Source organism: Alteromonas infernus, assembly GCF_902705815.1.
Genome location: NZ_CACSIG010000017.1, coordinates 173,015 through 230,685 on the forward strand (window position 1 = coordinate 173,015; position 57,671 = coordinate 230,685).

A 57,671-nucleotide genomic window follows, 5' to 3' on the forward strand; every position below is an offset into this window, starting at 1 on the left:
AAAGCACAATTCCTAAAAGAAATTGTACTTGGCGAAGAAAAAGTAGAAGAAATCACCCCTGAGTTTGCACTTGAGCTTCTTTCTCACATGAAAGGTGGTCCATCGGTAGAAGCTTTATTAGACCTTGCGCTTTCTGACGATGAAGCGGTTGCAAACCCTGCGGCTGAAGTACTGAAAACGCAGGTTTATTTATACGAAGCTGATACTGAGCGTTTAGAGACAGCATACAAAGCGGGTAACGCGATTGCTAAAGACGTGCTAGAAAGCTACGCGAAAGCTGAATTCTTCACCAAGCTGCCTGACGTACCAGAGAAAATCGAAGTCGTTACCTACATTGCTGCTGAAGGTGATATCTCTACAGACCTTCTATCTCCTGGTAACCAAGCGCACTCTCGTGCAGACCGTGAACTTCACGGCCAGTGCATGATCACGCCAGAAGCGCAGCAAGAAATTGTTGAACTAGGTAAAAAACACCCTAACGCAAAAGTTATGCTTATTGCTGAAAAAGGTACCATGGGTGTAGGTTCTTCTCGTATGTCTGGTGTGAACAACGTTGCACTATGGGCCGGTGAGCCAACAAGCCCTTACATTCCTTTTGTAAACAAAGCGCCAATTGTTGCTGGTACTAACGGTATCGCACCAATCTTCCTTACTACTGTAGACGTAACCGGTGGTATTGGTCTTGACCTTAAAAACTGGGTTAAGAAAACAGACGAAAATGGCGAAATCGTTCGCGATGCAAACGGCGACCCAGTGCTTGAAGAAGCTTACTCTGTAGCAACAGGTACGGTACTGACCATCGATACCAAAGCGAAGAAGCTTTTCAATGGTTCAGAAGAACTTGCTGACGTATCTGCGTCATTTACTCCTCAGAAAATGGAGTTCATGAAAGCGGGTGGTTCTTACGCCGTAGTTTTCGGTAAGCAGCTACAATCTTTTGCTGCACATACACTAGGTGTTGAAGCACCAGCAGTTTACGCGCAATCAAAAGAGGTTTCACACGAAGGCCAAGGCCTTACTGCTGTAGAAAAAATCTTTAACCGCAACGCGGTAGGCGTAAACTCAGACGCACCACTTCACGCGGGTTCTGACGTACGCGTTAAAGTAAATATTGTAGGTTCTCAGGACACTACCGGCCCAATGACGTGCCAAGAGTTAGAGTCAATGGCGGCATCGACTATTTCACCTACTGTTGACGGTGCTTATCAGTCAGGTTGTCACACGGCGTCGGTATGGGATAAGAAAGCACAGGCTAACATTCCTAAGCTAATGTCATTCATGAACAACTTTGGTGTAATCACAGCCCGTGACCCTAAAGGCGTTTACCACGCAATGACTGACGTTATCCACAAAGTGCTTAACGACATCACGGTAGACGACCGCGCTATCATCATTGGTGGTGACTCACACACGCGTATGTCGAAAGGCGTGGCGTTCGGTGCTGACTCAGGTACGGTAGCACTAGCACTTGCGACAGGTGAAGCGGCAATGCCAATTCCAGAGTCTGTGAAAGTGACCTTTAAAGGTAGCATGAAAGAACACATGGACTTCCGTGACGTGGTTCACGCTACTCAAGCGCAAATGCTTAAGCAATTCGCTGGCGAGAACGTGTTCCAAGGTCGCGTAATTGAAGTACAAATCGGTACTCTACTTGCTGACCAAGCGTTTACGTTTACTGACTGGTCTGCAGAAATGAAAGCGAAAGCGTCAATCTGTATCTCTGACAATGAGACTATGGTTGCGTCACTTGAGCTTGCTAAGAGCCGTATCCAAATCATGATCGACAAGGGTATGGATAACGAAGCGAACATGCTTCAAGGTCTAATCGACCTTGCTGACAAGCGTATTGCTGAAATCAAGTCTGGCGAAGTACCAGCGCTTGCACCAGATGACAACGCTAAGTACTACGCAGAAGTGGTTATCGACCTAGATCAAATCGACGAACCAATGATTGCTGACCCAGACGTAAACAACGAAGACGTGTCTAAGCGTTATACCCACGACGTTATCCGTCCAGTTTCTTACTACGATGGTAAGCCAGTAGACCTAGGTTTCGTTGGTTCTTGTATGGTGCACAAAGGCGACATGCAAATTATCGCGCAAATGCTGCGTAATCTAGAGAAGCTTAACGGCTCTGTAGAGTTTAAAGCGCCACTTGTTGTTGCGCCACCTACATACAACATTGTTGACGAACTAAAAGCCGAAGGCGACTGGGAAGTACTTGCGAAATACGCAGGCTTTGAATTCGACGATGCTAAGCCAAAAGAAGCAGCGCGTACTAAGTACGACAATATTCTTTACCTAGAACGCCCTGGATGTAACCTATGTATGGGTAACCAAGAAAAAGCTGAGCCGGGCGATACCGTAATCGCAACGTCTACTCGCTTGTTCCAAGGTCGAGTTGTTGCTGACTCTGATGAGAAAAAAGGTGAGTCACTGCTAGGCTCTACGCCGCTAGTAGTACTTTCAACTGTACTTGGTCGCTTCCCAACCACGGAAGAGTACAAGCAAGCGGTTGAAGGCATTGACCTAACTAAGTTTGCTCCACCATCTGAAGACTTAGCTGTTAAGCCTAAGTTCGAAGCAGACGTAGCAGTTAAGCGCGTATAAGCACTTACCGCTAAACAAAACATTAAAAAGCCCCCAACCAAGGTTGGGGCTTTTTTATCTCTGACCCCATTTATTATTTACTGAGTCTCGGTTGTTACGAGTTCATCGAGTATACCAAGTAGTAGTTTTGTGCCGGTGCCAGAGGCAATTGCGTCAAATACATTTTCAACATTTTTACCGTGCTGCCCACCCGCTAGGTCGCTAATTGAGCGGATAATTAACCAATCCACGTCATTAACAAAGCTCACCTGTGCAACGGTTGCTGATTCCATTTCTGCTACATCGGCAGTGTAAACATCGCGAAGCCATTCGCGGTATTTTGCGTTATCGACAAATACCGAACCTGTCACCCCGTTACCGCCAATATCCACCAGTATTTCTTTACCCGATGGCATAGTAATAGGCGGGATTTTTTTCAAAGCACGCTGTGCCATCGCCAATAGCGCTTTGTCTGCCGTAAAATAGGGCATTCTTTTGCGGGTGTCCCAACCTTCTTTAACTACAGCAACCTCGGTAGGGTGAATAAACCCAATGTTTTTATAGTTAGGCGAGTGCTTATCAGTCTCCCGTCGCGCTTTGTAATATTCGAGCTGCTTAGCGTAATAGTCCGGTAGCTCGTAGACGTTAGCGTCACCTTTCTTCGGGTTGATATAGACAGATTCATCGTGGAAGTACCAACGTTCAGGTACTGCGATATCGCCCGGCGTGTATTTCGGGTTTATGGCCCCTGCAATCCCCATCATTACCAGTTTATCAATAGGAAAGTAATCCAGCGCCATCTGTACGGTCATCGCTGCGTTGGTAATGCTGACACCCGTACTAAATACAACAATGGGCTCACCTTTATAAGTACCTAACTGATACTTAACCCCTTTAATATAAACCGTTTGCGTAATCTGAGCATCGTCCATGGTTGCAAACGCGGCGTCAATCGCTTCAATTTCTGGCTCGTAAGCAGCAACCACGGCTGTCCATTTGTTTTTAACATTGGAAAAATCTTTAGGGCCGTACTGGCTGGTATCGTCATTTGCTAAAGACGACAGCGATATACACACGAAAAAAACAAAACTACTTAAGCGCATAGTGACCTTATTTAATTTATTATTTGCACCAATAAGGTGCGGTTGATGAGCGAGTACTGCACGTAATTGCGATAAATAGCTATTAGCACAGCCTCAGATAGACACTAGGGCAAAGTTCGAGCCAACAAGGTCGCTAAATGTTAGCAACTTTATTAGGGCGATGATAGCGATTGATAAAGGTGAGAAATCATGGCAACGCTCTTCGTTTATTGCTTAAAATTTGCATACCAAGTAATGTTAAGTAAACGCCCACCTGAATAGCTAAATGATTCAGAAAAAGCAGCCTACTTAAGCATTTAGCATAGCTTTTGATAAGGTACTCTCGACACCGCAGCACGAGGGTCACCAAGTTTATCTAAATAGACAAAAGCGCTTGCAATCTTTACTAAAGGAATAAGCTACCTTGAAATACAAAAGCAAATTTAAACATTTAAACTGGGCTAGCACTGCAGTTGTCATGGTTGGAATTACCGTGGGAGCAAGCGGGTGTACTACCGTCACGACAGGCCAAACCGAAGACTGTATTGAGCAAGCTAATAACGCAGATGTTCACGGGGTGAATACGGCCGATGAACAACTCAATGCCTGCTTAGAAACTTACCAACTGCGACGCAATAAAGAACGAACGGTAGGTGAAGCCTTTGCTGAAGACGTGCTTATCTCTGTTATTAATATTATTACTGACTAGAGCCGTTTCAATTAAACGAAAAAACCATCTTACGTACAGTTAAAAAAACCAAGAAGGCAGAGTAATTTACTCTGCCTTCTCTGTTTTAACGTCTCTATTTTGAAGCGTTGAAGCGGGTAACTTTTAACGAACTAAGGTGAATTTAGTGCAATTTTTTCTAGCAGTATTTTGTCTTCTTTTAATCACTGCTGTTACCCACGTTAATGCAGAGGATAAGCTTGATATTGTCGATGGTTTACAGCTTGCCAAGCAATATAGCCACAGCCGACAAGATATAAATATCGCCGAGTATTGGGTGAGCGAAAAATTAGACGGCATTCGGGCACGATGGGACGGCACTGAACTGAGAACCCGCAATAACAACAAAATAGCCGCTCCGGCATGGTTTACTGCCAATTGGCCCAAAGCAACCATTGATGGTGAGCTCTGGATTGCGAGAGGGCAGTTTGAACGTACGGCTTCCATAGTGCTTTCAAAGTTAACGAGCGTTGCGCCTCATTCTGTAGCCGGATCTTTACCTCGTACTGAATCTACAGTCGACGCCATGACCGCTACACATTCCCTACCAAGCAAACGCTGGGCTAAGGTTAGGTTTATGGCGTTCGACATGCCTGTAGCGGGCCAGTCCTTTGACAGTCGACTCAATATGCTGAACTACCTTAACGAAGCTACGCCCAATCCTACGTTTGCCGTTGTTCCCCAATTTACCCTTTCTTCTGTTAATGCGCTTGAAGAAAAGCTTGAACAAGTAACATTAAGCGGCGGGGAAGGGTTAATGCTTCACCACAAAAAGGCGTTTTACCATTCAGGGCGCAGTGACAAACTACTTAAGGTAAAGCAGTTTGAAGATGCTGAAGCGAAAGTACTGGCGCACCTTGCCGGGAAAGGAAAATTTAAAGGCATGATGGGCTCGCTGCTTGTAGAAACGCCCGCCGGCGTTCAGTTCAAATTAGGAACGGGCTTTTTCTGAAAAAGAGCGTCGAGCGCCGCCCGCTGTTGGCAGCTGGGTGACCTTTAAGTTTTACGGTTTAACGAAAAACGGGAAACCGAGGTTTGCGAGCTTTCTTCGTGTAAGGCCGCCCTCTGATTTACCCAAGTAATAGCTTGCCTAAATGTTTCAATAGACCTAACGAATCGTGTTAAAAAGGCTGTTTTCTACGGTTTACGTTTTTCACTGCTCTTAAAAGGGTTATCTAAAGGCTACCCCTTGTCTTTACCTCATAAAGCCTTATACCTTATTCATATGTCAATTGTTAACGTTGATTTCGAGGCTTTTATTTAATCGATTTTAGCGTTTAAAAGTAACGCTATGAATAGTGATTATAAGTGAATAAAAAGGGCTTAAAATTTAAAAATCTAGCCCTTGAAGTTATACTGATGATGATTTATTAAACACTCCTTGCGTCAAGTGCGTACAAGACCGTTTACTCCCATTGCGCAAGCTAACTTAGAGGAAGAGACTGTGTTACAAGACTATCGCAAACACGTTGAAGAACGTGCACAACAAGGCATTCCCCCAAAAGCGCTTAATGCCGAACAGGTTGCTAGCCTCGTCGATTTATTAAAAAATCCGCCAGAGGGTGAAGGCGAATTCTTACTAGAACTACTTTCAGAACGTGTGCCGCCTGGCGTCGATGAAGCGGCCTACGTTAAAGCCGGTTTTTTAAGTGCCATCGCAAAAGGCGAAGACAGCTGCGAGCTCATCTCTAAGGAAAAGGCAGTAACCCTATTGGGAAACATGCACGGCGGTTACAACATTGCCACGCTGGTAGAACTGCTTGATGACGAGAGTCTAGCGCCGTTGGCTGCCAAAGAGCTTAAACACACGCTGTTAATGTTCGATGCTTATCACGATGTGGAAGAGAAACACAAAGCGGGTAACGAGTACGCTACTGACATTATCAAGTCTTGGGCCGAAGGTGAGTGGTTTACTTCGCGCAAACTCATGGATGACAAAATTACCTACTCAGTATTTAAAGTAACCGGCGAAACCAATACTGATGATTTATCTCCAGCGCCCGACGCATGGTCTCGCCCTGATATTCCTCTGCACGCCCTTGCGGCTTACAAAATGCCTCGCGAAGGATTGGAGCCCGAAGAACCAGGCGTTAAAGGCCCAATGACACAAATAGAAGAAGTCAAAAGTAAAGGATATCCGGTTGCTTTTGTGGGTGATGTTGTCGGTACCGGATCGTCACGTAAGTCGGCGACGAACTCAGTGTTATGGTTCTTTGGTGAAGATTTACCGGGCGTGCCGAATAAACGTGGCGGTGGTGTATGTATCGGCTCAAAAGTTGCGCCTATTTTCTTTAACACCATGGAAGATGCTGGCGCACTGGTTTTCGAAGCCGATGTGGAAAAAATGAATATGGGGGATGTGATAGATATCTACCCATTTGAAGGCAAAATTACCAACCACGAAACCGGTGAGCTTCTCGCAGAATATAGCTACAAGTCGAAAGTGATTTTAGATGAAGTTCGTGCGGGGGGACGCATTAACCTGATTATTGGGCGCGGTCTTACTGAGAAAGCGCGAGAGACGTTAGGTTTAGGTCCAACAGATCTTTTCCGCACGCCTGAACAACCAAAAGACAGCGGAGCGGGTTTCTCGTTAGCGCAGAAAATGGTGGGCAAGGCTTGTGGTGTTGAAGGCATTCGCCCGGGCACTTACTGCGAGCCTAAAATGACAACTGTGGGCTCGCAAGATACCACAGGGCCTATGACCCGCGATGAGCTCAAAGACTTAGCTTGTCTTGGTTTTACTGCCGATTTAACCATGCAGTCATTCTGTCACACAGCGGCTTATCCTAAGCCGGTGGATATCGAAACCCAGCACACATTGCCTGATTTTATTATGAATCGCGGTGGGGTATCGCTTCGTCCCGGCGATGGCATTATTCACAGCTGGTTAAACCGCATGTTGTTGCCTGACACAGTAGGAACAGGCGGCGACTCCCATACCCGTTTTCCATTAGGTATTTCATTCCCAGCGGGCTCAGGGCTGGTGGCGTTTGCTGCGGCCACGGGCGTGATGCCTCTTGATATGCCTGAATCTATTCTTGTGCGCTTTAAAGGGGAAATGCAGCCAGGCATTACCTTAAGAGACCTTGTACACGCTATTCCTTTGTACGGTATTAAACAAGGGCTATTAACGGTAGAGAAAAAAGGCAAAATAAACGCCTTTTCTGGCCGTATTCTAGAAATTGAAGGGTTAGAAAACCTGACGGTAGAGCAGGCGTTTGAGTTATCCGATGCATCGGCAGAGCGTTCAGCGGCAGGTTGTACCATCAACCTTTCTGAAGAATCGATTGCCGAGTACCTGCGTTCAAATATCACTATGCTTCGCTGGATGATTAACGAAGGTTACGGCGATCCGCGCACATTAGAGCGCCGCGCTCAGAAAATGGAAGAGTGGCTCGCAAATCCAGAACTAATGCGCGCCGATGCCGACGCGGAATATGCTGAGGTTATCGAAATCGACCTTAATGATATTAAAGAGCCCATTGTGTGCTGCCCGAATGATCCAGACGACGCGAAAACCTTGTCTGAGGTGGCGGGTGATAAGGTGGATGAGGTCTTTATTGGTTCATGCATGACAAACATTGGTCACTTCCGCGCTGCCGGTAAATTGCTTGAGCAGTTTAATAAAACCTTGCCAACTCGTTTGTGGATGTCGCCACCAACGAAGATGGATAAAGCCCAGTTGATGGAAGAGGGGTATTACAATATTTATGGTCGTGTTGGTGTGCGCACCGAAATGCCTGGATGTTCTTTGTGTATGGGGAACCAAGCCCGTGTAGACGCTGGCGCTACCGTACTTTCAACCTCTACCCGTAACTTCCCGAATCGCTTGGGTGATGGCGCAAACGTGTACCTGACATCCGCTGAACTTGCTGCAGTAGGAGCAATTGTGGGGCGCATTCCAAGTGCCGAAGAGTACATGGAGTACGCCAGCAAGATTAACGCTATGTCGGGTGAAGTATTCCGCTACTTAAACTTCGACAAAATGCCAAGCTTTAAGAAGGCAGAAGAAGAGGCAAAAGCGCGCATTATTCCGACATTGAATGTTGCTTAAAATAGTGTATAAACTACAAAGCCGGTTCCCCTTGAGGTGACCGGCTTTTTTTATGGCGAAAAGGAATGTCTAATGGGAAAATCTTTCTTTATTGTTGCTGCACTTGTATTAACCTTAGGGTGTGCAAAAGCGCAGGTTGACCCTGCATCGTCGCTCGATTCGGTGAACTTCGATTCCATATCACTTGAAATTGGCGATAAGCACTATGAAGTTGAGTATGCCAAAACCTTTGAGCAACGCGCTCAGGGCTTGATGTTTCGCAAAGCCCTTTGTGAAGATTGCGGTATGTTTTTTAAGTTTTCCAGCCCCAAATTTGCGGGGATGTGGATGAAAAATACTTTTGTTCCGCTAGACGTAGCATTTATCGACAGAAATGGCGTAATAACGGATATAAAACCTCTCACTCCCCATAGCTTGGAGTCGGTCGGATCATCGAAAGAGGTACTTTACGCATTGGAAATGAACCAAGGGTGGTTTGCCGAGAATAACATTAAAGTAGGCGACCAAGTAACGATTGATTGACCGCGCAAAACGCGCGGTTTCGCTAGCTGTAGGCTAGTTTTATTCTGGAGTTTAATATAGTGACAAATGCCTTATCGATAGCCAAGTTCGGTGGAACTAGCGTAGCGAATTACGAAGTAATGCAAAACTGCGCCCGAATTGTTGCCGGTAATGACAAAACGCGCATTGTGGTAGTGAGTGCCTCAGCAGGGGTAACCAACCACCTGGTGAGTCTAGCGCACACGCCGATGACGCAACAGCAAATTGAAGAAACCTGCCAAGCCATTGTCGACATCGAGCACGCTATTCTTAACAAGCTTGACGACAAAGCGGCCGTTGAACCTAAGCTCAACGATTTACTTGAAGAGATGCGAAGCTTAGCGTTTCACGAAGAAATTCTTCATAGGGACGACTTAAAAGATCAGCTGCTTTCTATGGGCGAGCGTATGTCCTCGCTTATGTTCTCATCAGTGCTTGCTGAGCAGGGCGTGAAGACCATGAACTTCGACGTTCGCAAGGTACTTCGTACGGATAGCGAGTTCGGTGAAGGCGCGCCGCAAATCGAAGAAATTGAAAAACTAGCGAAGCAACTGCTCACGCCTGAAATCAAAGAGGCCATTGTGGTAACCCAAGGCTTTGTTGGCGCAGATGAAGAAGGTCGTACTACAACACTTGGTCGTGGTGGGTCTGATTTTACGGCAGCGCTACTTGCTGAAGCCCTTGATGCCGAGGCGTGCGAGATTTGGACCGACGTAACCGGGGTATACACAACCGACCCGCGGATTACACCAGCAGCACACCCTCTGCCTGAACTGAGCTTTGAAGAAGCGGCAGAAATGGCAACCTTTGGTGCAAAGGTACTTCACCCTGCCACCATGGAGCCAGCGCTTCGCAAAGACATTAAAGTGTTCGTAGGGTCAAGCAAAGAGCCTGAAAAGGGCGGTACGTGGATTGTACGCAATTGTGAGCACGAGCCACCATATCGCGCTATCACCCGCCGTAAAGAGCAGGTAATGGTAACGGTTAAAACACCTAAGATGATGTACGCTCAGGGCTTTCTACAGCAGGTATTTGCGATTATCGCTAAACACAAACTGAGCGTTGACTTGGTAACCACGTCAGAAATCTCGGTATCGTTTACCCTAGATAACCCAGCAAACTCGGTAGCCCAGCGCCTGAATAAAGAGACCATTGCTGAACTTGAAACTATCTGTGATGTAAAGGTAGAGAAAGGGTACGATTTAGTAACCGTTGTGGGTAACAACATGCAAACGGCTATTGGCGTTTCAAGCAAGATTCTATCTGCGGTATCAGATTTTAACCTGCGTATGATTTGCTTTGGTGCAAACCCGCATAACTTGTCGTTCTTAGTAAACGAGACAGACAGTGATGACGTGGTTCGCAAGCTTCACAGCGCATTGTTTGAGTAAGCAAGTGTAAGATAAAAAAACGGCCGATATGATATCGGCCGTTTTTGTTTGTATTACGCGTAAATTATTACACTTTAAACTGTCTGATAGACTGTTGAAGTTCGTCTGCCAGACGCGCTACTTCATGGCTAGATTCAGACGTTTGCTGTGCACCTGCTGTGGTTTCTTCTGCAATACCCACAATGGTTTCAAGCTTTTCACTGATTTCTTGCGAGACCGTGTTCTGTTCGCGGGCAGACTGCTCAATTTGCGAGCTTACATCATGCGCTTTGTGAACCGCGTCTGTAATAATATCTAACGCCTGCGTTGCTTTCTCTGTTTGCTCAACACATGCCGCTGTTTGGTCTTTGCCTTGGTCCATAACCGCTACCGCTTTTTCGGCGCCCGCTTGAAGCACCTCAATCATGGCATTGATTTCTTGTGTCGACTCTTGGGTTCGGCTAGCAAGGGTTCTTACTTCATCAGCAACTACCGCAAAGCCTCGGCCTTGTTCACCGGCACGGGCAGCTTCGATAGCTGCGTTCAAGGCTAGCAAGTTAGTTTGATCGGCAACACCGCGGATAACGTCCAGAATACCGCCAATACTAGCGCTGTCTTGATGCAGCTTGTTAATAACGTCGGCCGCTTCTTGCACGTCGCGAGACAGAATTTCGATGGTGTTCTTATTCTCTAACGAAATTTGACGCACGTTTTCGGCTTCAGCATCAGCATGGCGAATTTGGCTAAGCGTATCTTCAGCATTCTGCACGACCAGCTGAGACGTAGAGTGCATTTCTGTTGTTGCTGTCGCTACTTGGCCAATCTGAGACTTCTGATCCTGAATTGAATGAGTAGTTTGCGCGGTGACTGCCGACGTTTGCTCTGACGCCGCAGCTAACTGCTCAGCGCGAACATTGATGCCGGTAATCAGCTCTTTAAGGCTGCCTATTAAAGCATTACAGTTTCGAGCTAACAGACCGAATTCGTCTTGTGCTGAATCATCAAGACGATGAGTTAGGTCACCCGATGAGGCAACAGTGAGTAACTCATTTACGCGATAAAGTGGGCGTGTAATAGCGCGTACTGTCACGTAACCTATGAACGCAGCAACCGCGATAGAAATGATCACAACAACGATAACAAACGTGTTGCCCGTTGCAATGGCACTGTTTACTTGGCTTTCTACGTGTGACGCTTTTTTGTCCGCCAACGTTAGCAAGTTTTCAAGTGCAACCACACCTTGCGTAATGTTTTGATCAGATGCGTTCAGCGCTTTCTCTGCATCATTTCTACGCTCTAAGCGGTCCACGTGGAGTTGGACTACGCCATCGTTTGCTTTTATTGCATTTATTGCGTCGTTTACAAGGTCATTAATATCATCCAGCGTACCTGAGTCGTTACGACCGCCAGCAGCTTGCATCATGTCGCTTAACTGCGTAACCACTTTCTCAACAACAAGGTCTACTTCGTTACCTAGCGTCTGTGAACGCACTAGCGTCTGGGTTTTAATGTACTCGTAAGATACGGTGAGTAAAGACAGCAGTGACGTTTCAAGTTGACCGCCAATCTCAGCTGCACGTCTAAGGTTTGAATCTTGTTGAACGCTATCTAAATCTGAAAAGTCCAGAAGGTAGGTTGAAGCATCATCGGCGTTATCTTCCGCATCACCCAGTCTATCTTCAATACTGTTACGTAAATCAAGATACATTTGGTGGTTTTTATACATAGCTTCAACGTTGTTAATATACGTTTCGTATGACTCACGCACACTGTTGAGTGTGCTTTTTAACTCTGGCTCGTTGTTAACAGCCTGCGCTAACTTTTTATACTCGCTTTCAAACGTATCTTTAGCAGAGTTAAAAGACGCTCGTTTGTCCTTTAATTCACTGACGTTTTCTTCGATATAGCTTTCAAAAGTTAGCCGCCCCATGTTGAGGAAGCTGGCTTTTAATGCGTTGCTGCCCGCTACCGTAGGTAGAGCAACGTCATTAACTTCTTCTGTAGCAGAGCCTATTGAGTTGAGGTTATAAAGTGAAACAACACTAATGACGATTAGAAGTGCGCTAATCGCGACAAATCCCCCGATTACGCGTGTGGCTACCGTTATTTTCATCGGAACTCCTGGATGAGTGTTTTTATTTTTATCCCTAACGATATTACCCGTCTCAGTTAACAAAATATAGCGCTTAAGCGCAAGACTTTGCCCTCAACGAGAGAAGGTAATGAAACATCATCGTTACTAACTTACGTAAGTGTATCGGCTACAATAATTTAATGTTTATTTTATTTAGCAACTTGGTATAGAAATAGTAGCGTAATTATAGGTAGTAATACCAGTTTGCGCTTCAAATAAGGTGGGCAAGGAAGGCAGACTTGCTCGCAAAGCCTGCCTTTTTGTCTTTAAGCTTTTACGTTTTCCAGTGTATCACTGCTAAGGTTAAGCATGGTCATACTTTGCCCCCACACGTAGCCCGTATCTAAGCCAATAAACTGAGCGCTATTAGTTTGGCCTGAAAGGGCCGCCCAGTGGCCAAATACAACGCGCTGATTGGCAAGTAGCTGTTCATTCTTTCGTTCGAACCACGGCATAATTGTGCTACTTGTACTGTGCGACACTGCGCTAGGGTGAGATTTATTGTCGAAATCGAGCGTTCCATCACTGTAAATAAAGCGCATTCGCGTGCAGGCATTAACAATAAAGCGCAGCCGCGCTTCGCCGGTCCATTTTTCAGACCAGTTATCGGGGCTATTTCCATACATGCTGCTTAGAAAATTAGCATAATTATCTGACTTCAAAATGGTGCTGACTTCGTCGCTTAACGACACGGCCTTATCAATTGACCATTTAGGATAAAGCCCAGCATGGACCATAATAGAGCGCTTATCTATTTTCATGGCTAAGGGGAATTGTCTAAGCCAGTCAATCATTTCCGGCAAATCAGGCGCGCTTAATAAGTCGTCTAACTTGTCTGATTTCTTAGGCTTGCGAATGCCGTTGACTACGGCGAGTAGGTGGAGATCATGATTACCTAAAACGCTATTAAAGTTATCTCCAAGCGATTTTAGAAAACGAAGGGTGCTTAAAGAGTCTTCACCACGAGCGACAAGGTCGCCCACGGCAAGCAACGTATCGTTTTCTTCATCAAATTGTACTTTATCTAAAGCGCGTCGAAGACCGTCATAGCAGCCTTGAATATCGCCAATGACGTAGGTGTTACCTTGTGACATAGAAACCTTAATGAAGAATGCTTGGAATGGCTAATCGAAATACATTGATAGGAACTCGAAAGCGTTCTTTGCTCTCTAGCTCCATCTCATAATAGCCTTCCATATTCCCCACAGGTGTGTCAATAACCGCACCACTGGTATATTCAAACTGTTCACCGGCTTTTAAGAAAGGTTGTTTACCTACTACCCCAGCACCTTCTATTTCAGAGGTTTTACCGTTGGCATCGGTGATCTTCCAATAGCGGTTGATCAGCTGAACGGTATGATTGCTCTTGTTTTCAATAGTGATGTGATAGGCAAAAGCAAACTGCTTTGAATCTGAAGGAAGGTGGTCTGGAAGGTGGCGGGTTTTCACCCGCACCTTTATATCAAGTACATCCATAGATGGCTATTGCTCTTGTTGACTCTCTTTTGCAGACACTGCGTTGGCAATGGTGGCAAAATCATTGAGAGATAGCACTTCAGCGCGACAGGTAGGGTCAATACCTAGCTCACGAATTTCTTCCTCGCTTAAGCTGTCCTTAAGTGAGTTACGAATGGTTTTACGGCGCTGATTAAAAGCCTGTGCACAAACCCGCTCTAGCGTACTAACAGACACAACGTCAACCGGTGGCGACTGATGCGGGACAAGCTTCACTACCGCTGAATCTACCTTCGGCGGCGGCTTAAACGCACCGGGTGGAACATTCAATACGGGGATCACATGGCAGTAGTACTGCGCCATTACCGAAAGTCTACCGTAGTTCTTTGAACCGGGACCTGCTGCTAAGCGGTTAACCACTTCTTTTTGCAGCATAAAATGCATATCTTCAATGCAATGAGCATGATCAAAAAGGTGGAACATTAACGGCGTTGAAATGTTGTAAGGCAAGTTACCAAAAACACGCAGCTTTTTATCTTTGAGCGGCATCTCTTTAGACAGCGCACCAAAGTCCATGGTCATTGCATCTTGCTCTATAACAGTCAGCTTTTCACCATTAAACGGATGATGGCGCAAACGTTTGGCAAGATCTCGATCTAGTTCTATAACCGTTAATGCGTCGACTTCTTCGCAAACGGGGTCTGTTAACGCGCCTAAACCCGGCCCTATTTCCACCAAGTTCTGTTCGTTTTTAGGGGCGATGGCCGCAACAATTTTACCTATCACGTAGTCGTCGTGAAGGAAATTCTGACCGAATCGCTTCCTGGCCGTATGGCCTAAATGTGTTTTACTCATTGTTGATGATGTGCAAGCTCAATGGCTTTTTCCAATGCTTTTCTGAAACTACCGGCGTCGGCTTCTCCGGTACCGGCTAAATCTAATGCAGTACCGTGATCAACTGAAGTACGAACAAAAGGTAACCCTAATGTGATATTCACTGACGCCCCAAAACCTTTGTATTTTAGCACGGGAAGGCCCTGATCGTGATACATAGCAAGCACCACGTCGGCATTTTCAAGGTATTTAGGTTGAAAAATAGTATCTGCAGGTAGAGGACCCGTAATATTTAGCCCCTCTTCCCTCAATTCATTTAGCGCAGGAATAATGGTATGGATTTCTTCAGTACCAATATGACCGTCTTCACCGGCGTGAGGGTTCAAACCACACACATAAATATGAGGCTCTTTAATACCAAACTTCAGTTTCAGGTCGGTATTGATAATATGGATAACTTTGTAAAGTCGCTCGCGGGTTATGGCTTTTGCTACATATTCAAGAGGGATATGGGTTGTAGCAAGCGCTACATTAAGCCCTTCAGTGGAAAGTAGCATCACCACGTCAATGGTATTAGATTGATACGCAAAGAACTCGGTATGACCGCTAAACGAGACGCCAGCTTTGTTAATAATGCCTTTGTGAACCGGGCCGGTAACAACGGCGTCGAAGTCGCCATTAATATTTGCCTGACAAGCCTGGCGCAGCGTTTCTACTACATACAAGCCATTTTCACTATCAAGCTCACCCGCAGTCACTTTCACTGATTTATCTATTTGCTTTATAAACAACGAACCCGCAGCTTGTACCTGCGGGTTATTTTCATCGTAATCGATGAGTGTAAGAGGAAGGCCTAACGTGGCGGCTCGGTCTTTGAGCATGTCACCGTCGGCGAACACGACAAGCTGAGCTTGCCATGCTTCTTGAGCCAGTTTGATGATTAAATCTGGCCCGATACCTGCCGGCTCTCCCGGTGTAATTGCAATTTTAATTGGTTTACTCATGAATAACTTATTGTTATGAATCGATAACTTCTACGTAAGCGGCATCGCGCATTTCACGTAACCAGTTCTCGGTTTCTTCTGAAAATTTTCTATTGAAGATTAGCTGGTACGCTTTGTCTTCTTTTCGCTTATCTGTGGCGTCATCCATGCGGCGGTCGATAAGCTGTATTAAGTGCCAGCCGTGAACTGTGCGCACAGGGTCGCTATACTCGCCAGGCTCAAGCTGCGATAACGCTTCTTTAAACTCAGGTACATAATTGCCTGGGTCAGACCAACCTAATTCGCCACCGCGAAGGGCTGAGCCTGGATCTTCTGAATGCTCTTTAGCTAGGTCGGCAAATTCCGCTTCACCGTTTTTCAATTCTTCTTTGAAGCGCGTTAACATGGCTTTTGCTTTGTCTTCGCTAAGAATAATTGATGGCTTAACAAGGATATGGCGTGAATTTACTTCCTCAACAGTGACTTTTTCAATACCGCGCGTATCGAGCACTTTCAAAATATGAAAGCCAGCACCGCTTCGAATAGGGCCCACAAGCGCATCTTTATCTTTGTTTTGGATAGCTTCGGCAAATAGTGTTGGCATGGCATTGATATTAAGCCATCCCATATCACCGCCTTCTAGCGCCTCGTTACCTGATGATGACGCAATGGCAATTTTTGCGAAATCAGAGCCTGATTCTAATAACGCGATTACTTTGTCAGCACGCTCACGCGCTGCTTGAATGTCTTCGTCTGTCGGTTCAGGTGGGAAACCGATAAGGATATGGCCCAAGCGATATTCTGCTTGCTGCGCGCCCTGCTGCTCGATAAGGTCAACAAGGGTTTCAATTTCCTGAGGCGTAATATAAACGCGGCGGCGCACGTTAGCGCGGCGCACTTCACCCATAATGATTTCTTCACGAATATCTTCGCGGTAATCATCGTAAGCAATCCCTTCTGCGGCTAATTGGGCACGAAGCTGCTCAACGGTGGCGTTTTGGTTAGAAGCGATGTTGCCAATGGTTTGTTCTAACTGAGGGTCGCTAATACGAATACCCATGCGTTCAGCCATTTGTAGCTGCAGGCTTTTGGTAATTAAACGCTCGATTGCTTGTGTACGAAGCGCACGATCAGAGGGCAGCTGTTGATCATTCGCTGCAGCGTTGCGTTTAACTTCTTGTACAAGGGCATCAATTTCGCTTTCAAGCACTACGCCTTGGTCGACAATTACAGCAACGCGGTCAAGCACAACTTCTTGCGCAATACTGTTAAACGAGAGTAGGGCACCTAACATCAATGCACGGATAATGAACTTCATACACACTCTTTTATTATTGGTTAATTGCACTTAAGCGCTCATAAACGCTTAACTGCGGGTTAATTTAAACTATAAGGCTGACGATAGCCAAACATACCGTCTTGAAGCATGCTTCTTTGGGTTCCCGACGAACCTATTCCTTTAAAGATAAATTGCAGCGAAATACCGGAATCGAAGTCGTCCGTCGTTTGTTGGCCGCTATCGTTGTAGCGGTTGTTCAAACTGCGCTGCGCTACTAGTCGCACGGCCCAACAGCATGATTCGTATTGAATGCCTGCGTAAGTCTCTACACTTCTGTTGCGCTCTAGATCGCGATGAGTACGACCTACCCACTGCCAATTTTCAGAAATAGGCCAGCTAGCAGAAATACCAATTTGGTCTATGGTTTCGCCACTGAGATCGCGAACATAGCGATGACTTAATTGAATAAAGCGCGAATCGTCTTTGCGGTATTCAATACCCACACTGCTTAAGTCAACTTTGTCTGTGTCAGTGGTCACTTGCACATCAGAATGGAAAAACCAGTTATTGTTAAAGCGCCAGTCTACTTCAGCCGCTAGGGCGGAGCGATCTTGATTTTTGGTCGCTGCAACGACTTCGTTATCTTCAAGGTAGAATATCTGACCCACGCTAAGAACAAATTGTTCCCGATTGTTTTTATCTAACATGCGCGTGGTTGCACCAAGGGTAATTTGGTTGTTGTCGCTAATTCTATCAAGGCCAGTAAACTCCTGACCTCGAAACAGCCCCTCAACGTCGGTTAAAAGGGGCGTAGAATCGTAAAAACCGATCGCCGTTTGGTCTTCATATGACGTATATAGATACTGAACTTTCGGCTCTAACGTCATGGACATGTCGTCACTAAACCAAGAGGTATCTCGTTCAAAGTACAGGGCACCATAAAGGCGAGCCTGACCAAGGGTTCGTTCTACGTCTTCTTTTAGGTCCGTTCCTTCCACATTATCTTGTTGGTAGACCGTTTGAAATAAGGTGGTTTCGGCAACAAATTGGCCCCATGCTGCTCTTAGCGGCATGGCAAGTGTTGGCGCTACGTGAAAACGGGTGGCGGTGGGGGCCGTGTCTAGCGTATTGTCGAAATGGGCGACTTCAGAGTCGAGGTTGAATTCAAAGTATTCGCCCAAGGGCTTTGTGTAATTAACTTTGATTTCAGGAACGGCGCGATAGCTATCAGCGGTGTCGCCAAGTACTTCAAAATCTTTTATGTGCATATTTACCGATAGATTGGTCGAGTAATAACTCAGGCCCACACTGCGGTAAAGGTGTGTATCAGCGCGACTGTAATAGTCTGAGCCTAAATCGACAAGGTAGTTGTCATCGCTCAAACCGTTAAAATCTACATTTAAGAGCCAGTTATCGGCTATCAGGCCCTGATGCTCAAAACGATAAAAGTAGCGGTCTGGGTTACCTGTAATGTCAGAGTCGCTAGGCAAGTATTCTACGTATGCTTTACCCTGACTACGGGCTGTTAAATAACGAAACTCAGTATTTAGCTGAAGGCCGCGAAGACTCATCAGGCGAGGCGAGATAGTCATGTCGTAGTTAGGCGCAATATTCCAATAAAAAGGCTGGGTATAGTCGACGCCCGTTCTACTTGAACTCGTAAGCTCGGGAAACAGTAGGCCAGTTTGACGTTCATTACTGACAGGAAAGGCAAAATAGGGCAGATAGAAAACGGGCACATCGGCAATGTAGAAACGGGTGTGCTTGGCTTGTCCCCACACCGTTCCTTTTTCTAGGCTTATTTCACTCGCGCGAATAAGCCAGTCTTCATCCCCTTCGGGGCATGTTGTGAAGCTTACTTCTTTTAGTACTATGCCGGTATCGGTATCTAACACAATATCTTTTGCTGAACCTTGACCAACAAAGCCCGTTAACTGGTAACGGGTGTTTTGCATTTCTAAACGCTCTTCTTCAGAGCGCAGCGTTACCACATCACTTTCTACTTTTAGCTGCGCATCTTGATAAGTAACGTCGCCTTTCGCTATCAAGTCGCGACCGCTTCCGTTGACTTGCGCCTGAGAAGCGCTGATAACCGCAGTGTCTGAGGTAATATCTACATTGCCGGAAAACAGCGCTACGGTATCTTGGATAATCTCAGTACGGTTGGCTTCAACCTTCACGTGGCCTTTAGGCATTAACGCTTGGCTGCTGAAGGTAACAGGCTCGACTGAGCAAAATGCTAGAGGCACTGCATCTGAGTCTGATTTAGAATTTGAAGCTGTCGTTTCCTGTGCAAACGCGACTGTAGGCAAAAGAGTCGCGGAAACAAGCATGGCGCAGGTCTTTTTCATGCGTTAATGGGTGGCCTGTTTTGTTGTATGTTGCTTATAAACCCAAATAAGACGGCACGCGTCTCGGTTAGTTCGACATAACGTTTAAAAAAACCAGTGATAGTGCCCTTTATCCACTTATGTTTTAGCAGGTAGGGATGAATCACTCGCTATTACTATTTATTTAAGCGCCCAATTCTAAGCACTTCTGGCATAATTACCAACCATTCAGGCAAAAAAATGCACTTTTATACGTACAACTTATCCAAGTGCTGAATAAATATTGCGGTGTCGCTTGATTTCACAGGGTGCAGACCAAAGGTTAAACGGGTCTTTTGACAACGAGTTTTTGGTTTGCAGCACAGGTCATTAAGCCCTAGTTTATTCACTTATGTATTTGATATGATGGATTACTTAGCGCGCTGAATGCGGCGTGGATAGGTAATTCAAACATCACCTTTTTATATCGTGCACTAACGGAGTATGACGAGATGTCAATTTGGGGAAAAATCCTCGGCGCCTTATTTGGTTTCATGTTTTTAAAAATACCCGGTGCCATTTTAGGGCTGTTAGTCGGGCACTTTTTTGATAAAGCATATCGACAAGATTTCAATCAGCTAGGTGGCTTTGGGCGCTTTTTTACCGACCAAGATAACCTCAAGCAGCAGGCCATTTTCTTTCATAGCTTATTTAGCGCACTTGGGCATTTGGCAAAGTCGGATGGCAAAGTTACCGACCGTGAAATTCAAATTGCAACGGCGCTGATGGATGAGATGCGCCTGACCGGTGATGCCCGCCGTGAAGCACAAGATGCATTTAGAGAAGGCAAGGCACGAGACTTTCCTTTGGTGGATACGTTAAAAGGCTTTTACGATGCCAGCCACGGCAGAAGAGATATCCTTCAGGTATTTCTAGAAATCCTTATACAAGCGGCTTTTGCTGACGGTCAACTTTCTCAAGAAGAATACAACGTACTTGAAAAAGTAGCGAAACCACTTGGATTTAGACGCCGTGATTTAGATTACTTAATCTCGATGTATGAAGCGGAAATCCGCTTTAGACAGCGGGGAGGGCAACGCACTCATTCTGGTGCGGGTCAGCGTCAACACGGCCGCGCAGGTCAGCAGTCGGCGTACTCGGAGCAGCAAAGCCTGGACGATGCCTATCGCATATTGGGTGTTGCTTCATCTGATGATGAAAAAACAATAAAACGGGCATACAGAAAAAGAATGGCCGAGCATCACCCTGATAAGTTAGTGTCTAAGGGTTTACCGGAGCAAGCCATGGAAATTGCGAAAAAGAAGGCCCAAGACATTCAGTCGGCTTACGAGTTGATTAAGCAAAAGCGTGGCTTTTAAATGGCAAAAACAAAGCGTGAGTTAACCTATGTGCCGCCAGCAAGTCAGGCACATATTGATGGCTTTATCGAAATGCTATGGCTGGAAAAGGGCTTGTCAGAGCACACCCAACAAAGCTACCGTACTGACCTTAGTAAGCTTGCTGTTTTCAGCAACAACCAAGGCATAAAAGACATTGCAGTGCTGAGTACTGAACAGCTTCAAGACTACCTTGCTTATCGTCATGATAAAGGCTTATCTACCCGAAGTACTCAGCGCGCGCTAAGTGCTATTCGCGCCTTCTTTGTTTACCTTATTAGTAAGCAGATAAGAGTGGACAGCCCGGTCTCTGCCTTGTCGAACCCGAAAACGCCTAAAGCGTTGCCTGCTTCACTTAGTGAACAGCAGGTAGAAGATTTACTTAATGCCCCCCAAACCGACGACCCCATTGAATGCAGAGATAGAAGCATGCTTGAAGTGCTATACGCTACTGGACTTCGAGTCAGTGAACTTATCGGTTTAACGATGGACCAGATAAGCCTTCAGCAAGGTGTGGTACGGGTGGTAGGCAAAGGTAATAAAGAGCGTTTAGTTCCGTTAGGTGAGGAAGCTATAGAATGGCTGCTTACCTATATCAAAACAGCGCGACCTATACTCGCTACTAAAACCTCTGATTTTGTGTACCTCAGTAAGCGGGGTCAAAAGATGACACGGCAAACTTTTTGGCATCGCATTAAATATTATGCAGGAAAGGCGGGAATAGAGCAGCACTTGTCTCCTCACACCCTAAGACATGCTTTCGCCACGCATTTGCTCAATCACGGGGCTGATTTGCGAGTGGTTCAAATGTTGTTGGGACATAGCGACCTATCGACAACCCAAATATACACGCACGTAGCCACTGAAAGGTTGCAAACGTTGATTCACAGTCATCACCCAAGGGGCTAAAGTGGGGCATTAATGCTACAAGTTGGCACCTATGTACGATGAGGCTCGGTATGGCCGTATATAAAATTGCAGCGCGTATGATAGGATTGAGGTAAGTCAAATATGGCCGTAAAGTAACGCAAAGCGCTTTCAGTAAAATAAAAGCATAGTTAGTTAAATTTAATGCAATTATTTTGCGCTTTGTACGCTCTTATTATTGCGGGGCTTATGAATTTCGGCCTAAAGGTTTATAAAGTGAAGATTATCAGCAGGTGCGCTAGTTGCCTTGGGCGAAAAGATGAAGCATCTGCGTAGCAGCCAAATTGGCGCAATGGAGTAATTTGAAGTGAAAGCAGTACAGAAAATGTTGTTAGCCGGCGCCTTTGCCGTAGGTTCTTTGTTGAGCATAAGTACACAGGCTGCAGATGAAGCCGCCATTCGCGACAAGCTAACCTCAATGTTAGGGTTAGACGTGGAAACGATTGCTGATTCACCCGTTTCAGGCTTGGTACAAGTCTCTACTAACCGCGGGTTATTTTATGTGAGCGAAAACGGGCAATACTTGCTTCAAGCGCGGGTTTTTAACATTGATGAAGAAATGCGTAACGAAACAGAGCTTGCCCTATCAGGATTGCGTAAAGACGGCGTAAAACAAATGAAGTCGTCGTCAATTACGTTTAAAGCGGAAAACGAGAAGTACGAAATTAGCGTGTTCACCGATATTACCTGCGGTTATTGCCGTAAATTTCATAACGAAATTGATGAGTTGAACGATGCGGGCATTACCGTTCATTATCTTGCCTTTCCCCGTTCTGGTTTAAACAGCCAGAATTACGACGATATGGTATCGGTATGGTGTGCTAAAGATCCTCAAAAAGCGCTGACTAAAGCGAAAGCGGGAAGCGATGTTGCAAGCGCAAGTTGTAAAAACAAGGTCGCTGAACAATATATGCTGGGGCAAAAATTAGGGGTGAACGGCACGCCAAATATTGTGTTACCTGATGGTTCACTTATTCCAGGGTATCAACCTGCTAAAATGTTAGCGAAGGCATTAGCAGCGACAGAGTAACGCGTTAATACACGCCTTAAGTTTATAGAAAAAACGCACTTGTGCGTTTTTTCTTTTTCTGCGGTATGATTTCTCCAGTTCTTCCCTAAAAGATTTTCATCACAGCTTTCGCACAGTGAAACTTTGACTTATTGAATAAGCAATCTTGTTTGGGGGTATCAGCACCTTCATCCTGTGCATCGTTAGCTGTAATTACAATTTTGGTTTAGTGGTATCTCATGATTTTGCCTATTGTTCGCCGCGAGATAAGCGGTGCATCCTTAAGTTCCGACTTACACCCCGTTATTGATAGAATTTACCGAGGTCGTAATATTGCGAATATCGATGATTTGGAAAACGGGCTTAGAGGGCTTACTCACTTTAACGCGCTAAAAGGAATGCCTGAGGCCGCACTAATTCTTGCCACAGCGATAGAACAAAATAAACGCATTATCATTGTTGGCGATTTTGATGCCGACGGTGCAACCAGTACGTCGGTTTGTATTTTGGCGCTACGGGCAATGGGCTTTGATAACGTAGATTTTCTTGTGCCTAACCGATTCGACTTTGGGTACGGGCTCAGCGTTCCTATTGTTGATGAAGCTGCCAAGCAGGGCGCAGATATTATTGTTACCGTGGATAACGGCATATCGTGCATTGACGGTGTTACCCATGCAAAAGGGTTAGGAATACAAGTTGTCGTTACCGATCACCACTTGCCAGGCGAAGTGCTTCCGCCAGCTGATGCGATAGTGAATCCTAACCAACCTGGGTGCGAGTTCCCTTCTAAAAATTTGGCAGGGGTGGGCGTTGCTTTTTACATCATGCTTGCGTTAAAAGCCAAGCTACAGCAGCAAGGGTATTTTGAAAAAGCTGGCATAGCTCCACCTAACTTGGCATCACTGCTTGATATCGTTGCTGTAGGTACGGTGGCCGATGTTGTCGTGTTGGATAAAAATAACCGAATATTAGTACATCAAGGCCTTCAACGTATTCGTGCAGGGCAGTGTAGGCCTGGTATTAAAGCGCTGGTGGAAGTGGCAAATAGGGATTGTGCCCACTTAACGTCAACAGATTTAGGTTTTGTGGTAGGCCCACGACTTAATGCCGCTGGACGCTTAGATGATATGTCTCAAGGCATTGCGTGTTTATTAGAAGATGACACGATTCAAGCGCGTATGATTGCCGCCGAACTCGATGCACTCAACAAAGAGCGACGAGAAATAGAAACGGGAATGAAAGCGCAGGCAGAAATGGCCCTAGAACAAATGGTACTTGATGAAGGCGATATGCCAAGCGCACTGGTGGTCTATCGCGAAGACTTTCACCAAGGTGTTATTGGTATTGTCGCTGGGCGTTTAAAAGAGAAATACCTTAAGCCCGTGATTGCCTTTGCGCACCAAGATGACCTTATTATTAAAGGTTCTGCTCGCTCTATTCCCGGCGTTCATATTCGAGACGTACTCGATGAAGTTAATACACGATACCCTGGCGTTATCGAGAAGTTCGGTGGCCATGCGATGGCGGCGGGTCTTAGCCTGCCGGTAGCTAAACTGCGTGACTTTGAGCGTGCGTTTATCGACATTGCCGGTAAACATTTAGCTAAATTAGATGGAAACCATGCCCTGCTTTCTGATGGTGACTTATCCGCCAGTGAACTGTGCTTACCCTTCGCCCATTTGCTTCGCCAAGCGGGCCCGTTCGGACAAGGTTTTGAGTCACCGCTTTTTGACGGTGAATTCTCGCTTCTTGACCAGCGCTTAGTTGGGCAAAAACACCTTAAGATGGTGTTAAAAGGCGACGGGGCTAATGAAGTCGATGCTATAGCGTTTAATGTGGACTTGAAAGCGTGGCCTAATGCCATGGTTAAGCGTGTGCATATAGCTTATCGCCTTGATATTAACGTATTCAGAGGACAAGAAACGGTTCAGCTTATTGTTGAGCAAATAGAAGCCCTGTAGTTTTAATGCGGGCGCAACACTGGCGGGCCGATGGGCTGGGTTGTGCGCAAATAAAACCGGTAAGTTAAAAGATTGCACGTATTATGAGTGTGGGTAGAAAGTAAGGTAAATAGGTAATTCGACGGTGAAGAGCGAAAGAGAAAAGCTGGTTGAAAAACACAAACAACTTAACCAGACAGACAATGCTAAAGTGATCTCTCACGTGCAGCGGGAAGAGAAAGACAGTGATTGGGTTCGCCACACCATTATGTTGGAAGGTATTGATGTACCGTTTATTTACCGGCGTAAGCAGCAATACCAGAGTCTAAAAGGCGCGCGGGTTAATGTCACTTACTATCGGCACGTAGAAGATGTGGCGGGCATAGAGTTTGAAACCATGAAGGTAGTACGTATTAAGCGCAGTTAGCACGGCGCGCCCACCGCTGGCTTGAGCCTTCCTGTGCTTTGCTTTTAAAGCTGACAGCGAATGATCCCGCCGGTTAAACATAAACGGCCTTGTTATAACCCCCTACTATTACAGAGAGCAACAATGAATAACGAATGGTTAAACGCCTATGTATTGCATAGACGCCCTTACAGGGAGACCAGCTATATTGTTGATTTTTTCTCGTTAGAAGAAGGCCGCATAAGTGCCGTCGCAAAGGGGGTAAAAAACAGCAAGTCTGATAAAAAGAGCCTGCTTCAACCCTTTCAGCATTTGCGTCTGCAGCTAAGTGGTAAATCTGATTTAAAGAATTTACGTCACGTGGAAAGTGTAGCGCCGTCAATTTCCCTCACTGGCACCGCTTTATTTTGTGCAATGTATGTCAATGAGTTGACCAATAGAATAATGCCCCAGGGGCTAGCCAGTGATGGAGTATATAGCGCCTATGAAGCTGCGCTTTTGGCGTTGCGAGATGAAGCTGACATTGAAGTGACGTTACGGCAGCTAGAGTTTGCTCTTCTTGATGAAATGGGGTTGCTTCCTGATTTCACCAGTGATGTTGAATACGAAATGCCTATTGAAGAAAACGGTCGCTATCACTTTCAGCTAGATGCTGGTTTTATACAGATTCCCGATGACGTAGTAGGGGCTAGAGGAATTCCCGGTACAGCATTACTTAGCCTATCTCAGGGGGAATTCACACCATTGAGCAAAAAGGTCGCAAAGGTACTGTGTCGCGATTTACTCAAGCCGCTGATTGGGGACAAGCCGTTAAAAAGTCGAGAGCTATTTATGACTAAACCGCGCTAATGAAACCCTAACGTATCGTCACCGTTTTTCGGATTATTTTCTCGTAACACAAGCGCTTAATCGACACCTTAGATAAAAAAACTTTGCTACAATTGCCGCACGTTGAAACGACGTGACCCCGTTGTTAATAGAAATTTTTATATGAAGGGTACAATTGTCCATGCCCTTACATGCTAGGTGGTGAAATGAGCACGATTTTATTAGGCGTTAACATCGACCATATCGCAACGCTTCGCAATGCGCGCGGTACCCATTACCCTGATCCAGTGCATGCTGCAGATATTGCAGAAAGAGCTGGTGCAGACGGCATAACTGTTCATTTGCGTGAAGACCGCCGGCATATTAAAGACCGCGACGTACGCATTTTAGCGCAAACTATCAATACCCGTTTGAATTTAGAAATGGCAGTAACTGATGAGATGCTAGCCATTGCTGAAGAAGTGAAGCCGGTCTTTTGTTGTTTAGTGCCTGAAAAGCGCGAAGAACTGACCACAGAAGGTGGGCTTGATGTCGCGGGTAACGTCGATAATATTGAAGCGGCGTGTGATAGGCTTGCCAATGCAAATATTCTTGTATCTCTGTTTATCGATGCCGACAAAGCGCAAATTGACGCTGCCGCTGCCTGTAATGCGCCTTACATTGAAATTCACACCGGGCAGTATGCAGAAGCCACCAGTGAAGAAGCGCAGCAAGAAGAACTTGCGCGTTTAGTTGAAGGTATCGAATACGCCGATAGCCTTGGGCTGAAAGTTAACGCCGGACACGGGCTTCACTATCACAACGTGAAACCGATAGCGGCTATTCCTCAGCTTATTGAACTCAACATTGGCCACGCCATTATTGCACGGGCGGCGTTTGACGGATTGCACAAAGCCGTTGCCGATATGCGTAAGCTAATGCTTGAAGCGCGAGCGGGCATTTAATAAAGGTAAGATAAAACGTGGCGATTGCAGGGCTCGGTACTGACATTGTTGAGATTTCGCGTCTTGGAAAAGGCGATACCGCCAACGAACGTTTGGCAAAGCGGGTGCTTACACCTGCTGAATGGCAACAGTTCTGCGAACATGCAAGACCGGTACGTTTTTTAGCAAAACGGTTTGCAGCAAAGGAAGCGGCGGTGAAAGCGTTAGGGACGGGCATAGGAAACGGCATAAGCTGGCAGCATATTGAAGTACGCAACAATAACCTTGGCGCGCCAGAACTACACTTTTCTGGCGAGTTCGCAGCGATGTGTGAAGCCAGGGGGATTACGCGAAGTGTGGTGAGTATTTCAGATGAGCAGCATTATGCGGTGGCCACCGTTATACTAGAGACAGTATAGAAAAGCGCAGCGTTCTCGATACGCGGCGCTTTTACCTACAAGGTAGGTTTAGCCTCAGTCTCTGTGGGCTAATATCAACGGTCAACAGGCCCTATTTACACCCAGTTACGTCAATACAGGTATCCGGAGTCGCCCTTGGCAAACCTTTTTAAACAGTCTCGCGCTAAGCAAAAAAATAAAACAACCCCATCCCAAACTCAGACAAAAACGAAGGGAAGTGCTAGGGCGAATGCGCAAGTCGCCGGGCTTAGGTTTAAAAAAAGCAAGCAATCAAAAGAACACAATACCGCGCAAGACGCCAATAATAATGCCATAACCATCCAAGAATTAGATTGGATGGGACAGGGCGTGGCTCGCGGCGCTACGATGTATTTCGTTGAAGGTGCACTACCCGGTGAAACTTGTGACATAGAGGTGGTATCGAGCAAAAAGAAGGTTGTTAGTGCTAAAACAATTAGCATCCAAGGGCCAAGCGAATTGCGGCAAGCCCCCTTCTGCCCGGTATTTGAAGCTTGCGGTGGCTGTCAGTTGCAGCATATTGATGCCGACGCTGCGTTAGCGTACAGAGATAACGCGCTTAAAACTATGATGGAGCGTCAGCTTTCTATAGGTAGTGGCGTTTGGCAAGCTCCATTGGTAGGACCGCGCCCTCAATATCGCAGAAAAGCGCGGTTAGCTATTGATGCCCGCAACCCAGATAATATTAAATTGGGTTTCAGAGAGGCCAACAGCAACAAAGTAGTTAACCTTGACACCTGCCCTATACTCGTTAACCCACTATCAACGGCTATAGGCCCGTTGCGTAATGCGCTAGAGGGGTATGATAGCGCGCGCCATATTGGGCATATCAGCCTTATTGCTGGCGACAACAGGGCGCAAGTAGTTATTAAACACACTAAGGCACTAGAAGATGCGCTTATCGAAACGGTAGATGCTTTTGCTAAAGCTCATGGTTTAGATGTGGTGCTTGAAAATAAGCAAGGTCGCCTGCGCAGTGTAGGGGAAGCTCAGGGCTTAATTATGCATACCGTTGACGGCTGCTCGATTTCCCCCAGTGCTAACGACTTTATCCAAATTAATAAAGTGGTTAACGAAAAAATGATCAATCAGGCTTTAGTATGGCTAGACCCGCGCCCTAATGAACGTATCGCTGATTGGTTTAGCGGCTTAGGGAATTTTACCTTGCCCATTGCGAAAAAGGGCGCCTTGGTACAGGCAATTGAAGGGGTTGCAGAGATGGTGCGCCGTGCTAGAGATAATGCACAGCAACAGGGCATTGAAAACGTTGAGTGGCTGCATTTAGACTTGGCCAATAAGGCTAACGTCGAAGCGTCTTTGCAGCAGGGTTTTGATAAAGTATTGCTCGACCCGTCAAGAGAGGGAGCCTTGACGGTTTGTCACGCGCTTGTAAAAGCACTACCAAAAACGATAGTGTATGTTTCTTGCAACCCAAGTACGTTTTCTAGAGACGCAAAAGTGTTGATAAACGGGGGTTATGAAATGGAAAAAGCGGGCGTAGCAGAGATGTTCCCCTTCACCCATCACATGGAAATGATGGCCTTGTTTACGCAAAGGCAGCAGTAGCGAGTAACGGATATGGTATCGACAAGAAAGGTCCACGAAGCCGACCGGCCACCCTTCGAAGCGTGGCTAGACAGCCTGAATTTACACGCAGAAACGAAAGACAAGCTTAGCGCTGTATCGTCTATTCCTGAGCGCTTGTTAGTCGGTCAGGAAATGGTAGAGATTCTGTGTCAGCTCAATATGGACGACGCGACGCTTCAGGCCGCCTTAGTATTTCCTTATTGCGAACAGCACGCGCTAAGCGAAGACGACATTCATGAAGAATTCGGCGGCGAAATTCGCGACCTGGTTGTTGGCGTGCGCAGAATGGACGCTATTAAGTCTTTACATGCCCGCAAAGTAAACGGGTCTGGGTTTGCAGAAAAGTCAGACGAACAGCACATTGACAGCATTCGCCGCATGCTGCTTGCCATGGTTGAAGACGTGCGTGCGGTGGTTATTAAAATGGCCGAGCGCATTTGCGCGCTGCAACAGGTTAAAAAAGCGGACGAAGAAACCCGCGTAATGGTGGCTCGAGAATGCGCTAGCATTTACGCCCCGTTGGCAAACCGCCTAGGCATTGGCCAGTTAAAGTGGGAACTTGAAGATCTCGCCTTTCGCTACTTGCACCCTATTACTTATAAACAAATCGCAAAGCAGTTAGACGGAAAGCGTAGAGAACGCGCCGAATACATCAATGCTATTGTTGACGACCTTCAAGGCCTGCTAGACAAAGAGCAAATCCGTGCTGAGGTATACGGTCGACCTAAGCATATTTTCAGCATTTGGAAAAAAATGCAGAAAAAACGGCTTACGTTTGAACAGCTATTTGATATTCGCGCGGTGCGCATTATTGCCGAGCGGCTACAGGATTGTTACGCAGCGCTAGGAACGGTGCATGCTAGCTACAAGCATTTACCTAACGAGTTCGACGATTATATCGCGACCCCAAAACCCAATGGTTACCAGTCGATTCATACCGTTATCGTTGGGCCTGAAGGTAAGTCGGTTGAGATTCAAATTCGCACTCAGAAAATGCATCAGGACGCAGAGCTAGGCGTGGCGGCCCACTGGAAGTACAAAGAAGGCAGCACGGGTAAACAGTCGGGCTATGACGAGCGCATAAACTGGTTACGTCGCATACTCGCGTGGCAAGAGGAAGTGGCTGAATCTGGCGATTTAGTTGAAGAGCTTCGCAGCCAAGTGTTCGACGACCGGGTGTATGTGTTTACGCCGAAAGGGGATGTGATTGACTTGCCACAAGGTGCTACGCCTCTTGATTTTGCCTATTACATTCACAGTAATGTGGGCCACCGCTGCATTGGCGCTAAAGTGAATGGGCGTATAGTGCCCTTTACTTATTTGCTGCAAAGCGGCGATCAAATAGAAGTGCTTACGGGTAAAGAGCCAAACCCTAGTCGAGATTGGATGCACCCCGGCCTCGGCTACGTGCACTCATCACGGGCTAGAGCCACTATTCACTCGTACTTTAAAAAGCAGGACAGGGACAAAAACCTTGCTGCAGGTAAAGAGCTTTTAGAGCGTGAATTACAGCGGGCCCATTTACCCGCCAAAGTGCCACACGAGGCTGTCGAGAAGTTTAATCTGCAAACGCTTGACGATTTATATACTGCCGTAGGCGCGGGCGACGTGCGGGTTATGCAAGTGATTAACTTTATCCATCACCTTCAGGAACCGCCAGCGCCAGAACCAGAAATAAGTCCTAAGGTGAAAACCCGTAAAACGGCAGCGGGGACGGGCAAAAAAGATGCGGTGGTCGTACAGGGCGTGGGCCACTTAATGAGCCAATTAGCCAATTGCTGTAAGCCTGTGCCCGGCGAGCCTATCCTAGGCTACATCACGCAAGGGCGAGGAGTTAGCGTTCATAAAGAAAGCTGCGATCAGCTGCAGAACTTGTTGTCACAGCACCCTGAGCGTCAGATAGAGGTTAACTGGTCAGAAGAGCTTAAAGTAGGGTTTGAAACCGGCATAGACATATTCTGCCATGATAGAAATGGTTTACTGCGTGACATTACCACTGTGCTTGCCAATGAAAACGTCCCGCTACTAGGGGTTAATAGCTTAAGTGATAAAAACAGGCAAACGGCGCTTATCACGATATCCATTGAAGTGCAGGATTTAGAAACGGTATCGAAAGTGCTGACAAGATTAAGACAGCTTAAAGGCATTACTGATGCAAAACGCAAGCAAAGCTAGCCTTGGTGAAATGCAGCGGCTGCTTGAAATTATGAGGCAGCTGCGCGACCCGGAATCTGGGTGTCCGTGGGATGTAAAACAAACCATGGAAAGCCTCACTCGCTACACCATAGAAGAAGCCTATGAAGTGGCTGATGCTATAGCCAGCGGTGATATGCACGACATTAAAGATGAGTTGGGTGATTTACTGTTTCAAGTGGTGTTCTACGCGCAGATCGCCAGTGAGTCTAGCGCATTTTCTTTTGACGATGTAGCGCAAAGCATTAGCGACAAGCTAGTGCGTCGCCACCCGCATGTTTTTGGCGCGCAGTCTGTCGATGATGGGAAAGGCAGTGAAAAGGGCGGCGAAGCGCTTCAGCGAGCAAGACTCAGCGACACTGCCTTAAACGCACAGTGGGATGCGATTAAAGCCCAAGAAAAACAGCTTAAAAAGCAGCGTTCTGAGCAGCGTGTTCAAGCCGCAGAAACCAGTATTTTCGACAGCGTTCCCAAAGGCATGCCGGCACTCATGTATGCGCAAAAGCTACAGAAAGCTTGTGCAAAGGTAGGTTTTGACTGGGCTGATGTCGCACCTGTAATTGATAAAGTGCGCGAGGAAGTGGAAGAGATTCAGCTAGAATTAGATTATAAGCAGCGAGCAGAAACCGCTGCCGAAAAAGCGTCGCAGCATGTCAATAGCACGTCCGATGGCGAAGCGATTCACGACAATCAAAATGCCATAGAAGAAGAAATTGGCGATGCACTTTTTGCTATGGTTAACTTAGCAAGACACTGCAAGGTAGATGCTGATACCGCACTTCGAAACGCCAGTAACAAGTTCGCTAACCGTTTTAAAGGTGTAGAGCGTTTGGCGGCAAAGCAAGGCGAGACGCTTGACGCATTGACCTTAGATGAAATGGAAGCTTTGTGGCAGCAGGTCAAGCAGTCTTCAAGTGCTAAGTGATTTGCACGTCTTGCGAACTAAAAACACACCTTATTCATAAACTCACTCGTCATTTTTCATGCCAGTAAACCCGTAGTGCAATGCTGAGATGCGCTATGGGTTAATGCTAACCCTACCGAATTAGCCTAATGTAGATGGAAACTTCTTTATTTTGGCGTATGGTTATTAAGTAGGTTTGATTTATGGCAAAGGGATGTAGATCCATTTTGTCTATAATCTGTGTATAAAAATAGCACGTTGGAAATGTGCGTAGCCGGTGTTGTGTCATAACACTTACCACGGAGTTGGACTGGATTGGGCGTGACTGTTTTATGAAAAAAGTACTATATTTATCGTTAGGGCTGTTTTTAACGTGTTTAGGTATTATTGGTGCCTTCTTACCCGTAATGCCGACAACGGTATTTTTAATAGGTGCGCTTTTCTGTTTTACAAAATCTTCACCGCGCCTTGAAAGTTGGCTAATTCAGCACCCCAAATACGGCCCGAGTCTGGTTGCGTGGCGCAAGCACGGGGCAATATCGAAAAAAGTGAAATGCATTGCCTGCTGCGCAGCATGTTGATAAGCTTTATTCTTGTTTGTCTATTTGCATCTATGCCCATTCCCGCTTATATAGGCATTGCGATGTTTATGGGAGTAGGCGCGTACTTTGTGGTTACACGCCCCAGTATGTCAGCCGTTTAGTATTGTTATCAGTACCCACTAAATCTTTGCTCACGCATGCTTTCCCTTTCTTGACGGTAATCGTGCTGCGACTAACCTGCTAGTTCTAACGGTTCCTACCTAGTCGCTCGTGACTGCTCACCCATTCATCCGCGACCACAGCAGAACCCAAAGACAGATCGCCGCACAACACAGTCGCCGCAACAATTTCAGCAAACTTATTCACGCTACCTCTTTGTGTACAGCCAAGTACGCTTAAACATTCGTTTTGTGTAGCCAGACCCGTCCCGCCACCATAGGTAGCAACGATTAACGATGGAATGGTGACCGAGAAGTAATAGTCACCATTTGGCGTGATCTCGGCGTAGGTGAAGCCCGCTGACGACTCAGCTACGTTAGCAACATCTTGCCCGCAAGCGATAAACATGGCGGTGATGCCGTTAGCGAAGTGGGCACCGTTATTAACACTACCTGCCATTAGTGCGCCCATATTTGAATACTGGCGCTGTTTAAATAATGCTTCTGGCGGGCAATGCATAATGTCCGTCATAAGTTTTTTTGGCAGGGTTATTTCTGATACAACGCGCTTTCCGCGGGTATGCAGCGAGTTTAAGTGAGAGTGCTTTTTATCGGTATCAAGATTAGCGGCCAGTACAAAGTGCTCGATAGGGCGAGGGTAGTTCGCTTGTATCCACTCACAACCCGCTTTAGTGGCTTTACTTACCATGTTCTGACCAGCCGCATCGCCGCAGGTGAAATTGAATCTTAGCCAGCGAAGCTTAGACGCAGCGTACTGCTCGATATCCCTTAGTTTGCCCACGCTGGTGGTGTTATCACTGGCGCGTTTGATGGCTTCAAAGTTTTGCTCAACCCATTTGCCAAATTCGAGGGCTTCTCTGGCGTTAGAAAACGCGAACATAGGCGCTCGCTGCATGGCATCATCAATGACTGTTGTAGTTATGCCCCCAGCCTCTCTTGTTAAGCGCATGCCTCTACTGTAGCTGGCTGTTAGTGTACCCTCTGTTGTGGCCATTGGAACGTAGAACTCGCCTTTGGCGTGCTCTCCGTTCACTAGCATCGGGCCTGCAAAGCCGATAGGAACCTGTGCAACGCCTGCGAAGTTTTCTATGTTTCCCGACAAGGTTTCGGGCGGTATGGAATAGTGTCCTAAGTGGTTTAGCTGAGTGCCGGTTTCGCGCGCAATAAATTCGCGGCGTGTTCGGCTCATGTCATCGGTATAGTCGTTGTCTGAGGAACGTGGGATTTTAGGCATTGGGCCACTCCTTTTTTCTTTCATAATAGGAGTGCTGATACCGAATGAGAACTGTTTACAATTTATACATGAGGATAAGTGCCACCTATGTATGTGCTGTTTATGTAGAAAGGCGTTAAATTCACCTTTCTACACGCAAAAAGCGAGGATGTTGCTTATTTCGAACTCATAAGCGACGCGCGATAGCCCCGCATAAAGCAAATGATACTATGCTTTTTTATCCAATTTTGCCTGAAGTATAGCAATCTCTTCTCTGCGTTTTTTATCGGCTAGAGGGCGGTTGGCTTTTTCAGGCGCGTTTTGAGCACGGATTAAAAAACCTTGGGCTTCTTCGTATTCACCATCGTCGAAAAGAAACTCAGCATAAAAGAAGTTTTGGTCCATACCTTCTGGGTTAATTTCCAATGCGCGCTTAAATAATTGTTTTGCTTTCTTATCGCTTCCAAAGCTAACTGGCCAGCCTGGTACTTTATGATAAAGTGCCGCTAATACAGTGAGTGCCGTCCCCTCTAATACCGCTTCCTCTTTTTCAATGGCACGTTCTAAGTTTTCCTTCGCACTTTCAGCAAAGTCCAGGGCACCTAAACCGCCTTTCGCACTTGCAGTACTTGATTGAGAGATAGCTAGCCAGGTCAGTGCTTCAGCGCTATTTTCTGATTGCTCGACTAACACTTTCGCCTGCGCAATCAGTGCAGAAAATGCCTCTAATTGGGCTTTACCTTCAAGCTTATAGTTCGCTTTTGCCCACGCGTGTTGTAACGGTAGTAAATCAGGGGTGCTTGCATGAACCGTAGATATCGACAACGTAGTAATAAGGATGAATAGAAAAGGAGAGAAGAAATTCTTTTTCTGCATGAAAAGTCGCCTTTATAAAATAGAAGTAGTTAGGAATAAACGAGATAACTCGAAGAAATTGTTAGTAATTTCATGAATTATCGTTGAATCGGCGGCTAATCTAACGGTATTTGCAGTGAAAATCTAATACTTGTTGAAAATGGAAAGGCAATAAGAGCATTGCCTTTCCCTGTATACCTTTGGGGTGACTAACTTTTTCTCGCTATTTTCGCTTCCAATAAAGCGATCTCTCTTTTGCGACCTAAGTCTGCAAGAGGGCGATCTGCACGACTTGGAGCGACCTGCGCCTTTTTGGCGAATTTAAGGGCTTCGTCATATTTACCGTTATCGAATAAATACTCCGCGTAGAAATAGTTGGGATCTATTCCGTCAGGGTTTATTTCAAGCGCATGCTTTAGCAATTTCTCAGCTTTTTTGTCGCTACCGAAACTAATAGGCCAGCCCGGAAGTTTATGATACAGCACACCTAGACTGGTCATCGCAGAGCCAGAGAGTGCGTTTTCGTCCAATCGCATTGCTTGTTCAAAACTCTTACGAGCATCCTTTGCGAAGTCCAGAGCACCAAGTCCGCCCTTGGCACCGGCTGTACTGGATTGAATTATGCCTTGCCAAATCAATAGTTCAGGGTTGTTGGGTTCTGCCTTAACGAAAGATTTAGCGGTATTAATAAGGGCGACGAATGCTTTTTCCTTTTCTGCATCATCAAGTTCATAGTTAATATGTGCCCACTGATGCTGAAGTGTCTTTAACGGGTTGGTTGCTGTTTCACTTAAGGCAGATGTCGGCGCTGTACTTTCTGTGACCTCGTTAGCTTGAGCCATAGCCGTATGGCTTAATGCCAGACCGAGTCCTAGAATTACCGTGGTGCTAAGCGTGGTTAATTTCTTCATAGTAATGTCCTCGTGTTAAATCAGCTTATTACCCAGGCGGGTATCGTTTTGAGCGCTGGTTTGTTTGTCTTGTGATCGCGATTTTTGAAAGGCATAGCGTTTAATTATTGGAAGTTTTTTTGCCAACGCGTTGTCAACAACACTGGGAACTAGCGCGTTAAGTTTGGCAAAAAAGCGTTCAGCACGTCCTAGCGCCACTCTTGGCAAATTGTTTTCTAACTGTTTAATAAATGCTTGTGCTACTGCATCAGGCTCGTCTGTCTGGTTGCCTAATGCGTCGTTTAGCGCAATAGCGCGTTGGTCGTTTATGTCGGTGCGCGTTGCACGTGGCGCTAGATAATGAAATTTGATTTTGCTATCGCTGAATTCTCTGTGCATGGCTTCCGTCCAGCCTTTCAACGCGAATTTAGTTGCGCAGTAGGTTCCGTGCGCAGCAAAACCGATACCTCCAAAAGCAGAGCCTACATTCACAATGTGCGCAGACGGTCTACGTTCTAGTAACGGCAGCAGGCGTTGGGTTAGTAGCATGGGTGCCAGCATATTTGTCGACACAATCGACTCGATAGGGGTGCCCACAAACTCGCCAACATAGGTAATGCCGGCATTGTTAACCAGAATACTTAAAGGAAGTCGTTGGCAGGCACTTACTACTCTATCTCTGCCTTCATCTGACGTAATGTCAGCCATAACGGCGGTATGATGAAGGGTTAAATTTTGTTGCAGCTGTTCGAGCTTCGCCTTACTTCTGCCAGTTAGGATAATGTGCGCGCCTTTTTCATCAAGCGCCTTGGCTATTGCTTTACCAATACCGCCAGTAGCACCTGTAAGAAGCACCACTTGATTACGCCACTCAATATTCATTGTATTTACCTTAACGTGTTAGCCGTTTACCTCAGGAGATAAGCACCAGAGGTAAACCCTTGAATTTAAGCAACCTGTTCCAAGCCGTGTTCGGGTGTTAATTCGCGAAAGATATCTCCGTATAAGCGATAAAACATGTTCGCGCTGTGAATGATCATTTGTTGCTCTTTGGGGGCGGTAATTTTGTTCATAAGCCCTTCAAAGAAAACAATGTGCTCTTGGTCTAGCGCACCGTGAGAGGTAAGGTATTTAAACGCTGATTTAGGCAGTGATAACTTGTCTTTGATTTGTTTTGCAGCGGCGTCGGCAAGCGCGATACTTGTGCCCTCTAAAACGAATACCATGCCGAAGAAATACAGTGGACTTTTGCGAGCTATTGCATCAAAAGCATAGGCAACCATTAATTCGGTGGCGGGTGCAGGCTGACTATTCCTCGCCTTTTCTTTATCAACGCCACAGGCTGCAAGGTCGTTAAGGATCCACTCCTGGTGACCCATTTCTTCTTCAATGTATTCACCAATTGCTTCTCTTAGCCATTCCTTATCTTCGTTGAGTTTGGCACCTGTAGCCATAAGCAGTGGAACAGTAAACTTAACGTGATGATAGGCCTGTTGAAGAAAGGCAATATAGTCGTTTAGGTTAAAATCACCGTTAAAGCAGCGTTGTATAATCGGCGCCTGTAAGAATGACTGTCTGGCATGTTCGGTGTTGCTTTGAAGTTGCTGATAGAAATTCATAAATTATTCCTTGATAACAAATTGAGAAGAAAATGCTGTTGTGCTTTGAACGCATTGCTGGTGTTGATCTTGGCTCTGGTAGAGCATGTCTAAGTCTGTCGCGTAGCGGGTAATTATTGCGTCACGTTTCAGTTTTCCCGTTGGGGTAAGTAGTTGGTTTTCTGGCGTGCAAAGACCGATGTTGGCGAAATTAACTACTTGCGCATAGTCAGGTAACTGCTTATTGATAAGCGCCACGGTGCTTTGAATCTGTGTATTAGAAATAGTATTGGAAGCGGGTACGAGGAGCGCGACACAGTATGGTTTAGCTTCGCAATACACCAAAGCCTGTCTAAACAGTCCTGTTCCCAGCAATAAAGATTCAATCCACTCTGGCGATACATTTCTGCCAAAGCTGTTCACCATTATGTTTTTTATACGCCCATTCAGCGTAAGTGTGTTGTCAGAAAAAACGCCTAAATCGCCGGTTCTGACCTGGTTCGGATAAAATGAGGAAGGTTGATTCAGATAGCCCAAAAAGTGGTTGCCTGTGACTACGATTTCACCCTCTTCGATGTGCAGTTGATTATGACCAAGCGTTTTTCCGGCACTGCCCATCGTATTGCAAGTGGGCGTATTCAATGTTGATACTGATACCGCTTCAGATAAGCCATAACCTTCAAATACAGGTAGTCCCTTCGCTTGAGCTTGCGCCAGCAAAGTGGGCGCTACATGTGCACCGCCAACAGCAATGAACATTAGTGATGAAGGTGGTGTCCAGCCCTGATTACATGCCTGTACTAGCACCATTAGCAAATCGGGAACCAAGATCACAGACGTTGGTTGAACGCGGTCTATCAGTGACAGCAGCGCGTTTGGATTGACGAGTTTGCTCCCTTGAAATCCGCGCTCAGATGCTGTGGCTAAATAAACCGTGCCGCCGTGGTACAGAGGGGCGTAAACACCTGCAATATTTTCAAGTAGGGTGGACAATGGCAGTAAACACAGGTGGTTCACTATTTCTGGTTGAACAGCACGCTCAATAGAATGGGCAACTTTCCATTGCGATTCAGTTGACAGGCACACGCCTTTCGGTGAGCCCGTAGAGCCAGAAGTAAAGGTTATTTTGTTAGTACCTACAGGTGTGTATACACGAGAGTCATGTTTGAGTGGATGAGCGACAATGTCGTTTTCGCTATCAATAACAATCGGTGACTCACTCCATTCACTTAGTTCACCACCGCGATTGGTCAATAAAAAGTGGCACTGGCTCTCATTTAATACATGTTCTTGTTGGGAAGCGCTAAAAAATAACGGAACTGGGACACAGCAGACGTCAGCCTGTTGGCAGGCTAAATCAGCAATCACCCATGCAAAGCTATTGTCAAAGGCAATGCCCACCCTCTCGGCATTGTGGTTTGTTATCCAGCTTGCGAGGTTCTCGACGGCGCTCAAAAGGGCGCGGTAAGTTATTGAACCGTGTGTGCATTTAAGCGCAACGTCATTATCGTGCCCATTTATATACTGATTAAGCAACATACGCCGTTTCCTTTTTTGTGCAGATACTTTGCGTTAACGCATCCACATTTGCGCAAATAAGCTCAATTGCACGTTGGTAATGAGCATTAAGTTCAGGGCTGCCAATTATGTGTTGGGTTACGTGATTTAGCGACAGGGCAGTAACTTGAGGTGCGGTGTCATAATAGGTACCCCAGTCATCGCTATTCCCTTTAAGTTTTGATACATCGGCTTTAACAAGGGGGAGGAGTTGAATACCCGCGCTCAAGAGTAAAGAGGTGAGCTGTGAGGTCGCGCTGAAAACCAGATATTTGCTACCACATCGTTTTAAAACGAAGAACAGGGCAAATAACAAGGGGAGGGTATAGCGCGATGCACTGCTAAAAAGGTTTCCAACTTCAGCAATATGCGCTCTGTTTACGGTTACCCCTTGTAAGGTGAGGGCGGTTTCTACCGAAGTACTAAGGTATTGCTCTATAAAAAGCGAATTATACTGACCATCATAGGCGGCAAACCTTGCGCCTGCGGCGGCTTTAACTCCCTTAGCGTCAAGAGCAAACAGCATAGGCATAAAGGAAGTCACTCGTGCGTTATAATGAGCTTTAAAACCACTCGCAATAAACGCTTCAATACGGCGGCGGGCATTATGTCCATGTTTTGCCGCGATAAAGGTTATAGTGGGCTTTTTCTTTGAGACAATCGCAGATTGCTGACCAGCAAACTGGGTTGAAACTGAAGCTAAAACGTGACTCATAAACATGCTCATTGGTTTTGCGATGTTATGAGTATTTACGCGAGACCTTAAGAGAACCTTAAGTGGGAAAAACTTTTATAAATGTCAGTACAAAATGTTAAGAACGCCCAAGCTAATTAATCGCTTGAGCCGTCATAGCTATTAAAAACTGGGCCGTTAGCCGGTAAATCACAGGTAGCGCTCGCAGCAGTGGCAGGAAGCAATAACCATTCGTCACGGTGGACTACGCCCAGTGAAGTGGCTTGTGATAAGTCTGCACATTGAAATTTGTAGTCACTTGGAACTAACAAAAAGCGTTGACGCATTGGCGGTCTAACCCGCTGGCCTGAAACCTTTGTCTGCTCGCGGGAAGGCTCGGAAGTATTAGCCAGCCAAGCCCACGCTGTACCGTTTTCTACTTCTTTCGGGGTATGGTAACCAAAATGAGCCATTTCAAAGGGTGAATAAAGCAAATACTGTTCTTTAAAGCTGACTATCCCTACCTCGAAGGCAGTTGAATCCTTCGTCAACATATTACTTATTTGGCTTTCTGCATTTTGAAGGACTATACGGGGAGTACGGTAGTCATTTAGCAGCCATGCACCGAATGTTGAAGGAATTACAGTTAAAATGAAAAGCCATGCCAGTAATTGGCGGGCGAGTAATTCTCCATCCCCTGCGTTGCGCTTTTTATTGTAAACATAGTAGACAATATGAGTACAAAGCCCAGCGAAACCGAGTACAAGTAATACTATGCTTAAACGAACAAGGGTTTCGCTGTCGCTGTCAAAGCGCGTCATCAGCTTAACAGCGGTGGGCTCGTGAAATAGCAGTGCTAAGCCAGCAATCAATAAAACGGCAGAGATTAACGAAGTAACTGCGCGCGCAAAAAGCACCAACCCTCTTGATACAGTTGAATTCGCAAGTACCAGGCCTGCAACCATACTCAACGCAGGCAGTGCCGGTAGAACATAAACACCACGTTTACCTGGGCTGATACTAAAGAAAATGACAACCAATATTACCCATATCAACAAGGATGAGTAAGCGTGGTTGTGAGTAAGTGCATCTTTTAACGACTTAGCTTTTGATACAAGTATGGCAATTGGAGTTATCCAAAATACAGGAATAACTTCAACAATATAGTAATACCAGGGCTCTATGTGGTGCCAGGCATTGGCATATCGCTCAGCCGTTTGTTTAAACAAAATGTTCGACAAGTATTGTTGTATTTGAGGATCTTGTTTTATCAAACCAAGATAAAGTAGAGGTGCAAGCCACATCGCCACAACTGATAGCATGACTAAGGGGCCAAACAACATGCGCAATGACCACTTGCCGCGATGTGAGCCGCTGGTAAATGCGAAAAATGCAATGGGGATAAATAAAAGAACAGGTAAAAAGCCAACGCCTTTGGTTATGATCCCAAGCCCCATAAAGAACCATGCTGCAAAGTACCACCGCCAATTAACATGCACATAAAAGTGCTGAATGAGTCCGTAGACGCTAATCCAGATAAAGCAGGCGACAAGGGCATCTATTTGAGCAAATTTGGCTTGAATAAGAAACTGAGGGCTCAGTAGAAGTACGAGCATACTCAACATTGCCGCTTTTTCACTGGCAAGTCTTAGCGATAGCTTGTAGGTTAACCCCAAAGTGACAAGGCTTGCGATAGCGTTAGGCAGGAGCATAGCCACCTTCAGGCTACCCGTTATAAGGTAAAAGAAGGCAATACACCACATAAACACAGGAGGCTTGTCTGGATAAATTTCGCCACCGCGCATGGGCACAAGCCACTGTCCGCTGTTCACCATCTCTTTTGCGACCAAGGCAAATCGAGGCTCATCGGGGGGCCAAGCATCTCTGAAACCCAGACCAACAAATATCAGAGCACAGGCAAAAAAGAACAGGGTAGATGCATGGCTATTTGAATTAAGCACAAGCCTCACGACGGCTCACTCCTACGAGAAATGCCTGATAAGGATAGAAGTAGAAGAAGGCTAATGATTAAGCCACCAATTTGTAAAGGCTGTTCAAGGGAACTGACAAATCGAGAACCGCTTCCAAGCAAGGTAAACAAAAAAGTTTGAGGCGCAAAGCCGATTGCACTTGCCAGAATAAACGGGACAAACGGAACGCTTAGCACACCCGCGACGGCGTTTGTGATTAAGTTTGAGCCTACAGGGAATAAACGAACAATTAACACATTGCGAAAACTTCGCTTGGCCAGTTTGTTTTCAACAGGTTTTAATTTTGAACCTAAAAGACGGACGGCGAGTGAGCGCAGAGGGCCATTTGCTAATGCGTAGGCTACACATGCAGACAATACCGTTAGCAACAAGGCAATTAATCCTCCCTGCAATGCGCCAAAGCCCACTCCGCAAAAAAAACTGACAGCCTGACGGGGAAAACCCATGGTTAAAAGTACAACACAACCACCCAGTATCATGCACAGCGATTGCCAATTTAAATTTGAAATATAGGCATTCAACCAATCTGTATCATCACCGTGCTTCCATACTTCACCAGTGACCTCTAGCGACACATAGCAGATAAGCGCGATGCTAGCTGCCCCGATGAAAAACTGTATGACGCTTTTGAGGCGGCGGATATTAGTCTTCATGACCCATTCCGCTGACAATGTGATTAAGCTTGTTTCTGTACATTAGCCATCTGACGCCAAGCATATCGATGATCCCTGCCCAGCCACGATTCCACGCTGTGTAATTTGATTTACCTTCTAAACGCGCGCGATGATTGACCGATACACATACCACCTTTCCCCCAAGCCTTTTAGTTAAAGCGGGAATATATCGGTGCATATGGTCAAAGTAGGGTAAAAGTAAAAAGGTGCTTCTTGGGAGTAGCTTCAAGCCACAGCCCGTGTCTGGTGTGTCGTCCTGTAGGATCCACTGGCGAACACGATTGGCAACTTTAGACTGAAATCGCTTCCACGGGGTATCTTTTCGCTTCTTACGATGTCCGATAACGCAGAAGTGCGCTGCGTTAGTTTCTTTAGCTGCGCGAATAAGTCGCGGTATATCAGCAGGATCGTTTTGCCCATCAGCATCAAGGGTGATGATCCACTTTCCTTTTGCCTGCAAAACACCGTGAAAAACGGACGTGCTTTGACCGCAGCTCATAGGATGGACGATGACCCGACAACTTACCGGCAAGGTGCTTGAAAGGTTACGCAGTAAGGATAGAGATTCGTCGCTGCTACCATCATCTACAACAATAATTTCTGTTGTTGCATTAGGGACCACCTCTGAAATTTCTAGCAACAAAGCAGAAAGGTTTTTGGCTTCATTTTTAGCAGGTAAAACAACACTGACGTCAAACTGGCGCATAAGAATATTTGGTAAATCATCGAATGACGTGCACTTTATAAGTCGAACCTTAAGGGAAGCTTAAGTTGGGCGCTAAAGTACAAACTTACACTAGAATTCGTATTCCAACGACATGCGAAGTGTGTGATCTTTACTGTCGCCGTTTAGTCCAGCTATAAAGCCCAGTTCCCACTTTAGCTGCTTCTGTCTGTCATAACGCTTTATGCCCATGAAAGCTGGACCTACGCCAATAAAATCCTCAGCAACATAAACTTCAACGCCAGGCTGTATTTCGGGAAGCCAGCGGTATCTAAACTTGGCTTTAAATTCGCTTTCCCATTCGTTAGCAACCGTTTCGCCCCATTCATAAACGACGGTAATGTTGGTGGTAAGGCTAAATTGACCAAACTCTTTTTCAGTCAGCAAGCCAGCCTTTACTTCCCAGTCATCAGTATTGTGTTGTTTTTCAAGCTCAAACAATGTGCCCCAGTCAGCCCAATACTGTCCCTGTTCGGTCATCATCCAACGTAGTTCTAATTCGTAACCCTCTACGCGAAAATCTTCATTCTCATCACGCGCTCCTACCACATAGGCCTCTAAAATTAAAAATTCGGAAAGTGCGTGCCCGAATGAAAAACGTTGCATTAGTACATTTCCATCGTCGTTTTGTCTCGATGTTAGGCGCCATTCGAATTCTCGCTCAAACGGCAGAACGTAAGGATGATATACCTTATCGACGGTAAAGTTATCTGCGCGTGCCTGACTGGCAAACAGTAACAAAAACGTGATTAAGGAGAAAAAAGCACGTTTTAACATGCGGCCTCCTTGAGAGGGGTAGACCTTTGTCTTATACACAAAAAGGTGATGAGATTAGGGACAATCAAAGCAATCAAAAAGACAACGATATAACTTAAAGAGGGCGTGGCTTCATAGCCAACAAGCGCGTTAAGCAAGTGCCCGTATTCGCTGTTATCGCTCACAATTTCGCTGCTATCCCAAAGTTGGTTTGGCGAGGGAAACGTATCGGTTTGCTCCAATAATAAAGCGATATTGGCTGCCTGCGCTGCAACAAAAACAGAAACAAAGAAATGCGTTGTTTTTAAACTAACAAATTGAGTGAGAAAAATATTGAGCAAGATAGCAATACTGATGCTTATACCAAGCCCAATAGTGGTTCCCAGAAATAGCAAGGTGCTATCGCTGTTTCTCGTCAGTTCAGAGATGAAGTAAACTAAAAAGTGCAGCGAATTGGGTAATCCAATGCCCAATACGAGCAGCGAGATTCCAATGCTAAGCAATGATGAACTCGATGTGCCGGATGACGCGAGAAAGCACATGCCAATCCACGCAATAAAAAATAATAACGTCTTAAGAAGTTCAAATCCTGCGCCTTCGTAAAATTCTGACACCACGCCCAGCTTTGGATAGGTCAATAATGCGATAAATATAAGCGCAAACAAACGCCATAAGAGAGTGACCGCGGAAACGCGAGGTAGGGCCAACAGCACGCTAATAAGTAAGAAAATAGGTAACGTATCACGCAGAAAAAGCACAACAGTATTAATGAGCATATTGATTGTCCTCTGCGCTTTTCACTACCACTTTACCCACTGCGGTGTTGGGATGAAATTCTCCGAAGAAGGGGTATTCTCCTGGTGTGAGCGGTCCGATAAATATGGTGCCTCTGCTATTTGCAAATATCACTTTCTCTCTGTTTAAAGAGAAGCTATCGATTTCCTCTGGTGTATTGTCAAAGTTGATAAAAGTAAGTTTTACCTTTTGCCCAGCTGGAACAGTGACTTCTTGGGGGTAAAACAAATGTGATTTAATTTCAACTACAACCTCAGGTAGCGCCCAGGCACTTGGTACGTGGCAGGCAAAAAAGGCAAAGGCAAGGGATGACTTAAAGTACGAAGTCATTTGAAAAATTCACCCTTACTTCTAAACCGCCCATCGAGCTTTCGTGCAGTGTCAGTTCTGCATTATGTAAAGCAACAACTTGCGCAACAATTGCGAGACCTAGTCCACTCCCCGAAGTGGGTTTACTCGTAGGCCCCCTTTGAAACCGTTTTATAACCTCAGGTCGTTGATCAGCGGGAATGCCAGGGCCAGAATCGCATACACTTAATGAGACACCACGGTGATGACATTCTACTTTAATTAAAATTTGCGCATTTTTAGGCGAATAGTTACTCGCATTACTTACCAAATTCTGAAGCAGCGTATATAGCATAAACTGCGAGCTTTGAAGCCAAACCTCATCTCCTTCCAGCGCAATTTCCTGTGCTTTATTTTCTATTTTTCCATAAAGGTCACTAATAACCTCTTGAGCGACATGGTGCACATTAATAGGCTCTCGTTGTTCAACAAAGGTCTCTGGGCTTGTTCGCGTTAGCAAGAGAAACTGGTTTACTGCGTGGATCATTCTGTCAGTATCAGCCTTAAGTGTTTTAAGTGCTTCACCCTTTTCGCCCAATTCGTTTGCGATGTTGTGAATATTGATTTTCATAACACTTAAAGGCGTTCTAAGTTCGTGCGCCGCATTGGAAGCAAACTGTTGTTCACGCTCAAATGCAGCGTTAAGACGATTGAACATGGTATTCAGTGTGGAAACCACAGGTGTAAGTTCACTTGGTTCTCTGTGCAGTGCAATGACAGAAAAGTCGTTTCCTTTTCGCTTTGCTAGCAATCTAGATAAATGTTTTAAAGGTGACAAGCCCCATGTTATGCCAAAGAACAGAATAAGAGCGAGTAAAGGCACACTCAATATGAAAGGGGTAATGGCCGCTACGGTGAGTGAATCGGTAAGCATAAAGCGGTTGCTTACCGGCTGGGCGACCATGTACCAAGTGGCAGTTTGTTCCTGGTACTTAGCAAACACACGCCAACGAGTGCCTAACGCGTTGACTTCAGAAAAACCGGGTGTGAAGGCGGCTATTGGGGTAGTGAGTTCAGCCGAAGAGGTGCTTATTAGTTCGCCCCTCTTCCAAATCTGAAACAACAGTTCATGCTCTTCTTCCTGTTGATTACTATCGAAGTAAGCAATGGCGTGGGAGAGTTCAATCAATTCGTCGTCTAAAAGTGCACTTGAGATATTTAGAGTCGCGCGATAGCCATGAAGGGCTGCGCTAAAAATCACCAATACGAGAGCACTGATTAGTGTAAGGATTAGAAAACGGCGAATAGACGACAACTCATTCTCCCGATTTAGATATACAGTAACCCACGCCGCGAATGGTTTTGATAAAATTATCAGGCATTTTTTTTCGCAAATGACTCACATGAACCTCTATTGTGTTACTTGCTACTTCTTCGCCCCATTCATAAAGTTTGTTTTCGAGTTGATTTTTGCTCAATACGCGCCCGGCATTTTCTACAAGCGCTTTAAGTACCATAAGCTCGCGTCTCGGTAAGTGGATGGTCTCATTATCGATTGTCAACGTGTGGTGTGCGGTATCAAGACTCACATTTTTAATCGTAATAATTGTTTGAGAAGCCGTACCTAGGCGGCGTTCAAGAACGCGTAATCTGGCGAGTAGTTCATCAATTTCAAACGGTTTTGGTAAATAATCATCAGCACCTGCGTCTAACCCAGAGATTTTATCGGATACTTTATCTCGTGCAGTAAGAATTAATACCGGGAGTGTCGCATTCTTTTTGCGTATCGATTTAAGCACATTCAAACCATCTGTATCGGGTAAGCCTAAATCAAGAACAACGATATCGGTTTGCCCGATACTAAGGGTTGTCATTGCGTCTGCACCTGTATAAACGCAGTCAACAGCATAGTTTGCATTTTTAAGGGACAAGGCTAACGCATCAGATAAAGGCCTGTCATCTTCAACCAATAATATTCGCATTCAAACACTCGACGATATGAGATCCGTAAAAGTGTATACCAGAAAACTTAAGAAAACCTTAAGAACTCTATTGTGCGGGCAGACAAGTTACTGTTTTAGTGAAAGTTACGAAAGCTTATTTGTTAGTTAGCCAGCTTTCTTTACTTACTTCCCGTTTCTGCGAACGTTAAACACTGATTAGTGCTCAACTGTTGTCTCGTCAACGCTAAGTAGAATGGTTAAAGTGGTCATAGATTTTTATGTGATTTTTCCATGACCAAATTTTATCCATATTTTTTATTCTTAGGGGTTCGCATTTATGTCAATTCCTGTATAATTCGCGCCCTGCCCAGTTACGCCCACCTTTGGGAAGGTGGAAGAATCAGCCGGCTCGAAGGGGTCTTTGTGTTGATTTTAAGGTGATTTCTGGTGTTCAGAAATCAGTAACGACGATATTATTCGGGTGAATTTGAAAATGAAAACTTTTGTTGCTAAGCCAGAAACGGTACAACGTGACTGGTATGTGGTAGACGCCACAGACAAAACTCTAGGCCGTTTGGCTTCTGAAATCGCACTACGCCTTCGTGGTAAGCACAAGCCAGAGTACACGCCTCACGTGGACACTGGTGATTACATCATCGTAATCAATGCTGAAAAAGTTGCGGTAACAGGCCGTAAAGCGCAAGACAAAATGTACTATGCGCACTCTGGTTACCCAGGTGGTCTTAAAGAGACAAACTTCGAAAAACTAATTGCTCACAAGCCAGAAATGGTTCTTGAAAAAGCAGTTAAAGGCATGTTGCCAAAAGGCCCTCTAGGTCGCGCAATGTTCCGTAAAATGAAAGTTTACGCTGGTGCAGAACACTCTCACGCAGCACAGCAACCACAAGTTTTGGACATTTAAGGAGCTATTAACATGGCAGATACTCAATACTACGGCACAGGCCGCCGCAAAAGTTCTACTGCTCGTGTGTTCCTACGTCCAGGCACAGGTAGCATTAAAGTAAACCAACGCGCTCTTGACGAGTACTTTGGTCGTGAAACAGAGTGCATGGTTGTTCGTCAGCCACTTGAACTTGTTGAAATGGCTGAAAAGTTTGACGTTTACGTCACTGTAAAAGGTGGTGGTTCTAACGGTCAAGCGGGCGCAATCCGTCACGGTCTTACTCGTGCTCTTATGGAGTATGATGAAGCACTACGTCCAGCACTTCGTAAAGCTGGCTTCGTTACTCGTGACGCACGTCGCGTTGAACGTAAGAAAGTGGGTCTTCACAAAGCGCGTAAGCGTCCACAATTCTCAAAACGTTAATTTTTGCGTTTTTTGTATTGCAAAAACCCGGCTTATGCCGGGTTTTTTATTGCCTGCGTTTTACTGGTCATTGTTGGTTTTTTAGTGTACAGCAAAGTGCGAAGGCCCCTTCATTTCATAACAAAGGTTTAATTTCTACCCCTTATCCTAGTAAATATTCTTCAAAACCTTGATTTTAGGTCTTTCCCTCACTAAACCTAAACACACCTTTTGAATTAAATTATCGCTTAAATATCAGTAAAACCTTGTGTTTATAAGGGCTTTTCTTTTATCATTTGCGGTCGAAAATTTTGAAAACTTTCGTGACCTCGTAAACCAGTAAATTTTTGCTGTTACGTCGCTGTCATGACAAGCCATATGATGTATGACGCAAGCGTGATAAAACCAGTATAAGCTTGGGTTACACATCATAATTATCCAAACCTGGAGAAATGTGGATGAGCAATGTATCTGTAGATGCAACAGAGTCTGCACACAATGAAAACCAGCCAGAAAACAACACCCGTCGTCGGTTCTTGACCGTTGCCACGTCGGTAGTTGGTGGTGTAGGTGTCGTTGGTGCTGCTGTGCCTTTTATTGCGTCCTGGAATCCGAGCGCCAAAGCGAAAGCCGCCGGTGCTGACGTTGAAGTAGATATCAGCGGGATTGAGCCTGGACAGTTAGTACGTGTAATGTGGCGAAGCAAGCCTGTATGGATTGTACGTCGTACGCCAGAAATTCTTGAAGAATTAGGCACTCACGAAGATAAGCTGAAAGATCCTAACTCTGAAGCTGAGCAGCAACCTACTTTTGCTCAAAACCGTTTTCGCTCAATGAAAGAAGAATACCTGATTCTAGTGGGTATTTGTACGCACCTTGGTTGCTCTCCACAGCACCTTAAAGATGGCGCTTTCGAAGAAGTGGTTGAAGGCGTACCAGATGGTTTCTTCTGCCCGTGTCACGGGTCTAAGTTTGATATGGCAGGACGTGTATTCCAAAACGTACCGGCACCATTAAACCTAGTTGTGCCGCCTTATCAGTTCGTTGATGACAACACCGTTATCATCGGCTCAGAAGCGGAGGTTGCTTAACATGAATGCTTTCCTAGGTTGGATTGAAGAACGCATCCCATTGATGCGCGTTGCGAACATGCACGCCCTTCAATATCCTGCTCCAAAGAACATGAACTTTTGGTACGTGTTCGGTTTCCTAGCTACTATCGTTTTGGTAAACCAAATTGTTACTGGTATTTGGTTGACTATGAACTTCGTTCCATCTTCAGAAGGCGCGTTCGCTTCTGTTGAATACATCATGCGTGAGATCGACTACGGTTGGATCATCCGTTACATGCACAGTACTGGCGCATCGGCGTTCTTTATTGTGGTATATCTACACATGTTCCGCGGCATGATTTATGGTTCTTACCAAAAGCCTCGTGAGCTTCTATGGGTGTTTGGTATGTTTATCTACCTAGCGCTTATGGCAGAAGCATTCATGGGTTATGTACTGCCTTGGGGACAAATGTCTTACTGGGGTGCGCAGGTAATCGTATCACTGTTTGGTGCTATTCCTGTTGTAGGTCCTGACCTTGTTATCTGGCTTCAGGGTGACTACGTTATCTCTGGCGCTACGCTTAACCGTTTCTTCGCACTTCACGTAATTGCGCTGCCTCTGGTTATCGTTATTCTTGTGTTCCTTCACATCATCGCTCTTCACGAAGTGGGCTCTAACAACCCAGACGGTATTGCGATTAAGCACAAGAAAGGCTCACTGCCTGAGTCTGAGAAGACTAAATATGAAATTCACGAGTACTACACAAGCAAGTACGACATTGCTGATGACGTGTTACCGTTCTTCCCGCACATTGTTCTTAAAGACCTTGTGGCGTTCTGCGTGTTCTTAGCACTATTCACTTATGTGCTGTTCTTTGCCCCTGAAATGGGTGGTAAGTTCCTGGAACACCCTAACTTTGAAATTGCTAACCCGCTGAAGACTCCTGCGCACATTTTCCCTGTTTGGTACTTCACGCCGTTCTACGCCATTTTGAAAGCGGTACCTGATAAGCTGTTCGGTGTACTTGCCATGTTTGGTGCTATTGCTGCGCTATTTGCTCTGCCTTGGGTTGACCGTGGTCGCGTTAAATCATGGCGCTATCGCTGTGGCCTACACAAAGTAAACCTAATTGTGTTCGCTATCGTGTTTGTTTTCCTTGGTTACCTAGGTGGTACGCCGCAAGAAAACTGGAAAATCATTGCCTCGCAAATCGCAACAGTAATGTACTTCGGTTTCTTCATTGCACTGTTCCTATACAGCAAAAACGAAAATACTAAACCAGTGCCAGAGAGGATTTCTAAATGAAAAAAATGATGTGCTTTTTAGCCTTCTTCCTACCTGGCGTCGCGTTTGCGGCAGGCGGGAACGTACACCTAGATGAAGCGCCTATCGATTTGACTGATAAGGCGTCTTTACAACGCGGTGCACAGTTGTTCATGAACTACTGTTTGGGCTGTCACTCAATGAAGTATCAGCGCTATCAGCGTTCATTCCAAGATTTGGGTATTCCTGATGAACTAGGCCAAGAGTATTTGCAGTTCACGGGTGACAAGGTGTCTGACTATATCACTCGTGCAATGCCTGAAGAGGCAGCAGCAGGGTGGTTTGGTGCTGCTCCACCAGATCTAACGCTAGTGGCTCGTGTTCGTGGTGAAGACTGGATTTACACTTACCTGCGCTCTTTCTATGTTGACGAAAGCCGCCCGTTTGGTGTTAATAACACAGTGTTCCCAGAAGTGGGTATGCCACACGTGCTTCAGCCACTTCAAGGTACGCCAACGCGCACTTATGAAGAGCAAATGGTTGATGGTGAGATGGTCAAGCGTTATGTAGGCATTAAGTCAGATGGTACTGGCGCAATGTCTCCTGACGAGTACGACCAAGCCGTTGCCGATATCGTGAACTTCTTGGAGTACACAGGTGAGCCTGCGAAACTTGAATCTCACAAAATCGGTAAGTGGGTGCTTATCTTTATCGCAGTATTGTTCGTATTTGTTTACTTATTGAAGAAAGAATACTGGCGAGAAGTGCACTAATCGCACAGATTTATGTATAATATGAAAAGGGGGCTTCTCGCCCCCTTTTTTGGTATTTACTCGTGCTACCTGAAAACCCTTTTGTATAGGGTGTTCAGGTAGCACGAGTTAACGTAATAAGCTTACCGTTTGTAAGCGTAAACTTGTTTCTCGACGGAGGAAATTGAATGGCCGTAGCCGCGAATAAACGTTCTATTATGACGTTGTTCTCTGACACAATTGATATTTATAGCCACCAGGTGCGTATTGTGTTGGCAGAAAAAGGTGTGGGTGTTGAAATCAGCTACACAGATCCTAGCAACCTGTCTGAAGATCTGTTGGAGTTAAACCCTTACGGTACTGTTCCAACTCTAGTTGATCGCGAGCTTGTACTTTACAAGTCGCACATCATCATGGAATACCTTGATGAGCGTTTTCCTCATCCACCACTTATGCCGGTATATCCAGTATCTCGTGGTCAAAGCCGCCTGATGATGCACCGCATTGAACAGGATTGGTACTCACTTGCAGCTCGAATTTTCCGTGGCGAAGGTGACGTTGAAGCAGCACGTAACGATTTACGTGAAGCTTTGTTATCACTAGCTCCAGTATTTGGTGAAATGCCTTATTTCATGAGCGAAGAGTTCAGCTTAGTTGATTGCTACCTTGCTCCGCTATTATGGCGTCTACCTGCGTTAGGTATCGAATTGAACGGTGCTGGCAGCAAAGAAATTAACGCTTACATGAACCGCATTTTCTCTCGCAGTTCGTTTAAAGCGTCTTTGACTGACCAAGAGCGCGAGATCCACAACCCGCTATGACATCTATGACGTCAAACCAGCCCTATTTACTTAGGGCTTTTTATGAGTGGATTGTCGATAACGACCTAACGCCGTACATTGTGGTTGATGCCATGAACGAGTTGGTAGAAGTACCACAAGAGTTCGTAAAAGACGGTCAAATCGTCTTGAACGTATCGCCAAGTGCGTGTGTTAACTTTTCTCTTGATTTAGATGGCCTGTCGTTTCAAGCACGCTTTTCTGGGCAACCTAGAAGATTAAGCATGCCATGTGAGGCGGTAATGGCCATTTACGCGCGAGAAAACGGCGCGGGTACTGTGTTCGCGACAGAAGAAGATGTAGCGCGTGCTCAGCAAGAGCGCAGTGAAGAGCCTGAAGACTTATCACAACCAAGCGGTCCAACCTCTTTAGAAGACGCTGACGCAAGTGACGTGCAAGACGCGCCTGTACCACCTAAAAAGGGTAAGCCTACCCTTAAAGTTATTAAATAGCGGATTGAGCCGCTCGTATGGCCGCGATTTAAAAACTTTGTGAGTATTGAATTAGCCTGGCTTTGTGAAGCTTTTCGCGTAAGCAGAGCCAGCTATTATCCCTTCCATTATCCCTAACAGATACTTCACTTTAAACTCAAAGCACCTGTTCTACGCGTCGCTAATTGTTGTTGAACTATAAAATCTAAGAGTTGATAAAGTAAACACTATTGAAAACGGTGGGCAGCTGGTACAAACCGTATAGGGAGTAGATTACAGGCTCAATATCAACGGGCATACTGCCGAATCGCTTAGTGGCTAAGCAAGTATTTAACACCAGCTATTCTTCAAGCCTAGACTCAAATTAAAAATAAAGTTGCCGTACCTAGGAAGGCGAAAATACCGACTACATCGGTAATAGTGGTTAAGATAACGCTACCTGCTAGTGCCGGGTCTATTTTAAGACGCTTCATGATCATCGGTAATGTTGCGCCCGCTAACGCCGCAGCAATCATGTTTATCATCATGGCAAACGCAATGATAATGCCCAGCATGTAATCTTGTTTCCAGAGCGCAATGACAGAGGCAATTAAAATAGCCCATATAGCGCCATTTAAAAAGCCTATCGCGATTTCTTTACTGATCAGCCAGCGCGAGTTACTGGCATTAACGTGACCTAACGCCATACCGCGAATAACAAGGGTTAGGGTCTGGTTTCCTGCTACGCCGCCCATGCTTGGCACAATAGTGTTCAAAATAGCTAATACCGCTAATTGACTTAGCGCCGCTTCAAATAAGTCACTTACCATTGCAGCCATTAGCGCAGTAACAAGGTTTACTGCCAACCATACCGATCTGCGCTTAGTACTTTGCATGACGGGGGCAAAAGTATCTTCGTCGTCATCTAGACCCGCCATACTCATCATCGAGTGTTCGGCGTCTTCGCGAATGATATCTACCACGTCATCAATGGTAATTCGACCCACCAGCCGGTTGTTTTCATCAACCACTGGCGCTGATAGCCAGTTATAGCGCTCGAACAGACTGGCGACTTCGTCATCAGGCATATTCACCGGAATGGCTTCCGACTCTTCGTCCATGACATCTGATACCTTATTATCGGTTTCAGCGGTCAGTAAACGCGCTACAGGAACAATACCAACCAAGTTATCGGTTCGGTTAACTACGTAAAAGGTATCGGTGTTTTCCGGAAGCTCACCCTTCAAGCGAATATAGCGCAGTACCACATCAACCGTGACGTCAGGTCGTAAGGTGATGGTATCTGTGTTCATGATGAAACCAGCGGTCTCTTCACCATAAGATAGAGCTTGTTCTGCACGTAAACGGTCTTGCGCATCCATTGAGTCGAGAATGTCGGCAAGAACGGGCTCTGGCAGGCTGCTTAGCGTTTCGGCTAAGTCGTCGGTGTCCATCTCTTCAAGTGCATCAACCACATTGGCCGGAAGCATCTTGGTAATAATACCGTTTCGTACATCATCAGACAGTTCCTCTAAGATGTCGCCGTGAAAGTCGCTATCAATGAGTTCCCATAATTCGTCACGGGTTCTACTCGGGCTCGATTCCAGTATGTGGGCGACATCAGAAGGGGGAAGTTCAAGCAGAAGCTTACGTACTGAGACAAACTGACCGTTAGTCAACGCGGCATTAAGGGCGCGTAACTGGGTTTGTACGTATTTAGAAACAAGCGCTTCTGCCATAAGGCGTTATTCCTACCTGCTATTAAGATGAACGGTGAAGGCTTTAAAGCCTAAGTGGGCGTAGAATATCGCAATTACGATGAGTCTGTCATGAAAATTGCGTGGCTTTTGCGCAGTATAACTATAAAACGGCGCTAAACGTTTAATAAGTAATCAGGTGACGGATTTAAACTATTCGTCTTCGTTAAACTTACCTTCTATGAGCTCTTCAATGGCAGCAAGGGCGTCAACATCATCGTTTCCATCTACAATAACATTCACTTGTTCACCTTGATGGCTTTCCAGCATCATTAAACCAAGAACGCTGCTGGCGTCAGCCTCTTTATCGCCTTTCTTTAAAATAATTTTGGCGTCGAACTGATTAGCAAGCTTCACTAATTGGGTCGCTGCTCTTGCATGTAATCCCAGCTTATTTACGATGGTTAGCGTTTTTTTAATTGTCATTACTGGTTTAGCTCTCGATGGCGAATTTGTACATCTGGGTGTATTTCGCTGAAGGTTTTCGACAGAGTTTGGGCAATATACACAGAGCGGTGTTGCCCGCCTGTACAGCCAATAGCGACTGTTACGTAACTTCTGTTGTTGCGCTCTAGATGAGGTAGCCAGGTGGTAATTAAATTCTGAATTTGCCAAATGAACTTGGTAACAACGGGTTGAGAGCCTAAGAAAACCTCAACGGGTGCATCAAGCCCTGTTAGGTGCTTCAAGTCAGGCTCCCAGTGAGGATTAGGCAAAAAGCGCGCATCAAAAACATAATCGGCATCTTTCGGAATACCGTGTTTGAAGCCAAAAGATTCAAACACCAGCACTAAGCGGGAGCTTTTCTTACCCAGTATTCGCTCGCGTATCAACTCAGCAAGTTGGTGAATAGTCAGTTTGTCTGTATCTAAATATAAGTCTGCCCGTTCAGCGATAGGGGCTAGCAAGGCTGACTCTGCCCTTATGGCTTCAGATAGAGACTTATTGAGCTTCGCAAGGGGATGCAGACGTCGGGTTTCGCTGAAGCGTTTTACCAGCACATCATCGCTGGCATCGATATAGACAATGGTCATTGACCACGATGACGGAAGATAATCTAAAATTTCTACCAGATCATCAGGGTTTTTCGGCAAGTTACGCACATCAATGCTCACCGCCACTTGGTCGTATTCATCAACAACAGTGTGGGTTAGGGTAGGAAGTAGGTTTACAGGAATGTTGTCAACGCAGTAGTACCCTAAATCTTCCAATGCGCGAAGTGCGACAGACTTACCAGACCCCGAACGACCACTGATTATAATCAGCTTCACCTAACTTCTCCCAAATCTTCTGGTTTTATCGCATACGCTTTATTGTCTTAAGCGCCTTGGTCACGACCTCGCTAAGGCGCTTAAATCTTTAACTTAGTGCAGAAAGAATATCATCGCTTGTACTGGCACGACGTATCGCTTTAATCGTTTCTTTATCGCTTAGTTTACCGGCTACCGTGGCCAATGTTTGTAGATGGCCTTCGGTTTGCTCTTCAGGAACAAGTAACGCGAAAAATATATCTACCGGCTTTTCATCGAGCGCGTCAAAATTAATGGCTGGCGTACTGGTGACAACAATAGCTATCACCTTTTCTAAACCTGGCAAGCGCCCATGTGGTAACGCAATGCCATTGCCGATTCCTGTACTACCCATACGCTCTCGAGACATCAAACTATTAAGTACCGTTGCCTGATCGATGCTCTCGTTATTTTTGGCAGCGATATCTGCGATGATCTCAAGAATTCGCTTTTTACTATTACACTGAACCGCACACTCGGTGCGGTCCAGACTTACGATGGCTTGTATATCCATGCTTAATTAACTACTAATGTTTTTTCAGTTTTTCCTTATGCTTGATTACCTGCCGGTCGAGTTTATCAACCATGCTGTCAATCGCCGCATACATGTCGGTATTTTCTGAGGATGCGAATACTTCAGCGCCACTTAAATGAACGGTCGCTTCGGCTTTTTGATTTAATTTTTCAACGTTCAGGATGACATGCACATTAGAAATGTGATCAAAGTGACGTTCAAGTTTGCTGAACTTCGTATCGACATAATTACGCAAAGAGTCGGTGATTTCGACATGATGACCAGTAAGGTTGATTTGCATATTTCGTCTTCCTTATATTATTAAGCCCGTTTAAATGAGGCTTTTGCGTTGGTTCGACGGCGGGATCGACAACGATTCCCGGTACTTTGCTATTGTTCGCCGGGCAACTTTAATGCCTTGTTCGGCCAACAATGAAGCAATCTTGCTATCACTTAGCGGCTTGCTAGGCTTCTCAGCTGCCACTAATTTCTTGATCAATGCACGAATCGCGGTAGATGAACACTCACCACCAGACTCTGTTGCTACGTGGCTAGAGAAGAAGTATTTCAATTCAAATATACCACGTGGTGTATGCATATACTTTTGCGTTGTGACGCGTGAAATCGTTGATTCGTGCATATCTACCATTTCTGCTACATCGTTAAGCACCATAGGTTTCATCATTTCCGGGCCATGTTCAAAAAAGCCCATTTGCTGTTGCACAATACAGTTTGCCACCTTCATTAAGGTTTCGTTGCGAGATTCAAGGCTCTTAATGAACCACTTAGCCTCTTGCATGTGTGAGCGGATGAATTGTGAGTCGCTACTATTTTTGGCACGACGACTCATTGCAGCGTATTGTTGATTTACGCTCAACTTAGGCAGGCTGTCGGGGTTAAGCTCAACCACCCAACGGCCATTCTTTTTGGCGACCGAGACATCAGGAATAACGTACTCAGGCTCTTTAGTAACTAAAGCACTACCTGGGCGAGGATTCAAGGTTTGTAATAAACGCATTGCCTCGCGCAGCTGATCTTCCTTCAAGCGGCTCTTACGCATTAACGTGCGATAATCTTTACTGCTTAATAGGTCTGAATATTCTTCTATAAGCTGTTTGGCTTCGTTAAGCCATGGTGTGTCTTCTGAGAACTGGCGCAGTTGCACCATTAGACATTCCTGCGGCGAGCGGGAGCCCGAACCAATGGGGTCGAACATCTGAATACGCTTAAGTACGCATTCTATTTCGTCCATTTCTATAGGCTCTTCCATATCCTCAGAGTTTACCGCGTCAAGAATGTCTTCAAGGGTCACGGTTAAATAGCCAGACTCGTCAATAGAGTCGATAATTGCCGTAGCAATGGCGCGGTCAGTATCTGAGAAATGGGTCAATCGCATCTGCCACGACAAATGTTCCTGAATATCCTCGGTGGTTTCGCCTTGAAATATTTGTTCATCGTCATTTGAAGGACCTGGCGCTGGGGCCGATGACGCTGAATAGTATTCATCCCATGTGCTGTCGATAGGCAATTCATCGGGAAGGTCGTTTTTTTCTAACGCGTCACCCGCTTCCAATGTATCGCTAGACGCTGTCGCAGACGCTTCTGTCACGCTATCGTCGCTATCGATATTATTTTTTTCTACTTGCGGCTCGTCGTTACCTTCTTCAACTTCCAATAAAGGGTTTGAATCGAGGGCTTCTTGAATCTCCTGCTGAAGATCAAGCGTAGATAGCTGCAGCAGTTTTATCGCCTGCTGAAGCTGGGGTGTCATGGTAAGTTGTTGGCTAAATTTTAGCTGTAAAGATGGTTTCATCTACGTCTTATTTAAATGCTCTAAATTGAATACACCAGAGCGAAATTGAAAAATGACAATTCAGTTACACTAACTATAGCCTGAATT

Annotated in this window: 53 protein-coding genes and 2 pseudogenes (2 of these 55 running past the window's edge); 25 read left to right on the top strand and 30 right to left on the bottom strand. The window is 45.7% G+C overall.

The window, feature by feature from the left end:
• A protein-coding gene (locus ACX5J7_RS04565; RefSeq protein ID WP_498706262.1) for a bifunctional aconitate hydratase 2/2-methylisocitrate dehydratase crosses the window boundary here: on the top strand, positions 1 to 2,610 show its 3' portion. Its footprint begins 201 nt before the window's first position; 2,610 of the gene's 2,811 nt are visible here — the last part of the coding sequence; the start codon falls outside the window, past its left edge; the stop codon is at positions 2,608 to 2,610.
• Between the two features lie 77 nt (positions 2,611 to 2,687).
• Here the strand turns inward: ACX5J7_RS04565 and ACX5J7_RS04570 are convergent, their stop codons facing one another.
• On the bottom strand, positions 2,688 to 3,692 hold the full coding sequence (locus ACX5J7_RS04570) for a 5'-methylthioadenosine/S-adenosylhomocysteine nucleosidase family protein (RefSeq protein ID WP_015066243.1): 1,005 nt from the start codon (positions 3,690 to 3,692) through the stop codon (positions 2,688 to 2,690).
• A 403-nt stretch (positions 3,693 to 4,095) separates the two neighbouring features.
• On the opposite strand from ACX5J7_RS04570, the gene ACX5J7_RS04575 reads away from it, so the two are divergent.
• From ACX5J7_RS04575 to lysC, 5 genes and pseudogenes are all read left to right on the top strand, one after another.
• Complete coding sequence (locus ACX5J7_RS04575; RefSeq protein ID WP_283620010.1) at positions 4,096 to 4,380, top strand: DNA ligase; 285 nt, start codon at positions 4,096 to 4,098, stop codon at positions 4,378 to 4,380.
• A gap of 145 nt (positions 4,381 to 4,525) precedes the next feature.
• A pseudogene (locus tag ACX5J7_RS04580) lies at positions 4,526 to 5,480 on the top strand (DNA ligase).
• A 362-nt stretch (positions 5,481 to 5,842) separates the two neighbouring features.
• The gene (gene acnB / locus ACX5J7_RS04585; protein WP_012517292.1) at positions 5,843 to 8,455 is read left to right on the top strand and encodes a bifunctional aconitate hydratase 2/2-methylisocitrate dehydratase; all 2,613 of its coding nucleotides are present in this window, start codon (positions 5,843 to 5,845) and stop codon (positions 8,453 to 8,455) included.
• 72 nt (positions 8,456 to 8,527) lie between these two features.
• Positions 8,528 to 8,977 carry a DUF192 domain-containing protein gene (locus ACX5J7_RS04590; protein ID WP_012517293.1) on the top strand — a complete coding sequence of 150 codons (450 nt, stop codon included), beginning with the start codon at positions 8,528 to 8,530 and terminating at the stop codon, positions 8,975 to 8,977.
• Positions 8,978 to 9,036: 59 nt separating this feature from the next.
• Positions 9,037 to 10,386, top strand: a complete 1,350-nt coding sequence (lysC, locus tag ACX5J7_RS04595) for a lysine-sensitive aspartokinase 3 (protein WP_024015731.1) — start codon at positions 9,037 to 9,039, stop codon at positions 10,384 to 10,386.
• Between the two features lie 67 nt (positions 10,387 to 10,453).
• On the opposite strand, the gene ACX5J7_RS04600 is transcribed toward lysC, so the two are convergent.
• From ACX5J7_RS04600 to lptD, 7 genes are all read right to left on the bottom strand, one after another.
• On the bottom strand, positions 10,454 to 12,478 hold the full coding sequence (locus tag ACX5J7_RS04600) for a HAMP domain-containing methyl-accepting chemotaxis protein (protein WP_498706266.1): 2,025 nt from the start codon (positions 12,476 to 12,478) through the stop codon (positions 10,454 to 10,456).
• A gap of 287 nt (positions 12,479 to 12,765) precedes the next feature.
• Positions 12,766 to 13,593 carry a symmetrical bis(5'-nucleosyl)-tetraphosphatase gene (locus ACX5J7_RS04605; protein ID WP_012517296.1) on the bottom strand — a complete coding sequence of 276 codons (828 nt, stop codon included), beginning with the start codon at positions 13,591 to 13,593 and terminating at the stop codon, positions 12,766 to 12,768.
• Between the two features lie 7 nt (positions 13,594 to 13,600).
• Positions 13,601 to 13,975, bottom strand: coding sequence for a Co2+/Mg2+ efflux facilitator ApaG/CorD (gene apaG / locus ACX5J7_RS04610; RefSeq protein ID WP_015066248.1), 375 nt, complete (start codon positions 13,973 to 13,975; stop codon positions 13,601 to 13,603).
• A 6-nt stretch (positions 13,976 to 13,981) separates the two neighbouring features.
• Positions 13,982 to 14,809: a 16S rRNA (adenine(1518)-N(6)/adenine(1519)-N(6))-dimethyltransferase RsmA gene (gene rsmA / locus ACX5J7_RS04615; RefSeq protein ID WP_012517298.1), complete on the bottom strand. Its 828-nt coding sequence runs from the start codon at positions 14,807 to 14,809 to the stop codon at positions 13,982 to 13,984.
• Entirely contained in the window at positions 14,806 to 15,792 is a 987-nt protein-coding gene (gene pdxA, locus ACX5J7_RS04620) for a 4-hydroxythreonine-4-phosphate dehydrogenase PdxA (RefSeq protein ID WP_012517299.1), read from the bottom strand. Before pdxA ends, rsmA begins: the two co-directional genes overlap by 4 nt.
• A gap of 13 nt (positions 15,793 to 15,805) precedes the next feature.
• Positions 15,806 to 17,089, bottom strand: coding sequence for a peptidylprolyl isomerase SurA (gene surA, locus ACX5J7_RS04625; RefSeq protein WP_015066249.1), 1,284 nt, complete (start codon positions 17,087 to 17,089; stop codon positions 15,806 to 15,808).
• A gap of 59 nt (positions 17,090 to 17,148) precedes the next feature.
• The gene (lptD, locus tag ACX5J7_RS04630; protein ID WP_498706271.1) at positions 17,149 to 19,401 is read right to left on the bottom strand and encodes an LPS assembly protein LptD; all 2,253 of its coding nucleotides are present in this window, start codon (positions 19,399 to 19,401) and stop codon (positions 17,149 to 17,151) included.
• Positions 19,402 to 19,871: 470 nt separating this feature from the next.
• Between lptD and djlA the strand changes: the two genes are divergently transcribed.
• From djlA to ACX5J7_RS04690, 12 genes and pseudogenes are all read left to right on the top strand, one after another.
• Entirely contained in the window at positions 19,872 to 20,738 is an 867-nt protein-coding gene (djlA, locus tag ACX5J7_RS04635; protein WP_012517302.1) for a co-chaperone DjlA, read from the top strand.
• Positions 20,739 to 21,665: a site-specific tyrosine recombinase XerD gene (gene xerD, locus ACX5J7_RS04640; RefSeq protein ID WP_020742917.1), complete on the top strand. Its 927-nt coding sequence runs from the start codon at positions 20,739 to 20,741 to the stop codon at positions 21,663 to 21,665.
• Positions 21,666 to 21,990: 325 nt separating this feature from the next.
• Positions 21,991 to 22,713 (top strand): bifunctional protein-disulfide isomerase/oxidoreductase DsbC, encoded by a 723-nt coding sequence (gene dsbC / locus ACX5J7_RS04645; RefSeq protein ID WP_012517304.1) that lies wholly within the window; start codon positions 21,991 to 21,993, stop codon positions 22,711 to 22,713.
• A gap of 218 nt (positions 22,714 to 22,931) precedes the next feature.
• Positions 22,932 to 24,653: a single-stranded-DNA-specific exonuclease RecJ gene (recJ, locus tag ACX5J7_RS04650; RefSeq protein WP_020742918.1), complete on the top strand. Its 1,722-nt coding sequence runs from the start codon at positions 22,932 to 22,934 to the stop codon at positions 24,651 to 24,653.
• A 124-nt stretch (positions 24,654 to 24,777) separates the two neighbouring features.
• Positions 24,778 to 25,059 carry a hypothetical protein gene (locus ACX5J7_RS04655; protein WP_012517306.1) on the top strand — a complete coding sequence of 94 codons (282 nt, stop codon included), beginning with the start codon at positions 24,778 to 24,780 and terminating at the stop codon, positions 25,057 to 25,059.
• A gap of 123 nt (positions 25,060 to 25,182) precedes the next feature.
• A complete protein-coding gene (recO, locus tag ACX5J7_RS04660; protein ID WP_012517307.1) occupies positions 25,183 to 25,887 on the top strand; it encodes a DNA repair protein RecO in 705 nt (234 codons plus the stop codon).
• Between the two features lie 185 nt (positions 25,888 to 26,072).
• Positions 26,073 to 26,810 carry a pyridoxine 5'-phosphate synthase gene (gene pdxJ, locus ACX5J7_RS04665; protein WP_498706274.1) on the top strand — a complete coding sequence of 246 codons (738 nt, stop codon included), beginning with the start codon at positions 26,073 to 26,075 and terminating at the stop codon, positions 26,808 to 26,810.
• Positions 26,811 to 26,827: 17 nt separating this feature from the next.
• A complete protein-coding gene (acpS, locus tag ACX5J7_RS04670; RefSeq protein ID WP_012517309.1) occupies positions 26,828 to 27,208 on the top strand; it encodes a holo-ACP synthase in 381 nt (126 codons plus the stop codon).
• Between the two features lie 135 nt (positions 27,209 to 27,343).
• Positions 27,344 to 28,792, top strand: coding sequence for a 23S rRNA (uracil(1939)-C(5))-methyltransferase RlmD (gene rlmD / locus ACX5J7_RS04675; RefSeq protein ID WP_020742922.1), 1,449 nt, complete (start codon positions 27,344 to 27,346; stop codon positions 28,790 to 28,792).
• A 12-nt stretch (positions 28,793 to 28,804) separates the two neighbouring features.
• Positions 28,805 to 30,988 (top strand): GTP diphosphokinase, encoded by a 2,184-nt coding sequence (gene relA, locus ACX5J7_RS04680; RefSeq protein ID WP_020742923.1) that lies wholly within the window; start codon positions 28,805 to 28,807, stop codon positions 30,986 to 30,988.
• Positions 30,966 to 31,931, top strand: a complete 966-nt coding sequence (gene mazG, locus ACX5J7_RS04685) for a nucleoside triphosphate pyrophosphohydrolase (RefSeq protein WP_020742924.1) — start codon at positions 30,966 to 30,968, stop codon at positions 31,929 to 31,931. The genes relA and mazG overlap by 23 nt, the downstream gene beginning before the upstream one ends.
• A gap of 311 nt (positions 31,932 to 32,242) precedes the next feature.
• Positions 32,243 to 32,613: pseudogene (locus tag ACX5J7_RS04690) on the top strand (YbaN family protein).
• Between the two features lie 85 nt (positions 32,614 to 32,698).
• On the opposite strand, the gene ACX5J7_RS04695 reads toward ACX5J7_RS04690, so the two are convergent.
• From ACX5J7_RS04695 to ACX5J7_RS04765, 15 genes are all read right to left on the bottom strand, one after another.
• The gene (locus ACX5J7_RS04695; protein WP_014975708.1) at positions 32,699 to 33,865 is read right to left on the bottom strand and encodes a hydroxymethylglutaryl-CoA reductase; all 1,167 of its coding nucleotides are present in this window, start codon (positions 33,863 to 33,865) and stop codon (positions 32,699 to 32,701) included.
• A 207-nt stretch (positions 33,866 to 34,072) separates the two neighbouring features.
• Positions 34,073 to 34,720, bottom strand: a complete 648-nt coding sequence (locus ACX5J7_RS04700) for a tetratricopeptide repeat protein (RefSeq protein WP_012517315.1) — start codon at positions 34,718 to 34,720, stop codon at positions 34,073 to 34,075.
• Positions 34,721 to 34,908: 188 nt separating this feature from the next.
• Positions 34,909 to 35,610 (bottom strand): tetratricopeptide repeat protein, encoded by a 702-nt coding sequence (locus ACX5J7_RS04705; protein WP_024015740.1) that lies wholly within the window; start codon positions 35,608 to 35,610, stop codon positions 34,909 to 34,911.
• Between the two features lie 15 nt (positions 35,611 to 35,625).
• Positions 35,626 to 36,471 carry an SDR family oxidoreductase gene (locus ACX5J7_RS04710; protein ID WP_287149782.1) on the bottom strand — a complete coding sequence of 282 codons (846 nt, stop codon included), beginning with the start codon at positions 36,469 to 36,471 and terminating at the stop codon, positions 35,626 to 35,628.
• A 65-nt stretch (positions 36,472 to 36,536) separates the two neighbouring features.
• Positions 36,537 to 37,208, bottom strand: a complete 672-nt coding sequence (locus ACX5J7_RS04715; protein WP_012517318.1) for an iron-containing redox enzyme family protein — start codon at positions 37,206 to 37,208, stop codon at positions 36,537 to 36,539.
• Between the two features lie 3 nt (positions 37,209 to 37,211).
• A complete protein-coding gene (locus ACX5J7_RS04720) occupies positions 37,212 to 38,726 on the bottom strand; it encodes an AMP-binding protein (protein ID WP_498706276.1) in 1,515 nt (504 codons plus the stop codon).
• Positions 38,716 to 39,459, bottom strand: a complete 744-nt coding sequence (locus tag ACX5J7_RS04725; protein WP_024015743.1) for a thermostable hemolysin — start codon at positions 39,457 to 39,459, stop codon at positions 38,716 to 38,718. Before ACX5J7_RS04725 ends, ACX5J7_RS04720 begins: the two co-directional genes overlap by 11 nt.
• A 116-nt stretch (positions 39,460 to 39,575) precedes the next feature.
• Positions 39,576 to 41,387 carry an ArnT family glycosyltransferase gene (locus tag ACX5J7_RS04730; protein ID WP_012517321.1) on the bottom strand — a complete coding sequence of 604 codons (1,812 nt, stop codon included), beginning with the start codon at positions 41,385 to 41,387 and terminating at the stop codon, positions 39,576 to 39,578.
• Positions 41,384 to 42,061: a TVP38/TMEM64 family protein gene (locus ACX5J7_RS04735; protein ID WP_020745386.1), complete on the bottom strand. Its 678-nt coding sequence runs from the start codon at positions 42,059 to 42,061 to the stop codon at positions 41,384 to 41,386. Before ACX5J7_RS04735 ends, ACX5J7_RS04730 begins: the two co-directional genes overlap by 4 nt.
• Positions 42,051 to 42,788 (bottom strand): glycosyltransferase family 2 protein, encoded by a 738-nt coding sequence (locus ACX5J7_RS04740; protein ID WP_012517323.1) that lies wholly within the window; start codon positions 42,786 to 42,788, stop codon positions 42,051 to 42,053. Before ACX5J7_RS04740 ends, ACX5J7_RS04735 begins: the two co-directional genes overlap by 11 nt.
• A 90-nt stretch (positions 42,789 to 42,878) precedes the next feature.
• Entirely contained in the window at positions 42,879 to 43,583 is a 705-nt protein-coding gene (locus ACX5J7_RS04745) for a hypothetical protein (RefSeq protein WP_012517324.1), read from the bottom strand.
• A complete protein-coding gene (locus tag ACX5J7_RS04750) occupies positions 43,577 to 44,338 on the bottom strand; it encodes a hypothetical protein (protein ID WP_012517325.1) in 762 nt (253 codons plus the stop codon). The genes ACX5J7_RS04745 and ACX5J7_RS04750 overlap by 7 nt, the downstream gene beginning before the upstream one ends.
• Positions 44,328 to 44,687 (bottom strand): cupredoxin domain-containing protein, encoded by a 360-nt coding sequence (locus ACX5J7_RS04755; protein ID WP_012517326.1) that lies wholly within the window; start codon positions 44,685 to 44,687, stop codon positions 44,328 to 44,330. The genes ACX5J7_RS04750 and ACX5J7_RS04755 overlap by 11 nt, the downstream gene beginning before the upstream one ends.
• A complete protein-coding gene (locus ACX5J7_RS04760) occupies positions 44,671 to 45,960 on the bottom strand; it encodes a sensor histidine kinase (protein WP_024015746.1) in 1,290 nt (429 codons plus the stop codon). The genes ACX5J7_RS04755 and ACX5J7_RS04760 overlap by 17 nt, the downstream gene beginning before the upstream one ends.
• 1 nt (position 45,961) lies before the next feature.
• On the bottom strand, positions 45,962 to 46,627 hold the full coding sequence (locus ACX5J7_RS04765; RefSeq protein ID WP_012517328.1) for a response regulator: 666 nt from the start codon (positions 46,625 to 46,627) through the stop codon (positions 45,962 to 45,964).
• A 454-nt stretch (positions 46,628 to 47,081) separates the two neighbouring features.
• On the opposite strand from ACX5J7_RS04765, the gene rplM reads away from it, so the two are divergent.
• The 7 genes from rplM (at position 47,082) to ACX5J7_RS04800 (ending at position 52,253) form a co-directional block, all read left to right on the top strand.
• Positions 47,082 to 47,510: a 50S ribosomal protein L13 gene (gene rplM / locus ACX5J7_RS04770; protein ID WP_012517329.1), complete on the top strand. Its 429-nt coding sequence runs from the start codon at positions 47,082 to 47,084 to the stop codon at positions 47,508 to 47,510.
• 12 nt (positions 47,511 to 47,522) lie between these two features.
• A complete protein-coding gene (gene rpsI / locus ACX5J7_RS04775; protein ID WP_015066273.1) occupies positions 47,523 to 47,915 on the top strand; it encodes a 30S ribosomal protein S9 in 393 nt (130 codons plus the stop codon).
• A 437-nt stretch (positions 47,916 to 48,352) separates the two neighbouring features.
• On the top strand, positions 48,353 to 48,985 hold the full coding sequence (gene petA, locus ACX5J7_RS04780; protein WP_015066274.1) for a ubiquinol-cytochrome c reductase iron-sulfur subunit: 633 nt from the start codon (positions 48,353 to 48,355) through the stop codon (positions 48,983 to 48,985).
• A gap of 1 nt (position 48,986) precedes the next feature.
• On the top strand, positions 48,987 to 50,252 hold the full coding sequence (locus tag ACX5J7_RS04785) for a cytochrome b (RefSeq protein WP_015066275.1): 1,266 nt from the start codon (positions 48,987 to 48,989) through the stop codon (positions 50,250 to 50,252).
• Positions 50,249 to 50,983 carry a cytochrome c1 gene (locus tag ACX5J7_RS04790; RefSeq protein ID WP_015066276.1) on the top strand — a complete coding sequence of 245 codons (735 nt, stop codon included), beginning with the start codon at positions 50,249 to 50,251 and terminating at the stop codon, positions 50,981 to 50,983. The genes ACX5J7_RS04785 and ACX5J7_RS04790 overlap by 4 nt, the downstream gene beginning before the upstream one ends.
• A gap of 167 nt (positions 50,984 to 51,150) precedes the next feature.
• Positions 51,151 to 51,783, top strand: coding sequence for a stringent starvation protein SspA (gene sspA / locus ACX5J7_RS04795; RefSeq protein WP_015066277.1), 633 nt, complete (start codon positions 51,151 to 51,153; stop codon positions 51,781 to 51,783).
• Positions 51,780 to 52,253, top strand: coding sequence for a ClpXP protease specificity-enhancing factor (locus ACX5J7_RS04800; protein ID WP_015066278.1), 474 nt, complete (start codon positions 51,780 to 51,782; stop codon positions 52,251 to 52,253). Before sspA ends, ACX5J7_RS04800 begins: the two co-directional genes overlap by 4 nt.
• Positions 52,254 to 52,591: 338 nt before the next feature.
• On the opposite strand, the gene mgtE is transcribed toward ACX5J7_RS04800, so the two are convergent.
• The 7 genes from mgtE to lptB form a co-directional block, all read right to left on the bottom strand.
• A complete protein-coding gene (mgtE, locus tag ACX5J7_RS04805) occupies positions 52,592 to 53,950 on the bottom strand; it encodes a magnesium transporter (RefSeq protein ID WP_071950822.1) in 1,359 nt (452 codons plus the stop codon).
• Positions 53,951 to 54,121: 171 nt separating this feature from the next.
• Complete coding sequence (locus ACX5J7_RS04810; RefSeq protein WP_020745388.1) at positions 54,122 to 54,394, bottom strand: HPr family phosphocarrier protein; 273 nt, start codon at positions 54,392 to 54,394, stop codon at positions 54,122 to 54,124.
• Positions 54,394 to 55,239: an RNase adapter RapZ gene (gene rapZ, locus ACX5J7_RS04815; RefSeq protein WP_012517336.1), complete on the bottom strand. Its 846-nt coding sequence runs from the start codon at positions 55,237 to 55,239 to the stop codon at positions 54,394 to 54,396. The genes ACX5J7_RS04810 and rapZ overlap by 1 nt, the downstream gene beginning before the upstream one ends.
• 88 nt (positions 55,240 to 55,327) lie before the next feature.
• Positions 55,328 to 55,771: a PTS IIA-like nitrogen regulatory protein PtsN gene (gene ptsN / locus ACX5J7_RS04820; protein ID WP_498706283.1), complete on the bottom strand. Its 444-nt coding sequence runs from the start codon at positions 55,769 to 55,771 to the stop codon at positions 55,328 to 55,330.
• A 13-nt stretch (positions 55,772 to 55,784) separates the two neighbouring features.
• Positions 55,785 to 56,072 carry a ribosome hibernation promoting factor gene (gene hpf, locus ACX5J7_RS04825; RefSeq protein ID WP_012517338.1) on the bottom strand — a complete coding sequence of 96 codons (288 nt, stop codon included), beginning with the start codon at positions 56,070 to 56,072 and terminating at the stop codon, positions 55,785 to 55,787.
• 30 nt (positions 56,073 to 56,102) lie between these two features.
• Entirely contained in the window at positions 56,103 to 57,584 is a 1,482-nt protein-coding gene (locus ACX5J7_RS04830; RefSeq protein ID WP_020742939.1) for an RNA polymerase factor sigma-54, read from the bottom strand.
• A gap of 73 nt (positions 57,585 to 57,657) precedes the next feature.
• A protein-coding gene (gene lptB, locus ACX5J7_RS04835; RefSeq protein WP_012517340.1) for an LPS export ABC transporter ATP-binding protein crosses the window boundary here: on the bottom strand, positions 57,658 to 57,671 show its 3' portion. The gene runs 712 nt beyond the window's last position; 14 of the gene's 726 nt are visible here — the last part of the coding sequence; the start codon falls outside the window, past its right edge; its stop codon occupies positions 57,658 to 57,660.

What these genes read in the sequence shown, in the direction of transcription:
- ACX5J7_RS04790 (WP_015066276.1), top strand. Translation starts at nt 50,249, where the DNA reads ATGAAAAAAATGATGTGCTTTTTAGCCTTCTTCCTACCTGGCGTCGCG.
- xerD (WP_020742917.1), top strand. Translation starts at nt 20,739, where the DNA reads ATGGCAAAAACAAAGCGTGAGTTAACCTATGTGCCGCCAGCAAGTCAG.
- petA (WP_015066274.1), top strand. Translation starts at nt 48,353, where the DNA reads ATGAGCAATGTATCTGTAGATGCAACAGAGTCTGCACACAATGAAAAC.
- ACX5J7_RS04810 (WP_020745388.1), bottom strand. Translation starts at nt 54,394, where the DNA reads ATGACAATTAAAAAAACGCTAACCATCGTAAATAAGCTGGGATTACAT.
- ptsN (WP_498706283.1), bottom strand. Translation starts at nt 55,771, where the DNA reads ATGGATATACAAGCCATCGTAAGTCTGGACCGCACCGAGTGTGCGGTT.
- rpsI (WP_015066273.1), top strand. Translation starts at nt 47,523, where the DNA reads ATGGCAGATACTCAATACTACGGCACAGGCCGCCGCAAAAGTTCTACT.
- ACX5J7_RS04735 (WP_020745386.1), bottom strand. Translation starts at nt 42,061, where the DNA reads ATGAAGACTAATATCCGCCGCCTCAAAAGCGTCATACAGTTTTTCATC.
- recJ (WP_020742918.1), top strand. Translation starts at nt 22,932, where the DNA reads ATGATTTTGCCTATTGTTCGCCGCGAGATAAGCGGTGCATCCTTAAGT.
- ACX5J7_RS04700 (WP_012517315.1), bottom strand. Translation starts at nt 34,720, where the DNA reads ATGCAGAAAAAGAATTTCTTCTCTCCTTTTCTATTCATCCTTATTACT.
- hpf (WP_012517338.1), bottom strand. Translation starts at nt 56,072, where the DNA reads ATGCAAATCAACCTTACTGGTCATCATGTCGAAATCACCGACTCTTTG.
- recO (WP_012517307.1), top strand. Translation starts at nt 25,183, where the DNA reads ATGAATAACGAATGGTTAAACGCCTATGTATTGCATAGACGCCCTTAC.
- ACX5J7_RS04740 (WP_012517323.1), bottom strand. Translation starts at nt 42,788, where the DNA reads ATGCGCCAGTTTGACGTCAGTGTTGTTTTACCTGCTAAAAATGAAGCC.
- ACX5J7_RS04570 (WP_015066243.1), bottom strand. Translation starts at nt 3,692, where the DNA reads ATGCGCTTAAGTAGTTTTGTTTTTTTCGTGTGTATATCGCTGTCGTCT.
- mazG (WP_020742924.1), top strand. Translation starts at nt 30,966, where the DNA reads ATGCAAAACGCAAGCAAAGCTAGCCTTGGTGAAATGCAGCGGCTGCTT.
- ACX5J7_RS04710 (WP_287149782.1), bottom strand. Translation starts at nt 36,471, where the DNA reads ATGAATATTGAGTGGCGTAATCAAGTGGTGCTTCTTACAGGTGCTACT.
- lptD (WP_498706271.1), bottom strand. Translation starts at nt 19,401, where the DNA reads ATGAAAAAGACCTGCGCCATGCTTGTTTCCGCGACTCTTTTGCCTACA.
- rsmA (WP_012517298.1), bottom strand. Translation starts at nt 14,809, where the DNA reads ATGAGTAAAACACATTTAGGCCATACGGCCAGGAAGCGATTCGGTCAG.
- ACX5J7_RS04800 (WP_015066278.1), top strand. Translation starts at nt 51,780, where the DNA reads ATGACATCTATGACGTCAAACCAGCCCTATTTACTTAGGGCTTTTTAT.
- ACX5J7_RS04765 (WP_012517328.1), bottom strand. Translation starts at nt 46,627, where the DNA reads ATGCGAATATTATTGGTTGAAGATGACAGGCCTTTATCTGATGCGTTA.
- ACX5J7_RS04600 (WP_498706266.1), bottom strand. Translation starts at nt 12,478, where the DNA reads ATGAAAATAACGGTAGCCACACGCGTAATCGGGGGATTTGTCGCGATT.
- ACX5J7_RS04830 (WP_020742939.1), bottom strand. Translation starts at nt 57,584, where the DNA reads ATGAAACCATCTTTACAGCTAAAATTTAGCCAACAACTTACCATGACA.
- ACX5J7_RS04785 (WP_015066275.1), top strand. Translation starts at nt 48,987, where the DNA reads ATGAATGCTTTCCTAGGTTGGATTGAAGAACGCATCCCATTGATGCGC.
- rplM (WP_012517329.1), top strand. Translation starts at nt 47,082, where the DNA reads ATGAAAACTTTTGTTGCTAAGCCAGAAACGGTACAACGTGACTGGTAT.
- relA (WP_020742923.1), top strand. Translation starts at nt 28,805, where the DNA reads ATGGTATCGACAAGAAAGGTCCACGAAGCCGACCGGCCACCCTTCGAA.
- ACX5J7_RS04720 (WP_498706276.1), bottom strand. Translation starts at nt 38,726, where the DNA reads ATGTTGCTTAATCAGTATATAAATGGGCACGATAATGACGTTGCGCTT.
- ACX5J7_RS04590 (WP_012517293.1), top strand. Translation starts at nt 8,528, where the DNA reads ATGGGAAAATCTTTCTTTATTGTTGCTGCACTTGTATTAACCTTAGGG.
- ACX5J7_RS04715 (WP_012517318.1), bottom strand. Translation starts at nt 37,208, where the DNA reads ATGAATTTCTATCAGCAACTTCAAAGCAACACCGAACATGCCAGACAG.
- ACX5J7_RS04750 (WP_012517325.1), bottom strand. Translation starts at nt 44,338, where the DNA reads ATGCTCATTAATACTGTTGTGCTTTTTCTGCGTGATACGTTACCTATT.
- pdxA (WP_012517299.1), bottom strand. Translation starts at nt 15,792, where the DNA reads ATGAGTAAACCAATTAAAATTGCAATTACACCGGGAGAGCCGGCAGGT.
- djlA (WP_012517302.1), top strand. Translation starts at nt 19,872, where the DNA reads ATGTCAATTTGGGGAAAAATCCTCGGCGCCTTATTTGGTTTCATGTTT.
- ACX5J7_RS04745 (WP_012517324.1), bottom strand. Translation starts at nt 43,583, where the DNA reads ATGTTAAAACGTGCTTTTTTCTCCTTAATCACGTTTTTGTTACTGTTT.
- mgtE (WP_071950822.1), bottom strand. Translation starts at nt 53,950, where the DNA reads ATGGCAGAAGCGCTTGTTTCTAAATACGTACAAACCCAGTTACGCGCC.
- ACX5J7_RS04725 (WP_024015743.1), bottom strand. Translation starts at nt 39,459, where the DNA reads ATGAGTCACGTTTTAGCTTCAGTTTCAACCCAGTTTGCTGGTCAGCAA.
- surA (WP_015066249.1), bottom strand. Translation starts at nt 17,089, where the DNA reads ATGAAGTTCATTATCCGTGCATTGATGTTAGGTGCCCTACTCTCGTTT.
- pdxJ (WP_498706274.1), top strand. Translation starts at nt 26,073, where the DNA reads ATGAGCACGATTTTATTAGGCGTTAACATCGACCATATCGCAACGCTT.
- apaG (WP_015066248.1), bottom strand. Translation starts at nt 13,975, where the DNA reads ATGGATGTACTTGATATAAAGGTGCGGGTGAAAACCCGCCACCTTCCA.
- ACX5J7_RS04695 (WP_014975708.1), bottom strand. Translation starts at nt 33,865, where the DNA reads ATGCCTAAAATCCCACGTTCCTCAGACAACGACTATACCGATGACATG.
- sspA (WP_015066277.1), top strand. Translation starts at nt 51,151, where the DNA reads ATGGCCGTAGCCGCGAATAAACGTTCTATTATGACGTTGTTCTCTGAC.
- ACX5J7_RS04755 (WP_012517326.1), bottom strand. Translation starts at nt 44,687, where the DNA reads ATGACTTCGTACTTTAAGTCATCCCTTGCCTTTGCCTTTTTTGCCTGC.
- ACX5J7_RS04705 (WP_024015740.1), bottom strand. Translation starts at nt 35,610, where the DNA reads ATGAAGAAATTAACCACGCTTAGCACCACGGTAATTCTAGGACTCGGT.
- ACX5J7_RS04605 (WP_012517296.1), bottom strand. Translation starts at nt 13,593, where the DNA reads ATGTCACAAGGTAACACCTACGTCATTGGCGATATTCAAGGCTGCTAT.